The sequence below is a fragment of the Bacillus sp. JJ1773 genome (assembly GCF_036962035.1).
In the GTDB taxonomy this organism is placed as follows: Bacteria; Bacillota; Bacilli; order Bacillales; family Cytobacillaceae; genus Cytobacillus.
Window position 1 is genome coordinate 125,081 of the sequence record NZ_JBALNX010000049.1, and the last position, 57,638, is coordinate 182,718.

Annotated in this window: 54 protein-coding genes, 1 other RNA gene, 2 pseudogenes and 2 riboswitches; of the genes and pseudogenes, 13 read left to right on the plus strand and 44 right to left on the minus strand. The window is 38.3% G+C overall.

Annotation, left to right across the window (positions count from 1 at the left end; translation table 11 throughout):
- Window positions 1–64: 64 nt before the first annotated feature.
- Both yqiS and V7127_RS14645 read right to left on the minus strand, forming a co-directional pair.
- On the minus strand, window positions 65–964 hold the full coding sequence (gene yqiS, locus V7127_RS14640; RefSeq protein ID WP_335487108.1) for a phosphate butyryltransferase: 900 nt from the start codon (window positions 962–964) through the stop codon (window positions 65–67).
- Window positions 965–1,165: 201 nt separating this feature from the next.
- Window positions 1,166–3,235: a sigma 54-interacting transcriptional regulator gene (locus V7127_RS14645; RefSeq protein ID WP_335487111.1), complete on the minus strand. Its 2,070-nt coding sequence runs from the start codon at window positions 3,233–3,235 to the stop codon at window positions 1,166–1,168.
- A gap of 236 nt (window positions 3,236–3,471) precedes the next feature.
- Here V7127_RS14645 and V7127_RS14650 point away from each other — a divergent pair, with 236 nt between their 5' ends.
- Entirely contained in the window at window positions 3,472–3,720 is a 249-nt protein-coding gene (locus V7127_RS14650) for a DUF2627 domain-containing protein (RefSeq protein ID WP_335344125.1), read from the plus strand.
- 19 nt (window positions 3,721–3,739) lie between these two features.
- Here the strand turns inward: V7127_RS14650 and V7127_RS14655 are convergent, their stop codons facing one another.
- The 15 genes from V7127_RS14655 to accB all read right to left on the minus strand — a co-directional run bounded on the left by V7127_RS14655 (window position 3,740) and on the right by accB (window position 18,795).
- Window positions 3,740–4,471, minus strand: coding sequence for a glycerophosphodiester phosphodiesterase (locus V7127_RS14655; protein ID WP_335487115.1), 732 nt, complete (start codon window positions 4,469–4,471; stop codon window positions 3,740–3,742).
- A 75-nt stretch (window positions 4,472–4,546) separates the two neighbouring features.
- Window positions 4,547–5,338, minus strand: coding sequence for a sporulation transcription factor Spo0A (gene spo0A / locus V7127_RS14660; RefSeq protein WP_335354278.1), 792 nt, complete (start codon window positions 5,336–5,338; stop codon window positions 4,547–4,549).
- A 292-nt stretch (window positions 5,339–5,630) separates the two neighbouring features.
- Window positions 5,631–6,917 carry a SpoIVB peptidase gene (spoIVB, locus tag V7127_RS14665; RefSeq protein WP_335487118.1) on the minus strand — a complete coding sequence of 429 codons (1,287 nt, stop codon included), beginning with the start codon at window positions 6,915–6,917 and terminating at the stop codon, window positions 5,631–5,633.
- Window positions 6,918–7,056: 139 nt separating this feature from the next.
- Complete coding sequence (recN, locus tag V7127_RS14670; RefSeq protein ID WP_335487121.1) at window positions 7,057–8,742, minus strand: DNA repair protein RecN; 1,686 nt, start codon at window positions 8,740–8,742, stop codon at window positions 7,057–7,059.
- A gap of 15 nt (window positions 8,743–8,757) precedes the next feature.
- A complete protein-coding gene (gene ahrC / locus V7127_RS14675; RefSeq protein ID WP_335344120.1) occupies window positions 8,758–9,207 on the minus strand; it encodes a transcriptional regulator AhrC/ArgR in 450 nt (149 codons plus the stop codon).
- A gap of 194 nt (window positions 9,208–9,401) precedes the next feature.
- Window positions 9,402–10,244, minus strand: coding sequence for a TlyA family RNA methyltransferase (locus V7127_RS14680; RefSeq protein ID WP_335487124.1), 843 nt, complete (start codon window positions 10,242–10,244; stop codon window positions 9,402–9,404).
- A gap of 3 nt (window positions 10,245–10,247) precedes the next feature.
- Complete coding sequence (gene dxs / locus V7127_RS14685) at window positions 10,248–12,140, minus strand: 1-deoxy-D-xylulose-5-phosphate synthase (RefSeq protein WP_335354277.1); 1,893 nt, start codon at window positions 12,138–12,140, stop codon at window positions 10,248–10,250.
- Window positions 12,141–12,304: 164 nt separating this feature from the next.
- On the minus strand, window positions 12,305–13,198 hold the full coding sequence (locus V7127_RS14690; protein WP_335487127.1) for a polyprenyl synthetase family protein: 894 nt from the start codon (window positions 13,196–13,198) through the stop codon (window positions 12,305–12,307).
- Window positions 13,199–13,200: 2 nt separating this feature from the next.
- Window positions 13,201–13,434: an exodeoxyribonuclease VII small subunit gene (locus tag V7127_RS14695; protein WP_335487130.1), complete on the minus strand. Its 234-nt coding sequence runs from the start codon at window positions 13,432–13,434 to the stop codon at window positions 13,201–13,203.
- A 5-nt stretch (window positions 13,435–13,439) separates the two neighbouring features.
- Window positions 13,440–14,780: an exodeoxyribonuclease VII large subunit gene (gene xseA / locus V7127_RS14700; RefSeq protein ID WP_335487133.1), complete on the minus strand. Its 1,341-nt coding sequence runs from the start codon at window positions 14,778–14,780 to the stop codon at window positions 13,440–13,442.
- 138 nt (window positions 14,781–14,918) lie between these two features.
- Entirely contained in the window at window positions 14,919–15,788 is an 870-nt protein-coding gene (gene folD, locus V7127_RS14705; RefSeq protein ID WP_335354276.1) for a bifunctional methylenetetrahydrofolate dehydrogenase/methenyltetrahydrofolate cyclohydrolase FolD, read from the minus strand.
- A 43-nt stretch (window positions 15,789–15,831) separates the two neighbouring features.
- Window positions 15,832–16,218: a transcription antitermination factor NusB gene (gene nusB, locus V7127_RS14710; RefSeq protein WP_335487137.1), complete on the minus strand. Its 387-nt coding sequence runs from the start codon at window positions 16,216–16,218 to the stop codon at window positions 15,832–15,834.
- A gap of 287 nt (window positions 16,219–16,505) precedes the next feature.
- On the minus strand, window positions 16,506–16,889 hold the full coding sequence (locus tag V7127_RS14715) for an Asp23/Gls24 family envelope stress response protein (RefSeq protein ID WP_335344137.1): 384 nt from the start codon (window positions 16,887–16,889) through the stop codon (window positions 16,506–16,508).
- Between the two features lie 35 nt (window positions 16,890–16,924).
- Window positions 16,925–18,283 (minus strand): acetyl-CoA carboxylase biotin carboxylase subunit, encoded by a 1,359-nt coding sequence (gene accC / locus V7127_RS14720; RefSeq protein ID WP_335354274.1) that lies wholly within the window; start codon window positions 18,281–18,283, stop codon window positions 16,925–16,927.
- 14 nt (window positions 18,284–18,297) lie between these two features.
- The gene (accB, locus tag V7127_RS14725) at window positions 18,298–18,795 is read right to left on the minus strand and encodes an acetyl-CoA carboxylase biotin carboxyl carrier protein (RefSeq protein ID WP_335354273.1); all 498 of its coding nucleotides are present in this window, start codon (window positions 18,793–18,795) and stop codon (window positions 18,298–18,300) included.
- 1,069 nt (window positions 18,796–19,864) lie between these two features.
- Here accB and V7127_RS25915 point away from each other — a divergent pair.
- Window positions 19,865–20,575 carry a methyl-accepting chemotaxis protein gene (locus V7127_RS25915; protein WP_438824011.1) on the plus strand — a complete coding sequence of 237 codons (711 nt, stop codon included), beginning with the start codon at window positions 19,865–19,867 and terminating at the stop codon, window positions 20,573–20,575.
- A 44-nt stretch (window positions 20,576–20,619) separates the two neighbouring features.
- On the opposite strand, the gene V7127_RS14735 is transcribed toward V7127_RS25915, so the two are convergent.
- The 8 genes from V7127_RS14735 to spoIIIAA are packed head-to-tail and all read right to left on the minus strand — an operon-like array spanning window position 20,620 to window position 25,822.
- On the minus strand, window positions 20,620–21,168 hold the full coding sequence (locus V7127_RS14735; RefSeq protein WP_335354271.1) for a SpoIIIAH-like family protein: 549 nt from the start codon (window positions 21,166–21,168) through the stop codon (window positions 20,620–20,622).
- Window positions 21,165–21,836, minus strand: coding sequence for a stage III sporulation protein AG (spoIIIAG, locus tag V7127_RS14740; RefSeq protein ID WP_335354270.1), 672 nt, complete (start codon window positions 21,834–21,836; stop codon window positions 21,165–21,167). Before spoIIIAG ends, V7127_RS14735 begins: the two co-directional genes overlap by 4 nt.
- A complete protein-coding gene (gene spoIIIAF / locus V7127_RS14745) occupies window positions 21,829–22,458 on the minus strand; it encodes a stage III sporulation protein AF (protein ID WP_335487144.1) in 630 nt (209 codons plus the stop codon). The genes spoIIIAG and spoIIIAF overlap by 8 nt, the downstream gene beginning before the upstream one ends.
- A 12-nt stretch (window positions 22,459–22,470) precedes the next feature.
- Entirely contained in the window at window positions 22,471–23,670 is a 1,200-nt protein-coding gene (gene spoIIIAE, locus V7127_RS14750; protein ID WP_335487147.1) for a stage III sporulation protein AE, read from the minus strand.
- A gap of 38 nt (window positions 23,671–23,708) precedes the next feature.
- Entirely contained in the window at window positions 23,709–24,089 is a 381-nt protein-coding gene (gene spoIIIAD / locus V7127_RS14755; RefSeq protein WP_335344107.1) for a stage III sporulation protein AD, read from the minus strand.
- A gap of 23 nt (window positions 24,090–24,112) precedes the next feature.
- Window positions 24,113–24,319: a stage III sporulation protein AC gene (spoIIIAC, locus tag V7127_RS14760; RefSeq protein WP_009794945.1), complete on the minus strand. Its 207-nt coding sequence runs from the start codon at window positions 24,317–24,319 to the stop codon at window positions 24,113–24,115.
- Between the two features lie 60 nt (window positions 24,320–24,379).
- Window positions 24,380–24,895, minus strand: a complete 516-nt coding sequence (spoIIIAB, locus tag V7127_RS14765; RefSeq protein ID WP_335354267.1) for a stage III sporulation protein SpoIIIAB — start codon at window positions 24,893–24,895, stop codon at window positions 24,380–24,382.
- Window positions 24,896–25,822, minus strand: coding sequence for a stage III sporulation protein AA (gene spoIIIAA, locus V7127_RS14770; protein ID WP_335354266.1), 927 nt, complete (start codon window positions 25,820–25,822; stop codon window positions 24,896–24,898).
- Between the two features lie 377 nt (window positions 25,823–26,199).
- On the opposite strand from spoIIIAA, the gene V7127_RS14775 reads away from it, so the two are divergent.
- On the plus strand, window positions 26,200–27,597 hold the full coding sequence (locus V7127_RS14775) for an alkaline phosphatase (RefSeq protein ID WP_335487151.1): 1,398 nt from the start codon (window positions 26,200–26,202) through the stop codon (window positions 27,595–27,597).
- 79 nt (window positions 27,598–27,676) lie between these two features.
- Complete coding sequence (locus V7127_RS14780) at window positions 27,677–28,354, plus strand: SIMPL domain-containing protein (protein ID WP_335353468.1); 678 nt, start codon at window positions 27,677–27,679, stop codon at window positions 28,352–28,354.
- 45 nt (window positions 28,355–28,399) lie between these two features.
- Here V7127_RS14780 and ssrS read toward each other — a convergent pair.
- From ssrS to V7127_RS14800, 4 genes are all read right to left on the minus strand, one after another.
- Window positions 28,400–28,580: non-coding RNA, 6S RNA (gene ssrS, locus V7127_RS14785), on the minus strand.
- Between the two features lie 96 nt (window positions 28,581–28,676).
- On the minus strand, window positions 28,677–29,234 hold the full coding sequence (gene efp / locus V7127_RS14790) for an elongation factor P (protein WP_335487154.1): 558 nt from the start codon (window positions 29,232–29,234) through the stop codon (window positions 28,677–28,679).
- A 77-nt stretch (window positions 29,235–29,311) separates the two neighbouring features.
- Window positions 29,312–30,373, minus strand: coding sequence for a M24 family metallopeptidase (locus tag V7127_RS14795; protein WP_335353467.1), 1,062 nt, complete (start codon window positions 30,371–30,373; stop codon window positions 29,312–29,314).
- A gap of 163 nt (window positions 30,374–30,536) precedes the next feature.
- On the minus strand, window positions 30,537–31,049 hold the full coding sequence (locus V7127_RS14800) for a YqhR family membrane protein (RefSeq protein WP_335344100.1): 513 nt from the start codon (window positions 31,047–31,049) through the stop codon (window positions 30,537–30,539).
- A 319-nt stretch (window positions 31,050–31,368) separates the two neighbouring features.
- Here V7127_RS14800 and V7127_RS14805 point away from each other — a divergent pair, with 319 nt between their 5' ends.
- Window positions 31,369–32,313, plus strand: coding sequence for a DUF1385 domain-containing protein (locus tag V7127_RS14805; RefSeq protein WP_335487157.1), 945 nt, complete (start codon window positions 31,369–31,371; stop codon window positions 32,311–32,313).
- A gap of 58 nt (window positions 32,314–32,371) precedes the next feature.
- Window positions 32,372–32,758, plus strand: a complete 387-nt coding sequence (locus V7127_RS14810; RefSeq protein WP_335487161.1) for an SA1362 family protein — start codon at window positions 32,372–32,374, stop codon at window positions 32,756–32,758.
- 19 nt (window positions 32,759–32,777) lie between these two features.
- Here the strand turns inward: V7127_RS14810 and V7127_RS14815 are convergent, their stop codons facing one another.
- The 4 genes and pseudogenes from V7127_RS14815 to V7127_RS14830 all read right to left on the minus strand — a co-directional run bounded on the left by V7127_RS14815 (window position 32,778) and on the right by V7127_RS14830 (window position 37,856).
- Window positions 32,778–33,662 (minus strand): patatin-like phospholipase family protein, encoded by an 885-nt coding sequence (locus V7127_RS14815; protein WP_335487163.1) that lies wholly within the window; start codon window positions 33,660–33,662, stop codon window positions 32,778–32,780.
- A 388-nt stretch (window positions 33,663–34,050) separates the two neighbouring features.
- Window positions 34,051–34,653: pseudogene (locus V7127_RS14820) on the minus strand (hypothetical protein); the annotation flags it as partial.
- A 291-nt stretch (window positions 34,654–34,944) separates the two neighbouring features.
- Window positions 34,945–36,900 (minus strand): annotated as a pseudogene (locus tag V7127_RS14825) (vitamin B12-dependent ribonucleotide reductase); the annotation flags it as partial.
- A gap of 398 nt (window positions 36,901–37,298) precedes the next feature.
- Window positions 37,299–37,856, minus strand: coding sequence for a GbsR/MarR family transcriptional regulator (locus tag V7127_RS14830; RefSeq protein ID WP_335487166.1), 558 nt, complete (start codon window positions 37,854–37,856; stop codon window positions 37,299–37,301).
- 285 nt (window positions 37,857–38,141) lie between these two features.
- On the opposite strand from V7127_RS14830, the gene V7127_RS14835 reads away from it, so the two are divergent.
- The 3 genes from V7127_RS14835 to V7127_RS14845 are packed head-to-tail and all read left to right on the plus strand — an operon-like array spanning window position 38,142 to window position 41,151.
- Window positions 38,142–39,410, plus strand: coding sequence for a quaternary amine ABC transporter ATP-binding protein (locus tag V7127_RS14835; RefSeq protein ID WP_438824009.1), 1,269 nt, complete (start codon window positions 38,142–38,144; stop codon window positions 39,408–39,410).
- Window positions 39,398–40,246: an ABC transporter permease gene (locus V7127_RS14840; protein WP_335487172.1), complete on the plus strand. Its 849-nt coding sequence runs from the start codon at window positions 39,398–39,400 to the stop codon at window positions 40,244–40,246. The genes V7127_RS14835 and V7127_RS14840 overlap by 13 nt, the downstream gene beginning before the upstream one ends.
- The gene (locus V7127_RS14845; RefSeq protein WP_335487175.1) at window positions 40,246–41,151 is read left to right on the plus strand and encodes a glycine betaine ABC transporter substrate-binding protein; all 906 of its coding nucleotides are present in this window, start codon (window positions 40,246–40,248) and stop codon (window positions 41,149–41,151) included. Before V7127_RS14840 ends, V7127_RS14845 begins: the two co-directional genes overlap by 1 nt.
- A gap of 109 nt (window positions 41,152–41,260) precedes the next feature.
- Here V7127_RS14845 and pdxT read toward each other — a convergent pair whose 3' ends face one another.
- The gene (pdxT, locus tag V7127_RS14850) at window positions 41,261–41,857 is read right to left on the minus strand and encodes a pyridoxal 5'-phosphate synthase glutaminase subunit PdxT (protein ID WP_335487178.1); all 597 of its coding nucleotides are present in this window, start codon (window positions 41,855–41,857) and stop codon (window positions 41,261–41,263) included.
- A gap of 1 nt (window position 41,858) precedes the next feature.
- Complete coding sequence (pdxS, locus tag V7127_RS14855) at window positions 41,859–42,746, minus strand: pyridoxal 5'-phosphate synthase lyase subunit PdxS (RefSeq protein ID WP_315665485.1); 888 nt, start codon at window positions 42,744–42,746, stop codon at window positions 41,859–41,861.
- Window positions 42,747–43,005: 259 nt separating this feature from the next.
- On the opposite strand from pdxS, the gene V7127_RS14860 reads away from it, so the two are divergent.
- Complete coding sequence (locus V7127_RS14860) at window positions 43,006–44,406, plus strand: PLP-dependent aminotransferase family protein (RefSeq protein WP_335487181.1); 1,401 nt, start codon at window positions 43,006–43,008, stop codon at window positions 44,404–44,406.
- Between the two features lie 66 nt (window positions 44,407–44,472).
- Here the strand turns inward: V7127_RS14860 and V7127_RS14865 are convergent, their stop codons facing one another.
- From V7127_RS14865 to V7127_RS14890, 6 genes are all read right to left on the minus strand, one after another.
- Window positions 44,473–45,075 (minus strand): response regulator transcription factor, encoded by a 603-nt coding sequence (locus V7127_RS14865; RefSeq protein ID WP_335487184.1) that lies wholly within the window; start codon window positions 45,073–45,075, stop codon window positions 44,473–44,475.
- The gene (locus tag V7127_RS14870) at window positions 45,072–46,214 is read right to left on the minus strand and encodes a sensor histidine kinase (protein ID WP_335487187.1); all 1,143 of its coding nucleotides are present in this window, start codon (window positions 46,212–46,214) and stop codon (window positions 45,072–45,074) included. The genes V7127_RS14865 and V7127_RS14870 overlap by 4 nt, the downstream gene beginning before the upstream one ends.
- Before the next feature lie 3 nt (window positions 46,215–46,217).
- Window positions 46,218–46,958, minus strand: a complete 741-nt coding sequence (locus V7127_RS14875; protein WP_335487190.1) for an ABC transporter permease — start codon at window positions 46,956–46,958, stop codon at window positions 46,218–46,220.
- Window position 46,959: 1 nt separating this feature from the next.
- A complete protein-coding gene (locus tag V7127_RS14880; RefSeq protein WP_335487193.1) occupies window positions 46,960–47,859 on the minus strand; it encodes an ABC transporter ATP-binding protein in 900 nt (299 codons plus the stop codon).
- Between the two features lie 163 nt (window positions 47,860–48,022).
- Complete coding sequence (locus tag V7127_RS14885; RefSeq protein ID WP_335487196.1) at window positions 48,023–48,946, minus strand: ketopantoate reductase family protein; 924 nt, start codon at window positions 48,944–48,946, stop codon at window positions 48,023–48,025.
- Between the two features lie 108 nt (window positions 48,947–49,054).
- Window positions 49,055–49,891, minus strand: a complete 837-nt coding sequence (locus tag V7127_RS14890; RefSeq protein ID WP_335487199.1) for a lipoate--protein ligase family protein — start codon at window positions 49,889–49,891, stop codon at window positions 49,055–49,057.
- Window positions 49,892–50,065: 174 nt separating this feature from the next.
- Here V7127_RS14890 and V7127_RS14895 point away from each other — a divergent pair, with 174 nt between their 5' ends.
- On the plus strand, window positions 50,066–50,446 hold the full coding sequence (locus V7127_RS14895) for a rhodanese-like domain-containing protein (protein ID WP_335487202.1): 381 nt from the start codon (window positions 50,066–50,068) through the stop codon (window positions 50,444–50,446).
- A 66-nt stretch (window positions 50,447–50,512) separates the two neighbouring features.
- Here V7127_RS14895 and gcvPB read toward each other — a convergent pair whose 3' ends face one another.
- From gcvPB to gcvT, 3 genes are read right to left on the minus strand one after another with little or no spacing between them, the layout of a single operon-like run.
- Complete coding sequence (gene gcvPB, locus V7127_RS14900; RefSeq protein WP_335487206.1) at window positions 50,513–51,973, minus strand: aminomethyl-transferring glycine dehydrogenase subunit GcvPB; 1,461 nt, start codon at window positions 51,971–51,973, stop codon at window positions 50,513–50,515.
- Window positions 51,966–53,312, minus strand: a complete 1,347-nt coding sequence (gene gcvPA, locus V7127_RS14905) for an aminomethyl-transferring glycine dehydrogenase subunit GcvPA (protein ID WP_335487305.1) — start codon at window positions 53,310–53,312, stop codon at window positions 51,966–51,968. The genes gcvPB and gcvPA overlap by 8 nt, the downstream gene beginning before the upstream one ends.
- A 16-nt stretch (window positions 53,313–53,328) precedes the next feature.
- Window positions 53,329–54,435: a glycine cleavage system aminomethyltransferase GcvT gene (gene gcvT, locus V7127_RS14910; protein WP_335487209.1), complete on the minus strand. Its 1,107-nt coding sequence runs from the start codon at window positions 54,433–54,435 to the stop codon at window positions 53,329–53,331.
- A 132-nt stretch (window positions 54,436–54,567) separates the two neighbouring features.
- Window positions 54,568–54,647, minus strand: a riboswitch (glycine riboswitch).
- Between the two features lie 3 nt (window positions 54,648–54,650).
- A riboswitch (glycine riboswitch) is annotated at window positions 54,651–54,742 on the minus strand.
- 277 nt (window positions 54,743–55,019) lie between these two features.
- Here gcvT and V7127_RS14915 point away from each other — a divergent pair.
- A complete protein-coding gene (locus tag V7127_RS14915) occupies window positions 55,020–56,708 on the plus strand; it encodes a DEAD/DEAH box helicase (RefSeq protein WP_335487212.1) in 1,689 nt (562 codons plus the stop codon).
- Window positions 56,686–57,480, plus strand: a complete 795-nt coding sequence (locus tag V7127_RS14920) for a YqhG family protein (RefSeq protein ID WP_335487215.1) — start codon at window positions 56,686–56,688, stop codon at window positions 57,478–57,480. The genes V7127_RS14915 and V7127_RS14920 overlap by 23 nt, the downstream gene beginning before the upstream one ends.
- The last annotated feature ends 158 nt before the right edge of the window (window positions 57,481–57,638 follow it).

Here is a 57,638-nt window from a genome sequence, read left to right on the forward strand (position 1 = left end):
TAAGATAGTTTGCTTTTTTGTAAGAACAATAAACATTTGTTAAGTTCTAGTTTGAGATTTATATTTAATTGGCCGAGCATATAGCCAATGCTAAGGAATAAAGCTTGCTTTCGGCTGTATCTGCCCTGGATGTTAAGACAATTGGCGCCTTTGCACCTGCTATAACAGCACCAACCTTTGCTTTGGCAAAATAAATCAATGATTTATAAAGTGCATTCCCAACCTCAATCGTTGGAACTAATAATATATCCGCTCTTCCAGCTACATCGCTCTTTATTCCTTTATGTTCGGCAGCAGATATAGAAATGGCATTATCTAAAGCTAATGGTCCATCAACAATACAATCTGTCAGCTGCCCTCGCTTGTTCATTAAGGTTAAGGCTGCTGCATCAAGAGTAGCCTGCATAGCCGGATTTATCACTTCCACTGCTGCAATCGGTGCAACAAGCGGTTTGTTAATCCCAATGCTCCGCGCTATTCCGATCGCATTTTTAAGAATCTGTGCCTTCTGATCTAAATCGGGGGAAATATTCATGGCAGCATCAGTAATTATAATAAATTTGTCATAGCTTGGAACTTCAAATACACTTACGTGAGATAAGACACTTCCAGTCCTTAAACCATACTCTTTATTCAAGACGGCTTTTAAAATAGTTGCAGTTGGCACATTTCCCTTCATTAAAACATCCGCTTCATTTAATTTTACAGCCTTTACAGCATTTTCTGCTGCTAATCCATTTGATAACGTATGAATGATTTGGATATTTTTACTTGAGGCAAGGTTTTCATGCTTATTGACGATTTTTAAAATTTGTTCCTTATCACCGTACAATAAAAAATTTGCTAAATTTCGTTTAACTGCTTCAGAAACTGCCTCGATCACTTCATGATCCTCTGCTGCAGCAACGGCTACTGTTTTCATTTGAAATTGGGTTGCTCTCTCTATAAGCGAATCCAAATCCATCTAGTTCTCAACCCCTTTACTCCAAAGCGAATAATGCTTGTTTATTGCAATTTGACCTAGACTAGCTAGTTCAAATTGAAATTAACACAATGACTGCAACAGCCATTTTATTATTCTGCAAGAATTGTGCCAAACGAAATCATTATGAAAACGCTTTATTTACGGTTTATTAAGTATGAAAAAAATTGCACATCATGAAAATTATTGCACGCTATTATTTGCAATCCCATACTTCTCAAGCTTATAGTATAAATTTCTTACTGATAAACCGAGGGATTTAGCGGAAATGGTTTTGTTTCCGGCAGATTTTTTTAAGGTTTGCAATATTAGCTCTTTCTCATACTGTTCGAGCAGCTGATTTAATGTGAGATTTGGAATTGTTTCATCTCGTTCAATTTCGTTTTGGGTTTTTTCGTTTATTTTTATTAATTCCGGGACATGAGCTTCATCCAAAACATTTTCATTATAACTCATGAAAATAATAGCTCTTCCGAGAATATTATCTAGCTCTCTTACATTTCCAGGCCAATCATACAACATTAATTTATGCAATGCCGATTGAGTTATTTTTTCTACATTCCGTCCATATTCCTGATTGATTTTCTGGATCAAACGATTACAAAGCAACGGAATATCTTCCTTTCTTTTTCTCAGCGGCGGTATATGAATGGGCATTCGATTCAAACGATAATATAAGTCTTCCCTAAAAGTTCCATTTGCAATTCCTTTTTCTAAATTTACATTTGTCGCAGCAATCACTCTAACATTGATTTGTATAGGCTTTGTTCCACCTACACGAGTAATCTCTTTTTCCTGTAAAACCCTTAGTAGTTTAGCCTGTGTATTCGCTGATAACTCACCGATTTCATCTAAGAAAATACTGCCATTGTTGGCCTCTTCAAAAAGACCTCTCTTTCCTCCCCTTTTCGCTCCTGAAAATGCGCCTTCTTCATATCCGAATAGCTCACTTTCTAATAAAGTTTCAGAAAGAGCTGCACAATTAACCCGAATGAATTTATTGTATTTACGATCACTTCCATTATGAATAGCGTGAGCAAACAATTCTTTCCCTGTGCCAGATTCCCCTCTTAATAATACAGTTGCAGGAGTTTTTGCCCCAAGCCGAGCCTGCTCAATCGCAATGGTCATCTCTTCAGATTTGCCAATAATATCATCAAATGAATATTTCGCTTCAAGATTTCGAATGATTTGCCGTGCATGATTTAATTCTCTATTTAATGTTTTGATTTCTGAGACATCATGAATGACACCAACACTGCCTTTTAATTTCCCATCGACTATGACAGGAGCTACATTAACGATAACCTCTTTCTTATTAGGTCCGACTCGCATCGCAACCCCTCTAACTGCTCTTCGTGTTTGAAGGACCTTCATATGTACACTCTCACCCTCAGAAATATCTGCGGTTGCCGGTTTCCCAATAACCTCATCCTCTCTGAGACCAGTGATTCTAGAATAGGCTGGATTTATTAATAATCCTCGGCCATTTTCATCTACAACAGAAATGGCTTCGTCACTTGAATGAATAATAGCCTGAAGCATCGTTTGGATTTCTTTTAAATTTGTGATTTCCTCGGCAAGGTTCATCACTTCGGTAATATCCTTGAACACCGCAAAGGCGCCTATAAGCTCATTATTCTCCCCAACCATCGGGATTCTTGTCGTAATAATTTTCACACCATTATTTAGGACTAACTCTTGATTAGCATATGTACGTCTTGTTTCTAATACTCTTGGTAATTCACTGTTAGAAATCACCTCAAGAATATGCTTTCCGATGGCTTCCTTCCTATTTGTTCCTGTCATTCTTTCGGCACTTTTATTAAAAAAAATAATTTCACAATGTTTATTAATGACAATCATGCCATCACCAGTAGAATTGAAAATGAGATCATGCTTATACTTTTCGTTTTCTATACTTGTTATTAAATCTTCTTTTTCTTCAATTAGATTTGCAATCAAGGCAGCAACACTGCCTGGTATAAGAACTGAATCTTTTCTTTTCGCTTCTCTTAGTCCAATAAACACATCTTTATTGCCTGTCACTTCAACGATTATATCAATATCCTGCAAAATAAACTTCCGCCAGTCAGTGCCAGTGGGTATTCCTTCTTCTTTCGCAATTATGAGTCCAGGTGCATGAATATTGTGGTCCACAACAGCTATTACTTTTAACATCGCCGTTTCTTTCATAATTTTTAAGATTGCTGATCCGCCTTTTCCCGCACCTACAATCATTACGGTTTGCATCGTATGCGACCACCCTCTAGATTGAAATTTATTTCATTAATTCCAGCCTTTTTATTGCAAGTTATTTCATACAAGTTTATTTTATCCTAGAAAGTCAGCCAAGCCAAATAAAAACGGTCGCACTTATTTGTATAAAGGTATCTTAAGGCTGAATAGCTTGACAAATTTCCCTATTGATTTATTATTTTTATGAACGGTGTATTATGTAGTATTTATGAAACGAAGGGATTTTTCAGATGGTTAGATTAATCGCTTTAATAATTATGCTCATACCAGGCCTTTTCGCTGCCTATGGAATAAAATTAATGAGAGACATGGTTTTTGGAATTTTACAAAATCCTTTTCCATATTTATGGGTGCAATTTCTATCAGGGCTGCTTTTCTTCCTAGTCGGACTTGGCTTTATTGCCGGATTTATTCTTCACCGCGACCGAAAGAAAAATAAGGTACAGCCGCGTTTCCAAAGGAAAAATGAAAGAGGATGACTCAAAGTCGTCCTCTTTTTTATTCATACATTTTTCTAATAATCTTTGCTAGAAGAGGATCATCCGTAATAAAAGCTGAACAGTCAACAGAAAATAATCGGTGCATTTCTTTTTCCTTATTAACAGTATAAGGCCTAACCGCAATGCCATACTCTTCTGATGCCTTTATAAGCTCTGATTTGGCGATTGTATATTTAGGATGGATACTTTTGGAACCAATGGATTCTGCATAAATCCAAGGCATATAGAGGCCTTCAGAAAACAATGGTGCTGTTTCTATCTCCGGGGCTAGGTGGTAGCAATAAACAATGCTGTAGTGATTGAATGATGAAAGGATGACACGATCTGCTAAATCATATGCACGAATAAGGCTAATGACCTTTTCTTCCATCCCTTCATATGGAAAAACCCCATTTTTCAGTTCAATATTACAAATGATGTGATTTGTCTTCATCCATTCTAAAACTTCAATTAAAGACGGAATTGGCTCCATTTGCGAGAAAAGCCTTTTTTTCTGACTGCTTGCGTCAAGTTTTCTTAAATCTCTATATGTATAATCTTTTACATAGCCTTTTCCATTTGTTGTCCGATCTACTTTTTCATCATGGATAACAACTATTTCGCCGTCCCTCGTTAGCTGAACATCCAGTTCGATCCCGTCTGCACCTGCTTTTTCTGCTTCCCTAAATGCCTTCATCGTGTTTTCAGGATACAAGGCGGAATATCCTCTATGAGCAAAAATTAATGTCATGATCATTACTCCCCATTAGAAAAGCGCTCTCCAGAAAGAGAACGCTTTTTCAATTTACTAAAATTCCTAACTCTTTCAGGAAGCCTTATGCTCCAGCCTTAATTTATCTGCTACCATCGCAATGAACTCTGAATTGGTTGGCTTTGCTTTAGACATAGAAACAGTGTAACCAAATAGGGAAGAAATTGAATCTATATTCCCCCTGCTCCATGCTACTTCAATGGCATGACGAATAGCCCGTTCAACTCGGCTTGCTGTCGTATTGTATTTTTTCGCAATATCTGGGTAAAGAACCTTTGTTATTGAACCGAGAAGCTCAATATCATTATAGACCATGGAAATCGCTTCACGAAGATACATATAACCTTTAATATGTGCCGGCACACCTATTTCATGAATAATACTCGTAATGCTCGCATCAAGATTTTTCGGTTTTGCTTCAATTGTTGATCGATAAGCTGTCGATGAAGGCTTTCTAATGACTGGATTTGCTTTTCCACTTACTTGACGTATATGGCTAGCCAGATTCTCCATATCAAATGGCTTCAGAATAAAATAGGAAGCCCCTAAATCTACTGCTTTCTTTGTCACGTCCTCCTGTCCGAAAGCAGTAAGCATAATCACATTTGGCAAGTTAGCCTTTTTCATTTCTCGCATCTTTCCAAGAACCGCTAAACCATCTAAATGAGGCATAATAATATCTAAAATAAGAACATCAGGATCTTCATGCTCTAAAATGTCCAGGCATTCCTGTCCATTATGACCGACACCCACAACTTCCATATCTTCTTGAGTTGATATATATTCTTCTAAAAGTCCGACAAGCTCTCTATTGTCATCGACAACACAAACCTTAATTTTCTTCACGTATTCTTTCCTCCTCGATCCATAATGGTCTCTTTATTATCTATTCTTATTCTAAATGAGAAATTCGACAATGCAACTGAAAATCCTTTAGTTTTTTTAAAAATTCTCAAAAATAGGTGAAAATCATTAGTTTTCTTTTGTTTTCTTTATTATTCGACCGTTTTCGATAATTGATTAGAATTTCAACAAAGTTTTGTCGAAAAATCTTTATATCTATTATAGCATATGTAATTATTTTCGATTAAATGCTTTTTTAGGCTAAAAAAGAGACGGGGGGATCCCCGTCTTTAGATTATGATGCTTTTTCTTTTTGTTTCTCATATATATCAATTTCTGCTTCATTAAGCATCCACTCAATATGAACACCATATCCGCTCGTCGGATCATTTACAAAAACATGTGTTACTGCCCCAATCACTTTATCATTTTGGATGATGGGACTTCCGCTCATTCCTTGAACAATTCCTCCCGTTTTTGCTAAAAGCTTTGGATCCGTTACTTTTATAACCATTCCTTTTGTCGCAGGGAATTTTTGCGGAATCGTGCTGACAATTTCAATATCAAATAAATTTACCTCATCATTTTCAACAACTGTTAATATTTTTGCCGGACCTTCCTTTACTTGATGAGATAATGCAATCGGCATCGGCTTATCCAAGATGCCATTCTTTATGTCCTGATTAAGTTCCCCAAAGATTCCAAAAGGACTATTTCTGACAATATTTCCGATTACTTCTTTATCCTCTGAAAAACGAGCTAGTTTTTCTCCAGGATTGCCATTGCTCCCTTTCTCAATAGAGGTGACTGTGGAGCGAACAATTTGACCATCATCAACAACAATTGGTTTTTTCGTATCCATATCGGAAATAACATGGCCTAAAGCTCCATATTTCCTAGATTCTGGATGATAAAACGTCATTGTTCCGATTCCAGCAGCTGAGTCGCGAATATATAATCCAAGCTTAAAGGAACCCTCTCCTTTTTCTTTTAAGGGGGTTAATTCAGTTGTAAAATGATTATTTTCTCTATTCACACCTATCGTAAGGGGCTTACCGGATTTCCCTGCTTGCTGGACAAAAGGGGCAACATCAGACATTTTTTCAATATTTTTGCCGTTTATTTTAGTGATTATGTCTCCCACTTTGATTCCTGCTATTTCTCCAGGAGAGGATTTTCCGTTTACTGTATTTATTTGATGGTGTCCCACTACTAAGACACCAACGGTATTTAGTTTGACACCGATAGACTGTCCACCTGGGATCACTTTAAAATCCTTTAGTACATTTACATCGACCTTTTTAATCGGAAAACCTGCTAATTCTAAAAACATTTCATTTTCCCCGCGTTTTTTTGCTTTTAGGGAAACTGAATGATTGTCCTGTTTAAGTGCAATACTTGAATCTGTAGACATAGTTGCCGTTACCATTTCTGTTTTAGCCAGATCAATATGCTGGCCCTCAAAAAGAGTGATTGAAGTTGGAATTTCTAAATATTTTTGAATGGGTTTGGAAAATCCAATTGCAATTAATGAAACAAGGAGAATTCCACCAATTATTTTTCTTAAAACTTCTGTTATCAAAACTTTCACTCTCCTCGCTTCTAATCCACAACGTCAAATGGCTACATCTATAATTTTGCCTGTAAAGCGCGCATTTATAACTGATATGGCGATAAAAAAAGCTATCCTGCTTTGGATAGCTTTTCATGTATTTTTTCTTCTACACCTTAATTTTGTTTGCAAGCTGAAGAAGCTCTTTAGCATGCTCTTTCGTTAAATCGGTAATTTCGACTCCTGATATCATCCGGCCAATTTCTTTAATTTTTTCTGCTTCATTTAAAGCTTTAACCGTTGTTTTCGTCCGGCCATCTTTAATATTTTTTGCGATATACAAATGAGTATCTGCCATTGCAGCTACTTGCGGTAAATGGGAGATGCACAACACTTGCGAATTAATGGCAACATGGTGAATCTTTTCTGCAATCGCTTGTGCAACCCTGCCACTCACTCCCGTATCCACTTCATCGAAAATAATAGAAGTAACCCCTTGATGCTTTGAAAAAATACTTTTTAGCGCAAGCATAATTCTAGATAATTCTCCACCTGATGCAATTTTGGAGAGGGGTTTTGATGGTTCCCCTGGATTAGTCGATAAGTAAAATTCAACTTTATCAAATCCATTTTTTGTAAAGTTCTCCATATCTGCTTCAAATTTCACTTCAAATACAGTCTTGTCCATATAAAGCTCTTTTAATTCTTTATGTATTAATTTTATTAAAGTTTTAGCCGTGTTTTTCCTTAAATTTGATAATTCTTCTGCTTCAACTGTAAGATCCTTTCGCAATGAGGAAATTTCTTTTTCTAACTTTCCGATATGTGTTTCTTTATTTTGCAATGTTTCTATTTCTTCTTCAATTTTTGAGGCATATTCAAGAATTTCAACAATTGTCTTCCCGTACTTTCGTTTTAATTGTTGAATCTCATTAAGCCGGTCTTCGATTTCGGCAAGTCTTCTAGGGTCGTATTCCAGAAAATCAAGCTCATTCCGAAGACTTCTCATGGCATCCTCAAGCTGATAAAAGCTATTCGACACAGATTCAGCAAGTTCCTTATAGGCAGAATCAACTTCCGCAGCATCTTCAACATGCCCCATAACAAGACCAATCCAATCGAGTCCTCTTTGTTCCCCTTGAAGACCAGCATATCCTGCCTGTAAGGAATCATAAATCCGTTCGAAGTTACTAAGCTTTTTGCGCTCTTCGAAAAGCTCTTCATCTTCATTTAGCTTTAAATTCGCTTTAAGAATTTCATCATATTGAAACTGTATTAAATCTAGCCGATGGGCCATCTGCTGATCATTTTCACTTAATGTTTTTAATGATTTTAATTTTTGCTCATACTTATGATAAACTTGCTGGTATTCTAAAAGTGCAGAGCTTATCTTCCTGCCGCCAAATTGGTCAAGAAGACTGATATGCTTTATTTCGTCCATCAATTCCTGATGCTCATGCTGCCCATGAATATCAATCAATGTACTTCCAATTTCCCTTAAAATCGAAATTGTGACAAGCTTGCCATTGATTCTGCATACACTTTTTCCTGATTTCGAAATATCTCTTCTAAGTACAATCATTCCATCTTCAAGCTCAATGCCAAATTCATAAGCCTTTTTGCAAATAGGATGATTGGGATCTTCAAACTGAAAAAGACCTTCTATTTCTGCCTTTTCCTCTCCATGCCTTACAAATTCAGCTGATCCTCTTCCTCCAACGAGTAAGTGTATCGCATCAATGATAATTGACTTACCAGCACCTGTTTCTCCGCTTAATACAGTTAAGCCCTTGTCAAATGAGATCGAAAGGGCTTCAATAATAGCAAAGTTTCTAATTGATAATTCAGTTAACAAATGAAATCATCCCCATTACAGCATTTCTAGAAAACGATTTGTGATAGCTTCAGTTTGCTCAGGTGTTCTGCAAATAATTAAGCACGTATCATCGCCGCAAATAGTCCCCATTATCTCTTCCCAATCCAAATTATCAATAAGCGCCCCTATCGCCATCGCATTTCCAGGCAGGGTTTTCATTACGAGCAGGTTTCCTGCTGAATCTATCCGGACAAATGCATCCATTAGGTTACGTCTTAATTTTTGTAAAGGATTGAATCGCTGATCAGCAGGAAGGCTATATTTATATCTGCCATCTTGCAGAGGAACTTTTACAAGATGAAGTTCTTTAATATCTCGTGATACTGTTGCTTGTGTTACATTGTATCCGGCATTTTTTAACTCATCTACAAGATCATCCTGTGTCTCAATATCATTATTTGCAATAATCTCCCGAATTTTAATATGACGTTGACCCTTTGTCATATACTCACCCCAATTATGAAAAACGCTATGCGCCTAAATTTTATAACAAACTTCAAAATAGTTGTAAATAAAAGAATAAAATCTAATTATATGTTAGCTGATTTTCCCTATAAAGTACAATTTTTCTTTGTTTTTCATGATATTATTAGTCGTTTCGACATACATAAATAAAATGAAGAGGAATAAGCAGCAGCCTAATCCTCTTCATTTTGCTTTGTCTTAAGTTCTGTATGGGCTTCATTCACTACTGCCTGAGCTTCAAAATTTAAAATATTTTCACCGATTTCCTTCTGACCTGTCCAATAAAGGTGCAGCAGGAATTCAATATTCCCATCACCGCCAGTTATAGGAGAAAACGATAGATTTTTTACATCGAATCCCAGATTTAGGGCAAAGGAAATCATTGATTCTAAAACCTGTACATGGACCTTGGCATCACGTACAATCCCTTTTTTTCCAACCTGTTCGCGTCCTGCCTCAAACTGAGGCTTAACGAGCGCCACTACATCACTGCCTGAAACTAATAGGGTCTTTAATACAGGAAGGATAAGCTTTAAAGAGATAAATGAAACATCAATGGAAGCGAAGGTTGGCATTCCTTCTTGAAGATCGGCTGGTGTTACATAACGGAAATTAGTTCGCTCCATAACAACAACACGTTCATCCTGTCTTAACTTCCAAGCGAGCTGATTGTATCCGACATCAAGGGCATAAGACATTTTCGCCCCATTTTGTAAAGCACAATCAGTAAATCCGCCAGTTGATGCACCGATATCAAGAAGAATTTTGTCCTTCACTTCAAGATCAAATATTTTTAATGCTTTTTCAAGCTTTAGCCCTCCTCTGCTAACATACGGCATGACTTTTCCCTTTACTCTTAGCGGAATATCGCTGCTTACCTTTTCTCCCGGCTTGTCGAGACGAGTTTCATTACTAAATACAAGTCCAGCCATTATCGTTCGTTTTGCCTTCTCCCTCGTCTCAGCTAAGCCTCTTTCAACTAATAAAATATCTAAGCGTTCCTTCTTTGCTTTCATTCCTTAAGCCCTTTTCTGTTTCTTTCTTGCAAGATTATTTATTCGATCGACTACATCACCCGTAGTCATTCCGATTTCTTCTAATAGCTTATCAACGCTGCCATGCTCGATGAAACGGTCTGGAATACCCATCCGGTCAATTTCTATATGATGAAAGCCGTTTTCATGGGCAAATTCAAGTACCGTACTCCCAAAACCGCCTTGAAGAACTGCCTCTTCAATCGTTAAAATCGGCATATGATCTTTAAATAATTCGAGAAGCATTTTTTCATCTAAAGGTTTAATAAATCTTGCATTGATTACCTTTATAGATTGGCCTTGTTTCTCTAGAATAGCAGCTGCTTTTAATGCCATTGGAATCGTTGTACCGAATGTGAGAATGGCAGCATCTGTACCATTCTTAAGCACTTCCCAAGTCCCAATCGGAATTTTGTGAAAGCTTGTATCCATTGGTACACCCAATCCATTTCCGCGTGGAAATCTCAAAGCTATCGGGCCATCATCGTAGTTTACAGCAGTATAAACCATATGCTGGCCTTCATTTTCATCCTTAGGCATCATCAAAACAAGATTTGGCACATGTCTCAAAAAGGCAATATCAAAAACACCTTGATGTGTTTCACCATCAGCACCAACTAAGCCAGCACGGTCAATTCCAATAAAGACATTTAAATTCTGCCGGCAAATATCATGCACAACCTGATCATAGGCACGTTGAAGAAATGTTGAATAAATAGCAAGAAACGGCTTCATTTTCTGTGTTGCTAAGCCAGCAGCGACAGTTGCAGCATGCTGTTCTGCAATTCCAACATCATACATCCGTTCAGGGAATTCACTTGCAAACCCTTCTAATCTAGAGCCTACCGGCATAGCTGGAGTAATGGCAACAATCCGGTCATCTTCTCTTGCTAATTTTCGAACCGTTTCACTTACAAGCGAGCTCCATGCTGGCGGCGTATTAACCGGTTTCACAAAATCCCCTGTTTCAATTTTGTATGGTCCTGTACCATGCCATGTTCCAGTTGTATCACGTTCAGCAGGGGAATAACCCTTTCCTTTTTTTGTAATAACATGCAGCAGGACGGGTCCCTCAGTTTTCTTAGCATAGCTTAAATTTTCAAATAAGCTTTCAAAATTATGACCATCTACTGGTCCAAGATAGGTGAAGCCCATCTCCTCAAAAAACATCCCTGATACAAAAAGATATTTAAGGCTATCCTTTAATCTTTCAGCTGTTGAAGCAAGCTTGCCTCCTACTGCAGGGATTTTTTTCAGGAGAAGTTCGAGTTCATCCTTTGCCCACTGGTATTTTCCAGCTGTACGAAGTCTTCCAAGAACATTGTGCAGTGCCCCTACATTTGGAGCAATGGACATTTCATTATCATTTAAAATGACAATCATATTCTTTTTTTCATGGCCAATATGGTTTAATGCCTCTAAAGCCATTCCGCCCGTTAAGGCACCATCACCAATAACAGGTATTACGAAGGATTTTTCTTTTTTCAAATCCCTGGCAATCGCCATTCCCATTGCAGCAGATAATGAGGTTGAACTATGCCCAGTTTCCCATACATCATGTTCACTCTCAGCCATTTTTGGAAATCCGCATAAGCCCTTATATTGCCTCAATGTATCGAATTGATCGGCACGGCCAGTTAGGATTTTGTGAACATATGATTGATGGCCTACATCCCAAATAATTTTGTCCTTCGGGCTGTCAAAGCATTTATGCAAAGCAATCGTTAATTCGACAACGCCTAAATTAGGTCCAATATGGCCCCCGGTATAAGACAACTTTTCAATTAGAAATTGGCGTATATCTTGACTTACTGCCTCTAGTTCTTTATTTGATAACCCTTTTAAAAAAGAAGGGTCTTTAATTTTCATTAGATCCATACAGAGGATCACTCGCTTTCATTTCTTTATCATGCACATATCTCTTAGATGTTCATAAAACTTAACCTTATATATGGTTTATTATAACAGTATGAATGAAATCCTCAAGGTAGTGTAGTAATTTGCCAATTAGAGATATTGCCCAATGCTTTATCATATAGTGTTTAATGATTTCGCGTTTCTATTAGTTCAGTAATTTCCTCAAGCAGCTTTGTATTCAGACCTGTTACTGAAAGCTTGGACTTTGCTTGCTGGATATGATGGTGCAGAGCTTCTTTTGCGCCATCCAATGTAAGCAATGATGGATAGGTACTCTTATGTTTAGAAGCATCACTGCCAACAGGCTTTCCAATTACTTCTTCCGTTCCTTCTAGATCAAGGATGTCGTCACGTATTTGAAAGGCGATTCCAAGATGGTAAGCAAACTCAGCAAGTGTTTTCATTGTTTCCTTGTCTGCCCCTGCAAGAATAGCACCTGCCACTACACTGTATTGCAACAGTTTACCCGTTTTGTGAACATGAATATACTCTAATTCATTTAAGTTTAAGGCCTTGTCCTCTCCGCTTATATCAGCAACTTGTCCGCCGACCATTCCTTCAGCTCCAGCTGCTATTGACATTTCTCTAATGAGATTAAGCTTCGTTTCTGCATCCGTAAATTCTGAAGGGGTTTCAGTAATTAATTGGAAGCTGTATGTTAATAAGGCATCACCTGCCAAAATCGCAAAAGCATCACCAAACACCTTGTGATTTGTTGGCTTTCCCCGCCTTAAATCATCATTATCCATGCTCGGAAGATCATCATGAATGAGCGAGTACGTATGAATCATTTCTATTGCTGCAGCAGTTTGAAGACCTTTTCGTGTGTCTTCCCCAAATGCTTCGAGAGTAGCGAATAACAGAAGCGGTCTTATTCGCTTTCCTCCGGCTTCTAATGAATAAAGCATCGATTCTTTTATAACGGAAGGTGCATTCAGTTTGCTGACACTTTCCTTAAACATATTTTCTAACAAGTTTTTTTGATTTTTTGCAAATAAAGAAAAGGATGACTGCTGCAAAATTACTCCTCCTCGGGGATGACGAAATTTTCTTTTCGGCCATCCTCTGTCAAAATTTGAGTGAGCTGTGATTCTACACTTTTCAGCTTATCATGACAAAGCTTAGATAGCTCCATACCTTGCTTATAAATATTGATGGCCTCTTCAAGAGGGACGTCCCCTTCTTCCAGCTTTTCTACAATCACTTCTAATTTCTCCATAGCCTCTTCAAATGTTAATTTTTGTTCTGAAGACAACGTATTCACTCCTCTATTTCCGTAACAAGGCAATTAATGATTCCATCAGGTACCTTTATTTTTACTTGGTCATTTTTCTGAATTTGTTTAACGGATTTAATTAAGTTTTCTTGCTTTGTATAAACAAGACTATAGCCTCTATCCATAATTTTTAATGGACTTAATGCTTCTAAAGTAGCAATTTTATGTGAAAAGTCTTTTTCTTTAGCGGCTAAAATATTATGCATGACTTTGTTTAGCTGTTTTTGCATTTTTTCCTGTTGTTCTTTAGAGGCTAGTATTAAATCGTTCAAAGGCTTTCGCTGTATTCGTTTCTGTATTTTCTGCCATTCGTCAATTTTTTGATCAAAAAGCTTTTTAGAACCTTTCTCAAGCTGCTCTGCTAATCTGTCTACCTGCTCAAGCTTTTGTTCATACAATTTCTGCGGGTAACGAAAAGCATATGATTTTTGAATTCTTGAAAGTCTTTCGCTTTTTAGTGTCATATGTTCCTTAAGTGCCCTTAGTAAGCGCGACTCTCGATTTAGAACTCTTTCTGTCAAATCCTCAATATGGGGGACGGCCATTTCAGCAGCACCTGTTGGCGTAGGAGCACGTAAATCAGCTACAAAATCAGCAATAGTAAAATCAGTTTCATGACCAACAGCTGAAATGATGGGAATTTGCGAATGAAAAATGGCTTTTGCCACCTCTTCCTCATTAAAAGCCCAAAGCTCTTCAATCGAACCCCCGCCACGCCCAATAATAAGCACATCTGCCTCATTTAATTGATTGGCTAATTGTATTTGCTTCACAATAGATGGTGCAGCCTGTAAACCTTGTACAAGTGCAGGGAATATTAAGATATTTACCACTGGATAACGCCTCTTAATCGTGGTCAAAATATCACGGATTGCAGCTCCAGTTGGGGAAGTAATAATACCGACTGTCTTTGGAAATTTCGGGATAGGCTTTTTATTTTGAGGTGAAAAAATTCCTTCCTTGTCAAGCCGTTCTTTTAACTGTTCAAAAGCTAAATATAAATCGCCAACTCCGTCAGGATGCATTTCTTTAATATAGATTTGATACTGACCACTTGGCTCATAAACGGTGAGATCGCCTCTAATAAGAACCTTCATCCCATTTTCAGGCGAAAATTTCATTCCCCGATTATTGCTTGAAAACATGACAGCAAGAACGCGGGCTTTCTCATCCTTTAATGTAAAATACATATGTCCGCTGGAATGCTGTTTATAATTCGAGATTTCCCCTTTTACAAGGACATTCTGCAAATGCGGATCAGCATCAAATTTTCTTTTTATATATTTAGTAAGAGCATTCACCGATAAATAGCGTTGGTCTTTCATAATAGTCTCCTTTAGAGTTGTTACCACAACAAAACTGCCCTTTCATTATAGATTTAGTTTCTCAAACCGTCACGTAAAAAGCGTGCAGTGTAAGAGGACTAAAGCATCATTTGAAAAGGGCAGAAGCTAGACAATTTATTAATTTTTACTTTGCAATTTTTGCTGAATGGACTTAGCGGCCTTTAATGTATTGGACATAAGCATCGTAATCGTCATTGGACCTACACCGCCTGGTACAGGTGTAATATAGCTTGCTACTTCTTTCACTTCATCGAAGTCCACGTCTCCGCACAGCTTACCTTCATTATTACGGTTAATTCCAACATCAATAACGATCGCACCTTCTTTCACATGCTCCTTCGTTATGAAATTCACCTTCCCAACAGCTGCCACAAGAATATCTGCTTGTCTAGTAAATTCTTTCAAATCTGTTGTTTTGGAATGACAATATGTAACCGTTGCATGTTTATTTAGGAACAGCTGGCCTGCCGGTTTTCCCACAATATTACTGCGACCAACGACAACTACATGCTTGCCCGAAATATCTGCATTAATAAAATCAAGCATTTCCATTACACCATATGGGGTACATGGCAGAAACGCATCCTGGCCTGTCATCATTCTTCCAATATTAACAGGGTGAAAACCGTCAACATCTTTATCTGGAGAAATTGTTTCAATTACTTTCACTTCATCAATATGTTTAGGCAAAGGCAATTGGACTAGAATCCCATGAATATTTGGGTTCTCATTAAGTTCTATTACTTTCCCAAGGACCTCTTCTTCACTTACCCCTTCAGGCAGCTCAATTAACTCAGAATGCATTCCAAGATCCTTACACGTTTTCTCTTTACTCGTGACATATGTTCTGGATGCTGGATTATTGCCGACTAAAATCACCGCAAGTCCCGGAGTAATGCCTTCATTTTTTAATTTTTCTACTTCTTCAGCAATAAAGGATTTTTTTTGTCTAGCTATTTCTTTTCCATCAATCAAATTCACAGTCATGTCATCTTCCCCCTAATCATTAATAAAGGAACCTGCTGAATCATCAAAGCTGCTGTTTAATCTTGGAAAGAACTCCATTTATAAACTTGCTCGACTGGTCATCCCCATATAATTTTGCAATTTCAATTCCCTCGTCAATAACGACATTTTGTGGTGTATCTGTGCAAAATAATAGCTCATAAACGGATAGTCTTAAAAGATTTCGATCTACAGTTCCCAATCTTTCTAATGTCCAATTTTCTAAATTTTTCTTAATTGTTTCATCAATTGTTACTTTGTTTTCTACAACTCCATTGACAAGCTGATTGAGAAATTCATTGCTTGGTGCATCCTCTAAAACGTGTTCAATGGCTAAGGCTGGATCTACTTCGCTTACATCAATTTGAAAAATGGCTTGTAATGCTTTTTCTCTTGCTGTTCTTCGTTTCATCTATTATTAACTCCTTTAACAGGGAAAGATTCAGTTAACGCTCAATTTTCTTATACTTACATGGGCTATTATCATTTATGCCATTTACTTCTCTAAAAAATACATTTTAAATCATAGCACAAGTATGTCCAATAAGCACTGAGTAAGAAAAAATTTTTCCCCCGTTAAGCCAATACCTATACCCACCATTACTCTAGCAGAAAACAGAATAAATTTAAACTATGTAAAGAAGATTCAAGTAAAAAAGCCAAAGACAAATTTGGCGTCTTTGGCCTTTTCATATTCAATTACATTTCCTGCTCATATTCCACTGCTTGTTTTTGATTTTCAAAAACGATTCCAACAACATGGACATTTACTTCTTGTGCTTCTAGTGCAGTCATATTCAATAATGCCTGCCGAATATTGTCTTGAATTTTCTGGGCAACATTTGGAATAGAGATGCCGAATACCATAGAACAATATACATCTACCTTAATACCGTCCTCAGAAAGCTCAACCTTTACACCTTTGCCATGATTTTTCTTTCCTAATCGTTCTACAACGCCTGTAGCGAAGTTGCCGCGCATTTGCGCCACTCCTTCTACTTCTGACGCAGCGATACCAGCAATGACTTCAATTACTTCCGGAGCAATTTCAATTTTGCCTAATCCACTATTCTCATGACTCATTTCCAGAATATTCTCGTTCACCTCAGCACCTCCAATTAGTCTTCTTTCTGCATAACATTATACATTTCTAAGAATTTAGTGTTAAATTGACCATCCACAAATTTTTCATGACTAAGAAGCTTTAAATGGAACGGAATAGTCGTGTGCACACCTTCAATAACAAATTCGCTTAACGCTCTTTTCATTCGGGCAATGGCTTCGTCCCTTGTTGCCCCATAGGTGATTACCTTTGCAATCATAGAGTCATAATAAGGAGGAATCATATACCCCGGATATGCAGCGGAATCAACACGAACTCCTAAACCGCCTGGAGGAAGATACATATTAATTCTCCCTGCTGATGGCATAAAGTTCTTCTCTGGATTTTCAGCATTAATTCGGCATTCAATTGACCACCCGCTAAAAGTAACATCTTGTTGCGTAAAATTCAGCTTTTCACCTGACGCAACTTTAATCTGTTCCTTAATCAAGTCAACCCCAGTTACCATTTCAGTAACTGGATGCTCAACCTGAATCCGAGTATTCATTTCCATAAAGTAAAATTTACGATTTCGGTAATCATAAATAAATTCTATCGTGCCAGCGCCTGTATAATCAACTGCTTTTGCTGCTTTTACTGCAGCATTTCCCATTTCTTCACGTGTTTCCCCATCTAATGCTGGGGAAGGTGTTTCTTCTAATAGCTTTTGCAGTCGTCTTTGAATCGAGCAATCTCTTTCTCCAAGATGAACTGTATTTCCGAATGTATCAGCTAGAACTTGAATTTCAACATGGCGGAAATCCTCAATGTACTTCTCTAAATACACGCCTGGATTGCCGAAAGCAGTTAAAGCTTCCTGCTGGGTTATAGTAATTCCTTTTACAAGCTCTTGCTCATTACGGGCTACACGTATTCCTTTTCCGCCGCCGCCTGCTGTTGCTTTAATAATAACCGGATATTCAATCTTGTTAGCAAGCTCTCTAGCTTCCTCAATATCCTTAATAATTCCATTCGAACCTGGGACAATTGGAACACCTGCTTCCTTCATTGTCTCTCTTGCAATATCCTTCGTTCCCATTTTCGTAATGGCCTCAGGCGTTGGACCTACGAAAATAATATTGCATTCACGGCATAGCTCAGCAAAATCTGCGTTTTCCGCTAGGAAACCATACCCTGGATGAATCGCATCACAATCTGTTAACTTTGCGACACTAATGATATTGGTGAAATTTAAATAGCTATCTTTAGACGCTGTCGGCCCAATGCAATAGGCTTCATCAGCAAGCTGGACATGAAGCGCATCCTTGTCAGCCTCAGAAAAAACGGCGACCGTTTCAATCTCCATTTCGCGGCATGCACGAATGATTCGAACAGCGATTTCTCCTCTGTTTGCAATTAGCAGTTTTTTAATCATCCTGTTACCGCTCCTTATTCTGCTTTTACTAAAAATAATGGCTGGCCGTATTCTACTAATTGGCCATCTTTCACTAGAACTTCAACAATTTCCCCATTGACTTCAGCTTCGATTTCATTGAATAGCTTCATTGCTTCTACGATACAAACAATCGAGTCACTAGAAACCTTAGAACCCGCCTTTACATATGGATCTGAATCTGGTGATGAGGATTGATAGAATGTTCCAACCATTGGAGAAACAATTTTATGTAGGTTCTTCGTATTAGCCTCTGCTTCCTTAAAAGGTTCTTGAACAGCAGTTTCAACTGGAACCTGTTGAACAGCAGCAGTTTGTACTGGCTGTGGAACTTGAACTTCCTGAACTGCAATCTTCGCTGGCTGAACAACAACTGCTTCAGCCGTATTCTTTTTCATTTTTATTTTCGATCCTTCATGCTCATATACAAATTCATCAATATTTGACTGATCGACAAGCTTAATAAGCTCACGAATTTCTTGTACTTTTAACATATTGGGCACCCCTTGTTTTCACTTGAGTTCATATATTCCTGGCTAATTCACCTGATGAATAATGAACCCGTAGAATAATTTATGACTAACTACTAATATCATACGATAAAATCTTATTCAAATTCAATAATGTATTACGACTATGAATAATAATTATGCCCAATTACCCTTTTCTCAACGAATTTTTTCCACATTTTCTAGCGATATGTTAAAAATTCGTGAATTTCCTCAGAGGAATTTCAAATGAAATAGCGAAATAATAATTCAAATGAACTAGGAATAGAGGGTAGATTAGAAAATGAGTTCGATACATGAGATAAAAAGAGAAGATTTGATTCGAAAAAATTCCTTAATTATCAAAGCAGCCTTAGTATGTGTCGTTCTTGCTGCCATTGTCGATATTGTGATGAAGAAGGATTTGGCAGTCATTCTTTCCATTATTATTGCAGGTGGAGCAGGAGTCGGAATCGTTTCTATCATGCATTATTTTAAAAAAGGAATATCCCTCATTCCATATTTAGCTATTCTAATAGTTTCAATCGTTATATTTGTCATAATGGAAAATAGTGTATCCCCGACAGCCTATTTTTTAATTTATTTAGTTGTTGCCATAGCCGCTATTTATATGCAGCGAACTATCCTTTTGCTTGCTTTTGTTCTAGGCTTGGCGGTGATAACGGTTTTCACTTTTTTACATCACGGTCAACTGCTACTTGAAATGAAAAATTATGTAACCATTTATTTACTCTTTTTTCTTGTAACTATTCTGCTTTTTTTCCAGCTAACCTTATCTAATAAACTATCGGAACATATAGTTTCGGCACAAATCAAGACCCAATTATTATTAGAAAATAATTTTAAAATGAAACAGACAGTTCAAAACAGTTCAACAGACCTCTTTTCCATGATTGAAAATGTGAAACAAATGAGTCAGGAAAATTATGAGGCAGCAGTAGAGATGAGCCATTCTATTGCAGAAATCTCCTCTGGCATTCAATTCCAAACTGATACTGTCCTTGACATTACCCATTCTCTTGACCGTGCTAATGGTCTAACATATCGTGCAAGTATGCTTATAGAAAAACTCCATAATGATTCTATTGAAGCTGAGCAGATCACAGAAAAGGGACGTTCTCTCGTTCATCATTTAAGAAAAGATTTAGAGCACTCCTATAATGAGATACATAAAGTGTATAATGAAATTTCTTCACTAGCAAACCTTGTGAATGAAACTTCCCATTTTTCAGCCAGCATTCGAGCAATAGCAGAGCAAACGAATCTATTGGCACTCAATGCATCGATAGAAGCAGCAAGGGCTGGGGAAAGTGGAAAGGGCTTCGCTGTCGTAGCTGAGGAAGTAAGGAAACTAGCAGATATAACTGGAAAAACAGCAAAACAAATAACAGACAATCTTAATAGAATTACGATGAATACAGATGAAGCGAAAAATAATGTTCAATTAGCAGGAAATAAAGTCAGCAGTAATCTTACACTTTCAGATGAAACACATGTCGCATTTCTAGATGTATATCAAAAGTTTAGTCATCTAAAAGATGATATTTCAAATTATGATTCCCTTACGAAAGATATTAATGAATCTTCTAAGTCCATCAGTAAGTCTGTTAACGAATTTAGTTCTGTGATTGAACAAACTTGTTCAGCTTTACAAGAGCTTTCCGCAACAGTCGGTTTACAGACACAACACCATGAGCATTTGGTTCATGCTGCAGCAAATGCAAATAAATCAATGGAAGAGTTAATTAAGCTACAGGAAAAATAGCGGCGCCCCATGGGTTCCGCTATTTTTGAATCTATCAAATTTATTTACTTTGGAGCTTTAAACTCAACTGTAACTGCTTGAAGACCGCCAATTTCGTTATTTACTTCACGGATAATGTCGTTTGCAGCTGAACGGGAAAGTTCTTTCGCTTTTACAGTCACACGGACATTTTTCCCCTCTGCACGCACTAGTACATCTTCGTAATCCATTGAGCGAATTAACATTTCTAGCATTTCTTCTTTTTTAGCAAGGGCATCCAGCTGGTCAATCTGATCTTTTGCGGCGCTGATTTCCTCAGCAGGAAGCTGGGTATTTGCCATCTTAGCTGATAACTCTTCAATCATTTTACTGCGCTCATCATTAAGCTTTAGGCGTAAAGCTTCAAACATTTCATCACCAGATGCATTGGTAATGACTTCGCTATCGTCTAAATTCTCTGTTGCTGCTGGTTCATTTGACTGCTCAGCTTTTTCAGGCGAATTGGCCAAATTCTGACCATTTTGCTCAGGTGAGGTAATATAATACACCGACAAGACTACGACTAAGCTCAGCATCGTTAATAACCAGACTGTTTGTTTTTTTAATAACATCATGAATCCCCCTTAGTTTTTTTTGGCATTACCGCAACCCTGTGGCTAGGTACATCCAAGACACGCGTTACTGCTTCTATAATCCATTTTTTTACTTGTATATTATCAGCCCCTTTTGCAACGACCAGAACCCCTCTAATTTTAGGTTTCTTTGTTTCTATTACAATTGGAACCTCTTCTTCTCCTCTTCTTGTAATGACTAGCTGCTCTTCATTTGAAATATCCTCGACATTTCTCTTTCCGCCTTCACGATCGGTTTCGTCTGTAACTTGAGTCTTGCTAGTTCTGTTCTTCTCGAGGATCTTCGCTTCAGTCGCATCAACGTTAACAACTACTGTCGCATCCTCTACACCAATGATGGCATCGAGTGCTTCCTTCAACTGGGCTTCATATGCCCTTTCATAAGCAGCAATCGTGTCATTGCCTGCCTTCTTCTTTTGGCCAAATGCTGGTACATCCTCTTCCTCATTCGCTTCCTGCTGATTATTCATGACAGGTATGTTTGCATTTGAAGACTTATCATTAAAGAACATATTGCTAATTAGCATAATGGCTGCCCCAAAGAGGAGGACAAGAAGCAAATATTGATACTTCCCAGGCTTTTTATCAGGCTGATCGTCTTTAGAAAGCCATTTTTTCAATAATGTAAAAGGCCCTTTATCTTTATCCATCCTTTTTTAACTTCCCTCCTTCTACCCGAACTTCAATTTTTTCTTCATTCACATTCCATTTTTCCGCTAATAGAGAGGTGATTTTTTCAGTTCCGCTGTTTGGACTGTTCGAAGGAAGAGATTCCCGCGCATTGATTTCGACTTTTTTAACAACTTCAACAGCTTCCTTTTTTTCGTCTTTAGCCTTCAAACGCACTGTTACTTTTTGAAGGTTTTCCGGGAAAGTGTTATCGGCTTTTTCATTAACTTCAACATCAATTCTTGAAATTTCTAATTGATACTGTGCCATCAGCTCCTCTTCCACTAGCTTTTCTAATTGGACAGCCATGTCTTCTAGAATATATGCATCTTGCCAGGCTTGTATTTCTCTTTTCTTCATTTCAATTGAATTTTCTAAGTTTTTTTCTCCCGGACCTTCTATTGCTGGTACAGAAGCAAGCACTTTTTCGAAATCATTTGAAATGAGCTTTAATACTGGTGTTAATATAACGGCAATCAGTAAAAGCCCTGTCACCATTTTTGTATACTTTTGCAGATTTGAATTTGGAAGCAGCATATCGATCACTGTGGCTAATAGGACAAATAAAATAATATTTGTAATCCATTCTTTAATAAAATCCATTTCGCTTACCCCCTACCTGACCATCATCGTCAAGTTTCCAGCTGCAATGATTACAGTGATACTTAAAAAGAACATGAGGGAAACAACAGCTAGTGCAGCAAAAACATAGATGACACTTTTACTAATAATGTCAAGGCAGGAGATAATAGGCCCGCCGCCTAAAGGCTGTAAAATAGCAGCCGCAAATTTATATATAAACGCAATCATGAGAATTTTGATTGCGGGAAATGCCGCAATTAGAATTAGGATGGCTACTCCAGCAATTCCTACTGTATTTTTTAGTAAGACAGAGGCACTAATGACAGTATCTGTAGCATCTGTAAACATTCTGCCGATCACCGGTATGAAATTGCCGGTAATAAATTTAGCCGTCCTAATTGCCACACCATCTGTTACAGCAGCAGAAGCTCCTTGAACCGAAATAACTCCTAAGAATACTGTTAAAAACAGACCAAGCAGGGCAATACTCCAATTTCGCAATAAATTTGCGAGCTGAGTCACCTTGTAGTGATCAGACATGACACTGACAATACTGAGCAATGCCGATAGAAACATTAAAGGCAATACAACATATTGAATTAATAAACCGCTCATATTCATTAAAAATAGAATGACTGGATGGAAAAATGCAGCGGATATAAGCCCCCCTGACGAGGCGATTAAAGCGAGCAATAAAGGAATAAGCGCAAGTATAAAGGAAATCATCGTATCAATTGCTTCCTGAGTATAGCTAATGGCTATATGGAAACTGTTTAATGCCAAGATGATTAGAACCATAAATACGATTGCATAAGCAGCCTTGCTGACTGTGCTCTTTTCAAAGGAGTTTTGCAGAGATTGCAGAAACATACTGAATATTGTTAGTAATATTAGTGATCCTAATAGTTTTCCATTGACAATAAATTCATGGAAGATAAATTTCAAGAACCCTGATGACCAGTCTTTAAAGGAAAATTTCTTCTCTCCTTTTAGAAATTCATATAGACTTCCTTTTTGGCTTTCAGGCAAAAAACCTCCATACTCACTGCTGATTTTTTCCCAAAAGCTTTTTAATTCATCTATATTGAGAGAATCCAACTGAGCATTAACAAGCGCTTGCGGACTTACTGTTTTATTTACTTCTTCTGTTTGCGGAGAGGCTTGTACACTTGGTATTAGTAAAAAGAAGAATAGTAGATTGAGAAATAATATTTTCTGCAGCCGTTGCTCCATCCGTTACACCTCATTTAAGAAAAATGCCGCACATCTATTTAGCTAGGTATCATTTTAATAATCGTTTCAATCATGACAGTTAATATCGGAATTGCCATTGCCAGGATAAGAATTTTTCCCCCTAGTTCAATTTTTGAAGCAATTGCTCCTTGTCCTGCATCCTTCGTAATTTGAGCCGCAAATTCAGCAATATAAGCGATGCCAATAATTTTTAAGATCGTTTCAATATAGATCATGTTCACTTTTGCATTGACTGCAATTCTTTCAATCATGTGAATAATGGCATAAATTTGATCGACTAAAAAAAGAAAAATCGCACAGCCAACAAATACAATGAGCAAAAAAGCAAAGTTTGGCTTTTGTTCCTTTACAATTAATGCAAGAAAGGTTGCTACAAGTGCGACTCCGACTATTTGCATAATTTCAATGGCAAAGACCTCCCTTAGCCCTGAAATAAAAACACCGATTTAATTTTTTGAAATAGGTCATCTACAATGGAGGCAACCATGAACAAAATATAAATAAATCCAAACAGTGTCACCCACTGGGCATATTCCTTTTTTCCAACTTGATCGAGAATGGTATGCAGAAAAGCAACAACAATTCCGACACCCGCAATTTTGAAAATAATATCAACCTCAAGGCCCATCCTTTTCCCTCCTATGAAAATCAAGCAGCATGCTTCGCTCCAAGTAAGTGTTTCCGTCATTTACATTAATAAAATGATTAATAACAATCCTGATAGAAATCCTAGACTTTTCACCATCTTTTCATATTTGGCTTGTTTGTCGTAGGCATCGTTCTCTTCTCGTTCTAAGTGAGATAATGTCAGCATGATTTGCTTTTGCTGCGACTTTCGATCATGGCGGCCTAATGTTTCTCCAAATTGTTTCATTATTTCAAACTCGCCTTGTTTCAAAGCGGTCATCTTCCAAATTTCCTTTAGGCTTTGCTCCCATGCATCCCTTACCGTTGTTTCAGTATTTGTTAGTTTTATTGCGAAATTTTCAAAGAACCAGGATAATGGCTTTGCCGATTGAACCGAGAGCCTCCTTGCCGCTTCATGCAATGGAGTATGCCCATACATAATTTCAGCTTCTAATGACTGTAAGGCTGATTTCAACTGCCTAAGCTGGCGAGGCCGTTCATGCAGATGCCTAGATGCTTCAAAACCAGCCCATGTCGTGGCAACGATTATAAAGACGGCACCAATTAATTTCATCATTTAGGTCACTCTCACTTCATTTATAATCCCTTTTCCATTCCCATCCCTTAAGCCAGCTACAGTTCCAGGGCCATTTTTCCTATTTAACTCAATAAACCGCTGAAATATTCCCATTTCTAGGACAGGCTTCATCGTGGGCCTCTTTCGTATTTCTTCTAAGGAGTTTCCGTGTGTTGTCATGATGAGCTTTATTCCTGCATTCACAGCCTCCATGATCGCTTCTGCATCTTCTTTTCTCCCGATTTCATCAACAATGAGTACTTCAGGACTCATTGAACGAATCATCATCATCATGCCCTCCACTTTTGGGCAAGCATCCAAAACGTCAATTCGCGGACCGAATGTCATTTGAGGAATGCCATTCACGCTTCCTGCAATTTCAGATCGCTCATCAATAATTCCAACCTTGTAGGCTGCAAACCGATTATTTTTGTCGCCGCTTGAAATGATTCTTGCAATATCACGAAGCAATGTTGTTTTTCCCGTTTGCGGCGGTCCAATGATCATCGTATGAAGCCAAGAGCCATTTTCTAGCAAGTTCGTAATCAATTTATCTGCTATCCCAATTTGTTCTCTGGCAATACGGATATTAAAGGAAGAAATATCTCTTATAGCCTTTACACTTCCATTCTCTAGGATGACTTTTCCTGCTAAACCGACACGATGTCCGCCCTCAATCGTGATATAACCCCTGCGTAATTCTTCCTCAAGGGTATAAATAGAAAAATGGCTAATCTTGTTTAACAAATTCAGAGCATCCTCTTGCTTTACAACATAGGGTAGAAATTGTGGTTTTCCTTTAATCGTTAATTCAAGCGGGCGATTAATTCGTACACGTATCTCTTCCAATTCATTTAATTGTGGAGGGGAAATATGCATCATTTTTTCTGAAATATTTTTCGGTAAAAAAGCTAGAATCGTTTCCAATGCGTTGATCCTCCTATATGGCTTTTCCTAGTCGGGTGCTCTCCACTTTTCCTGTCTAGCTTCGAGCACCATCGGCTCGAGGTCATAAGCCAATCCATCAAGAAGGTTAAAGGACAACCTTCTCGCTGGCTTGTCTTATGCTTGAGGCCCGCAGGATNNTGCCACAGGACGTGGCGTTTTTAGTCTGCGTTCCTACTTAGCGGGTGCTCTCCGCTTTTCTATTTGGACTAGCATGTTTCTATTTAAAATGTATGCCTGCGTTGAAACATTATGACTTTGATTTAATGTGTTGTACTTTATTTAATCTTTTTATCTGAGTATTAAGTGCTGATTTCACAAAAAATAAAAGAAATGATCCAAAAGGAGACAAAAGAATAATGAGAAAAAATATATTTAGCCTTTTTCTAACTATTATCGTGATCGGACTGAGTTTTCACTCTAATAGTTATGCAGGAAGAAGTGAGCATCCTATAGTCAGGGAAATAGATTCCGCCCCAAAAAATGTCATTTTCTTAATTGGGGATGGGATGGGGATAGGGCAAATTGAGGTTGCCAGACAAATGGAATATGGGAAAGAGGGTCGGCTTTTTCTTGAATCCCTTCCATTTGTTTCTCTTGTCCATACGTCTTCATATAATAATGCCGTTACTGATTCGGCTGCCGGGGGAACCGCTTTAGCTATTGGGAAAAAGACAAATAATGGAATGATCGGTGTAACAGCAAATGGGCATGAATCTGACAGTATTCTTGATGTATTTAAGAATCATGGAAAGAAAACAGGTGTGATCTCTACTAATACAGTTACAGATGCAACACCAGCAGCGTTTACTGCCAGTGTCAAAAACCGTTGGACTGGCCAAGATGAGATTGCTCACCAGCAGCTTAAAAATGAAGTAGATGTTTTGTTAGGTGGAGGGGCTGATTTCTTTCGGGCAGATCACCAAAATGGAAGGGATTTGATAAAAGAGGCTATTCATGAAGGGTATACTTTTGTTTCTAATCGTGATGAATTATTAGCAGCGAAAGGCATGAGAATGCTTGGTTTATTCAATCCTTCTTATATGAGTTTTAAATTAGATCGAAAATTTTTAACCAGCCAAGAACCAAGCTTAAAAGAAATGACTGAAAAAGCGATTGAATTTTTAGCTAAAGAAGAAAAGGGTTTTTTTCTAATGTCTGAAGGAGCACGCATTGATCATGCCTCACATGCAGCAGATTTAACAAGTGTCTGGAAGGAAGTCATTGAATTTGACGATGCTGTGAAATATGCCGTGAATTGGGCAAGAAAGGAAGGAAACACACTCGTCCTCGTTGTTGCTGACCATGAAACAATGGGTATTTCTGCGACAGAACCGCTAAACATTGAAGGGCTTAAAGAAGTGAAGGCCACACCTGAATATATGGTTAGTAAGTTTATCAGAAAAACTAATTCATTGGAGTTTGAACCGAATAGTGTTCAAAACACGGTAAAAAAATATGCAAATATCGAATTAACTGCTAATGAAATTACTCAGTTGAATGATAGGGTAAGGAATGTACAAGGAGTTGTTTACCCTCAGCATCAGGCAGCTTGGGTATTAGGAAGTATAATAGCTAAACATTACCATGCGGGAATCGTTGACTCATCCATACGGTCCATAAGTTCCACAGGAGGTCATACCGCCAATCCAGTCCCGCTATTTGCATTTGGAAAGGGTGCAGATGTTTTTAATGGTGTGCTAGATAATACGGATATCCCTAAGAAAATTGCTGAATTAATGGGATATGAATGGTGAGTAAAAAATATTGTTCGAATGTTCTATTTCCTATAGCCGTATATATTTACAAATCCCAATATACGGAAAGCGAGGGAAAATGATGTATTATCAACAGCCATCCTTTAGAACACCTCCTGCCGGTGGAAGAAAGAAAAATATCATCAGAGTTTCCGGCATAGGAAAGGTAACTGCGGCGCCAAATCGAGCAGAAATCACATTAGGTGTTTCGACAGAAGATGTTCAATTAGAGAAAGCTCAAAACGATAATGCTGCCACAATAGGTAACATAAAAACCGCCATAAATTCAATAGGCATTCACGATGAGCAAATACGAACGGTGAATTATTCCATTTTTCCACAATATGATTATATAGAAGGTAAACAAACCTTCAGGGGTTACAGAGTAGAACATCTCCTGCTTATTACGATTGGTGATATGGAGAAGGCGGGATTAGTCGTTGATACGGCAGTAAAAAATGGAGCCAATATTATCACAGGCATTAAATTTTCTGTAAGTAATCCAATCCAATATGAACAACAGGCATTAGCTATTGCTGTTATCAATTCTTTTCAAAAGGCTGAAGCGATTGCAAAAACCTTAGGAGTTCAACTGAATAATACCCCTATTTTAATAACGGAAATGGGGCTGCAGCGCGGAGAACCTTTTCCGATTCATACAGCCGCTTTCGTTAAAAGTGAAGTTGCCACGGCAATTCAGCCAGGCACATTAGAAATGAGCAGTGAGATTTTAGCTGAATATTCTTACCTTCCATAAACATAAAAAAGCAATAACCGAGTGGTTATTGCTTAAGTATCCATATGTATAGCCGCCTTTGCCGCCGATTTATATGGAGTTTCATACCTGCTCCTCCAGGTGGGTGTCCGCAATTACTGCCCAAACGTCCTCTCATTGGAGGCATGTTTTTCAAGTAATGGTATTGAACTCCCTTAAAAAATATAAAGGTTGAAACTTCATATACAAGCGTACAACGCAGCTTCTATATACTTATAATACGTAATATGGACGAAAACTTCAAGTGGAAATCATTTACAGCATAGGGCCATTAATAGGAATGACCCCTTTCAGATTCATTTATTTACGCCCTAGATACGTATGAGCCTTCATCTGTATTGATAATTAATTTATCACCTTGGTTGATGAAGAAAGGCACTTGAACGATAAGGCCCGTTTCAAGCTTCGCCGGCTTAGAACCGCCAGAAGCTGTATCCCCTTTAATACCTGGCTCTGTATCGATTACTTCCAACTCAACTGTATTTGGAAGCTCCACTCCTAAAGTTTCAGTATTATACATCAAAATATGAACTTCCATGTTTTCTTTAAGAAATTTCAATTCATACTCAATGGCAGATGCCGGTAATTCAATTTGATCATATGATTCATTGTCCATAAAAACATGCTGGTCCCCATTAGCATATAGGTATTGCATTTTTCTATTATCAATTTGTGCTTTTGCAACTTTTTCACCCGCACGGAACGTTTTTTCCTGAACATTTCCATTACGAAGATTACGCAGTTTTGAACGTACGAAAGCTGCACCTTTCCCTGGTTTTACGTGTTGGAAATCCATTACACGCCAAATTCCGTTATCTACCTCGATCGTTAAGCCTGTACGAAAATCATTAACAGAAATCATTAAAAAATCCTCCTAATTGTCTAACATGTCTTTGCTAGCTCATTCGCCAAAAAGGGCGTACTTTAAAGCTATTTACATTATAAAATGATTAGTTCTTTTGTTGAATGAGTGAGCGATTCATTATGGTCTTTTGTAATAACCGTATCGTCTTCAATCCGAACTCCGCCAAGTCCAGGGATATATATGCCCGGCTCCACAGTTACGACCATACCAGGTTCTAGAATAACATCTGATTTAAAGGAAAGTGTTGGTCCTTCATGAACTTCCAGTCCAATCCCATGGCCAGTGGAGTGACCGAAGTTTTCCCCGTAACCCTTTTCAGTAATATAATCGCGTGTAAGAGCATCAGCTTCTTTTCCGCTCATTCCAGGCTTAATGCCATTCATACCTCGTAATTGTGCTTGAAGAACAATATCATAAATCTCTTTAAGCTTGGCCTCAGGCTCTCCAACTGCTAGAGTTCGAGTGATATCTGAAATATATCCATTATAATAAGCACCAAAATCTAATGTAACGAAATCGCCTTTTTCAATTACTTTGTCACTAGCTCGTCCATGCGGAAGTGCAGATCGGTAGCCGGAAGCAACGATAATATCAAAAGAAGATGAAGCAGCGCCAGCTTTTCTCATAAAGAACTCTAATTCATTCGACACATCAAGCTCCGTTATACCGGGACGAATGAATTCAAGAATATGTTTATATGCAGCATCCGCTATATCAGCTGCTGCCTTTAATATCTTAATCTCTGCCTCACTCTTAATCAAGCGTAACTTTTCAATTTCGCCAGATACAGGTACTAATTCTGCATCTACTGCCTTTTCATATGCTTTGTAAGCAGAAAAAGTTAAATGGTCCTGTTCAAAGCCAAGCTTTTTAATGCCTAGTTTCTTTGCTTGTTCAGCTACCTCATCAGGGATGGAGCCTGCATGTTTTACAATTTCATAGCCTTCACATTCCGCAGAAGCCTGCTCAATATAACGGAAATCAGTAATGAATTGTGCATTTTCCCCACTTATCAGGACTACACCTGCAGAACCGGTAAAGTTTGTCATATATCGGCGATTATACTCACTTGTGATCAGCATACCATCAATGCCTAATCGTTCGAGAACCGATCGAAGTTTCTGAAGCTTTTCCATTTTTTCTTCTCCCCCTAAGTAAGCTGAATATCCCTATTTTCTAATAGTAAATGTACAGCTGAATAATTCACCAAGAACATTCTATCACAATTGAATTTATTTTAACTACCATGAAAAACCAAATTCGTTTAATCATTCACCTTTTCATATAGGATGATAGCCATTAGGATTTCGCCTCATTTTCCCTGCTTTCTTTATATTTCACTTCGCCCTCTTCATAAGATATCGAATATCCGACAAATACACCATATAATACATATAAACATATAGATGTAATAATCGTATTTCTCTTAAGTTCATGGAAAGGGCTTATCCCAGGAAAAATAGGATTTAGCACAAAAAAAACTAGCAGAAAAAGAACAATTCCATAAAAAACCCCTACCCAAATACTAGGCATCCTTCTTAGCAGGGCATAATAGATAAGTGCTGCTACAATAGAGATCACACCTATTATCAGAAGGGAAATGACTGTTCCGAGCCAGCTATCCTTCCAATCTCCAATTGTCCATGGATCTAATATGACCTTCGGGTGTATTTCTGTTAAATTAATAAAGTGAACAAAATAACCAATCCCGCTCCAAAGTATCCCTCCAATTAGTCCTGTTAATATAACCATCGTCAAGAAAGACATCGGCTTTTCACTTTGATTTTGATCAGTTTGTTTATCTTCTGCCATATTTTCCACCTCCATTTATATTATGTCCCTATGCCATTATTCACTTGCATGTCAAAATGAATTAAGGCTCCCTGCTTGATTAAATATATCTTCCTAAAAAAGTTAAATTATTTAAGATCAAATATTTAGTCATTCCTAGAGGTTTTTTTGGATTTCTAGTAGAATAAAGATAGGTACATACAGCTTTAGACGTATTCACATTTTGAACAAGGTTTTTCAAGCATACTTTATGTTTTGAACTAATAAGGTGATTTTGAAATGCACCCTTGTTTATTTAGCTGTTAAATTCCGAGTCCAAATTAGGTTGGTGCAATTACACATGTCAAAAAATCAAAAGCCTGTATACGGAGGTCAAGCAGTTGTAGAAGGAGTCATGTTTGGTGGAAAGCATCATTATGTCACTGCTGTCCGTCGCAAAGACGACTCTATAGAATATTTCGAGCTTCCCCGCAAATCGAATTCTTCCTTACAATTAATCAAAAAAATCCCATTTCTTCGAGGGATTGTTGCCATTATTGAGGCAAGCGCAAATGGCTCCAAGCATTTAAACTTTTCAACTGAAAGATATGATTTGGATCCAAGCGATGATGAAAAATTGAATGAACAAGAAGGCTCTAAATTAACTATGTGGCTAGGTGTAGCCGCGGTTGGTGTTCTTTCCTTTCTTTTCGGAAAGTTTATCTTTACTCTTGTTCCTGTTTTCTTAGCAGAGTTGACTAAGCCTATTTTCCCCGGACATTTTGCCCAAATCCTAGTAGAAGGCTTTTTTAAACTGCTGTTACTGCTTGCCTATATATACTTTGTGTCATTAACCCCTATCATCAAAAGGGTGTTTCAATACCATGGTGCAGAGCATAAAGTAATTAATGCTTTTGAAAACGGAAAAGAGCTAACAGTTGAAAATGTTCAAGCCCAATCAAGACTGCATTACCGCTGTGGAAGCAGCTTCATATTATTCACAGTTATTATTGGGGTTTTTGTATATTTACTCGTACCAACTGAACCATTATATGTACGTGTCCTCAACCGTCTTGCTCTTATTCCTGTAGTACTCGGCATTTCATTCGAGGTTCTGCAATTGACGAACAAAGTCAGAAATGTCCCAGTATGGAAATATTTGGGAATTCCAGGTCTTTGGCTGCAGCTTCTCACAACAAAGGAGCCAAAAGACGATCAAGTAGAGGTAGCGATTTTATCGTTTGAAAAATTATTAGAAAAAGAAAAGGCTTCAGAAGCACAATTAAAAACAGAAGAAATCGTTTAATTTTTTAATTTTCGTAAGTTTAAAAGAATGGAAAAATGCTCATCATGCTCATAGGGAGGTGGCTTTCTTGAAAAATCGGATTACACTATTGGTTATCTCTGGTCTCGTTCTCCTAGCTGTTTTAGGAATAACATCCAGCATGATTACAAATCCTGCCGGTTTTTTGCGGAGAATAGCTGTCATTTTATTAGTTGGTGCTATCGTGTATTACATCTTTCAACGTTTTAATAGAGCTAGCCCTAAGAAACAAGAGCAGCGAGCATTTGTTCGAGCAGCAAAGAAATCAAAGAAACGTTTTCATAAGCCCGATGCTGGAAAGGTTAGCAGCCGCAAGGCAAACTCCGGTTCTTTAACTTCCATTAAAAGGACTAGAAAAAAATCTTCAACACATTTAACTGTTATTGAAGGAAAAAAAGGCAAAAAGAAAGATCGAGCTTCGCTTTAACTGGCTCGATCTTTTTTTTCTAATAACTCCATTGTGAGAAGAATTGCTTTGTACATTTTTTACCTAAATCAACAAGTTGTTGCTTTTTATCAGAGGTTAAATGAAATTCAGTCGTTAATACTCCTTCTGTCGGGATAAAAATAATATTACTAGCATGTTTTCTAGAAATATATCGAGAGTCATGAGCCTCTTTCATTGTCTCAAATAAAGCTTCAAACATTTGAATCGCATTTCGGATTTTATGCTGGGGATGTTCACTAATACTATGGCTTAATTGCACACCTAACACTGGCCGAACTTTTCTGACATTATCTTTATCAAATAACCACATTGGAAAATTGCTTAATACACCGCCATCCACGATGATATTTGCGTTACGTTTAGTATATAGCTTTACTGGTTCGAAAAAATATGGAAGGCTGCAGCTCATGCGGATCGCTTTTGCAACAGAAAATGCCCCCGGGTCAATCCCATACTTAATTAAGTCATCAGGCAATACGATAAGTTGACCATTCGTTAAATCTGACGCTATGACACGCAACGCTTGTGGAGGAAGATCCGAAAACTTCCTTACTCCCTTGGCCGCAAGCTTTTCAGCCAACCATTTCTCAAGCTCATCGCCTTTATATAAGCCTAGACGCCAAAAAAGAAAAATCCATTTTGTAACGGCAAAAGGAAGATACGTCTTTCGTGGATCAAGAAATTTTTTCAGTTGTAATTCATCAAGCATTTCGTAAATCTCTTTACTTGAATAATTAGCCGCAATTAAAGACGCTATGATAGATCCGGCACTTGTACCTGCCAGTCTTTTAAAGCGGAAACCCCTCTTTTCGATTTCTTCATAGGCACCGATTAGCGCAAAACCTTTAATGCCTCCTCCTGAAAAAACACCATCTATATACATGGCAGCCACCCCTGTCGATGTATTAATACATTTTTAATCGATGGCTTATGAAATTAGTACGAGGGACAAAATATATTTTTCAAATACCAGCAATTAATAAGCAAAAATTGGATTAAGCTTCAGACAGTTGAGAAAATAATAAAACAATGCCTACCAAGTTGTCTATCAAAAATGAAAGGACACCCGTGCCGTTATTCATGAAAATAACGGATTTATTGTCCGCATTAATTTCTTCAATTGCCACTGTTAATTGAAAAAGGACATAAAAAAGGAGGTACTAAATCTGAAGCGATTTGTACCCCCGAAATTGATTCCATATAAGGCTTATCCCCTTTGGGCCGGAACCCATTAAGATAAGTTTTTATCCTTTTTTTGCATTAATTTATCATTATAAACCGCACTTTAATTGGGCATTGCAGTTCGTACAAGTATTACATCCACCGATTTCTTCTACATTACCTTTACGGCATACTGGGCAAGTGTTTCCTACTTCTGAGCCAATGACGTTTGTTGAACGAAGATCATTGATGGTGTCAACAAGCACAACATGCTGCTTCGTTTTTTCTTTTTTCCCGAAGCTCGTTTCTTCAAAGCTGTTTTCTTCAGCCTTCAACGTTAGAACCTGTGAATCACGAGAACCATCAACGTATACAGTTCCACCTTTTGCTCCACCGCGATACAGGCGCTCATACACTTTTTCAACCTGCTCTACGCTGTAGCCTTTTGGTGCATTAACGGTTTTACTAATAGAGCTATCAATCCAGCGTTGGATAATACATTGCACATCCGCATGTGCTTCAGGTGCTAAATCCATCGCTGCTATAAACCAATCTGGCAGATTATTTGGATCTGCTTGACTGTTTTTATCTAAATACTCTTGAACGATATCAGCTTTTACTTCAATGAATTTTCCGAGACGACCGCTTCTGAAGTAAGAGAATGAGAAGTAAGGTTCAAGTCCTGTTGATACACCAACCATTGTTCCTGTGCTCACAATTGTTACTCTCTATTTCTAGAGGGCAGGATTATTATTACCTGCTCCATATGTCGCCATATGGGTCAGACTATATCATCAACCATTTGAAATGGTTGCTCGGCATGTAGTCGTTGAGGGGTCAGCCACGACTTCCCTGCGGATTGCCTGGTAGACAATTGAGTCAACACTTTTGCATTTTTACCTAATTGTTCGCTGGCAAGGCGAGGTAGCAAAAGATACGCCAGGGTTTCCCGCATATAGCCAAGTTTACGCTACGTTTTTACAAATGTAGGGGGCAACATGTTTACCCGTAGGAGCAACGGTTAGCAAATGAGAATTACGAATACCATTTTCAAGGATAGCTTCTCGGATATCCTCAGGCATTTTCTGCATGAATCCTGTCTCAGTAAAGGCTTTTCGCAATCTATTTGTTTCATTTTCTGTTTCAGCAGTTAAGAATGGGAAGCTTCCCTTTTCTTTTGCGAGTTCTACAGAAGCACGGTATGCTGTTGTCGCAATTGTTTCGAATACTTTATCGACAAGCTCATTGCCTTTTTCAGAACCATATTCAGTCTCACAATAAATTAATAAGTCATGAAGACCCATTACACCAAGACCAACACGGCGCTCGCCAAGGGCTTGCTTTTTATTGTCTTCTAAGAAGTATGGCGTGGCATTAATGACATTATCCTGCATTCTGACTCCAACTTCGACTGTTCGCTTTAACTTTTCAAAATTAACTGTTTTATTGTCTTTATCCGCCATTTCAGCTAAATTGACAGCGGCTAAATTACAAACACTATACGGTGCGAGAGGCTGCTCTCCGCATGGGTTTGTTGCTACTACCTTCTGTCCATACGCTTTAGCATTCGTCATGTCGTTAGCATTGTCGATGAAGAAAATTCCTGGCTCTGCTGAGTAAGTAGCGCAAATATTAATTAAGTTCCAAAGCTCTTTCGCTTTGATTTTGCGGTAAACTCGTACCTTATGACCAAGCTTTTCCCATTCACGAACATCTCCAACTTTATGCCATTCTTCATTATAAATGCTCATTTCCTCTTTATCATAAGCTTCTACATCTGGGAAGCGAAGTTCATATTCAGCATCATTCTCAACCGCATCCATGAATTCCTTTGTTAAACATACAGAAATGTTGGCTCCTGTAAGGAATTCAGAATTATGAACAGAATAATTACCGCCCATTTCAAGCTTATCTTCTGCATCATGAATAATTTTCTCGCTGAATCCGCCATATCCAGGAATATTTTTATAATTAATTATTCCTTGGTACATAGCAATCTCTTGCTCAGTGAAAGGAGTAAATTTCAGTTTTTCTTTCGCATATTTTTTGATCATATCATCATTTGTCGTTTCAAGAAGGAATCTTAAGATTCTTGGGTTTTGCATTTTTGAAATGATAAATTCAATAATGTCAGGATGCCAATCCGCCAGCATAATCATTTGCGCACCGCGTCGCGACCCACCTTGCTCTACAAGATGCGTCAGTTTAGCAATATCATCCAGCCAAGATACTGACCCAGATGATTTACCATTCACGCCCTTTGCCAGTGTATTGCGTGGTCTTAATGTTGAACCATTCGTTCCAACCCCGCCTCCTCGGCTCATGATTTCCATCACCTGCTTGCGGTGCTCGGAAATGCCTTCACGGGAATCAGCGACAAACGGCATAACGTAACAGTTAAAATACGTTACATCCGTATCCGCTCCCGCTCCGTAAAGAACACGGCCAGCTGGAATAAAATTCAAGCTAGAAAGCTCTTGATAGAACTTTTCAAACCATTCTTGCCTTTTTTCTTCTGTTGCCTCAACAGAAGCTAAGCCAGTTGCGTTACGTTTCGCAATTTGCTCATAAAAAAGCTCTAGCGGTTTTTCAATGACATCTAGAGATTTCTTGATGAGTCCTGTTTTTACTTCTTCTGGGTCATCAAGCACCCCTCGATAGTCTTCTTCCACTAGAACTGTTGCAGCTTTGTTTTCCCAATCAATATCTACAATGTAACCGAGCCCTCTGGCAGGGAATTTTGGATCTTCTTTGATGGTGAGTACGACAAAGTCCCCATTAGTTAAGGTGATTTTTTCCGTATCCTTAAATGTATACCTATCAAGCATAACTAAACGGGAGACCCCTTTGTGGGTCATTTTCATATCAGAGGTGATAGGATGAACTTGAGGAAATAATCGAATGTCCTGGTTTAAACGATCAATATTTAAACTCATTTTTTGTCCTAATGCTACAGACATTTTTACAACTCCTTCAAAATATGATATTCAATTTTTTAATATGAAACTAGGATTTGGCAGATTCTAGTTGTTTTTATTAATACACTTAAGGTATCATATCAAAAATCTAAAATCAATAAATAAATCTATATATAGTAGTAAAAATATTTCTTGCACTACTACATATTGTGTTTGATTCACGTTTATTTTTTTTTGTCAAAATCAAAAAAAACTAGAATCGGGAGAAAATAAAAGATAATCCTAGTTAATAGACAGATTTAGACAAAATTTAATATATTTCGCGGCTTGCATTTATTCTGCACAAAAAAAAGCATGTCCTGAGCAAACCACTACAATTGGTTATCTCCACAAAAACAAGGATGACTCAAAGTTAAAGAGTCACCCTCTGCATTCTCTGTTTATTTCTCTTCATCCTTAGGAATAAAATCAAAAATCTTCCCGGAATCAAAACTGTCAACTAGTCGATTTAGCCATTCATAATAGCGAAGTGCATCCTTCAATTTCTCCATATCAATTCTGGCAGCCATACGAATTTCCTCATCTGTTTCCTCAGAGTTAACTAATGACTCAAGCTCTCTTAATGATTTTTTCATGGCTGACACATTCATTGAAATTCCTGCCCTCCATTTAATCGTAAAAAAGTCGGTGAAGGTTTGATACCAATCTTCCTCCGCTTGATATAGATCCTTTCTAATTCCCTTTTTCCAAATCTTTTCTACCATCTTAAGCTCAAGCAGCGTTCTTACAGAAGTACTCATACTTGTTTTGCTCATACCGAGTTCTTCTTTCATTTCATCTAGAGTCAATGGCTGATCGTGAAAATACAACATTCCATATAATCGCCCAACCGAATCGGTAACACCGTATAAGTTCATATTCATAGCAATCGTTTCAATAACACGCTCACGTGCGTGCTCAAGCTGTTCTTTTCCATTCATGTAAACATTCACATCCATAAATGTAAATTTATTTTATTTGTATTTGAAAAACCTTATTTTTGAAAATTGGCTGATCATTTTATAGATTAACATGTTTTTTTTGAAAGTAAAGCTGCTTTTGATTATGGAAATGGCAGTAAATGAAAGGGATTGTAAGGAAACGCTAATTACAGTACGTTCAGTTTTAACTGTACAAACTTTACGGATTAATATGAAAGAATATCGACTTTGCCCTTTAGTTGCTAAAACTTATACAATTAAAAAGTCTTAATGCTCGGCGTGAATATAAACGAGGTGAATGATTTGAGTGATAAAAACGCGAAATTAAGTGTGAGAAATGTAACAAAAATATTCGGAAGGAATGGAAGAAAAGCATTACAGCTTCTAAATGAAGGAAACAGCAAAAGTGAAATTCTAAAAAAGACCGGTGCGACAGTAGGTGTAAATAAGGCAAATTTTCATGTTTATACCGGAGAAATCTTTGTCATTATGGGACTTTCAGGAAGCGGTAAATCCACATTAGTTCGTATGCTTAACCGGCTTATTGACCCATCTGTTGGCGAAGTATTGATTGACGGAAAAGATATTACGAAAATGAAAAAAGACGAGCTAAGGGAAGTTCGCCGAAAAAAAATAAGTATGGTTTTTCAGAAATTTGCCTTATTACCCCATCGGACTGTGCTAGAAAATACGGAGTACGGTTTAGAAATTCAAGGGGTAAATAAGGAGCAAAGGAAACAAAAGGCATTAACTGCTTTAAAACTTGTAAATCTTGAAGGATATGAAAACCAATTTCCTGATCAGTTAAGTGGGGGAATGCAGCAGCGGGTCGGGTTAGCAAGAGCGCTCGCTAACGATCCGGATATTTTATTAATGGACGAAGCCTTTAGCGCATTGGATCCATTAATTCGGAAGGACATGCAAGATGAATTAACAGAGCTTCAATCAAAAATGGAAAAAACGATTGTATTTATTACCCATGATTTAGATGAGGCCCTTAGAATCGGCGATCGCATTGCGTTAATGAAAGACGGGGAAATTGTTCAAATCGGCACTCCCGAAGAAATATTAATGAATCCTTCAAACAAGTATGTTGAACGCTTTGTCGAAGATGTAGACTTGTCTAAAGTATTGACTGCAAACCATGTTATGAAAAGAGCAGAAACCGTACAAATCGACAAAGGTCCTCGAGTTGCTTTGCAAATGATGAGGGAGCTCGGAATTTCTAGTATATACGCAGTAGATAAGAAAAAATCTCTCCTTGGAGTAATTCATGCAGCCGATGCAAAATCAGCTGCTGAGCATAGTAAAACCTTGTTTAACATCCTCGATAAAAAGGTGCAAAAGGTTGCAGGAGATACATTATTAGCAAACTTGTTTGATAAAGTATCGACTGCAACGATTCCAGTTGCTGTTGTAGATGAAAATGACCGCCTTCAAGGCATACTTGTCCGTGGTGCAGTAATCGGCGCCCTAGCTGGGAATAATGACGTAATCAATGATTTTGAAAAAGCAAAAGAGGAAGCGGCTGTAAGTCAAAACGATAAAGGGGTGATCAAATGGAAAGCGTAATGCCAAAACTGCCGATTGCAAAATGGATGGATCAATTTGTTGATTGGCTGACAATTACCTTCGAAGTAGCCTTCGATGGCATTTCTACAGTCCTTGAAAGTGTTGTTGATGGCCTAGTTGCAGGCTTAAGTTTTATTCCATTCTATCTATTTATGATTCTATTAGCATTAATAGCCTGGAAGCTATCATCAAAAGGAATGGCACTGTTTACTTTTATTGGCTTGTTCCTCATCTATAATTTAGGCTACTGGGAACCGATGCTTGAAACACTCGCGTTAGTATTAGCAGCTGTATTTCTATCCGTTCTAATCGGGGTTCCTGCGGGAATTTGGGCTTCTCAAAGTAAACAGGTGAAAAAGATTGTTACACCGATATTAGATTTTATGCAAACAATGCCTGCTTTCGTCTATTTAATTCCGGCTATCTTCTTCTTTAATATTGGTGTTGTTCCAGGTGTTGTTGCATCCGTTATTTTCGCTATGCCTCCAACGATAAGATTAACGATACTCGGCATTCAACAAGTCCCTGCTGATATTATTGAAGCAACTGAAAGCTTCGGCTCTACGACAAGTCAGCGCCTCATCAAAGTTCAGCTCCCGCTTGCCATGCCTACGATTATGGCAGGGATTAACCAAAGCATTATGCTTGCGTTATCAATGGTCGTCATCGCATCGATGGTAGGTGCACCAGGACTAGGTGCTGATGTGTATCGTGCTGTTACACAAATTCAAATCGGTAAAGGTTTTGAGGCTGGTCTAGCGATCGTGGTTATTGCCATAATCCTCGACCGGATTACCCAAAATATAGGAATGAAAAAACAAGGGGGAAATATGTAATGAAGAAAAAATGGATGTCTGCACTAATGATTCCTGTCCTCGCATTAGGACTTGCTGCTTGCAGCTCGGACGAGGCAAGTAATAATGAAGAAAAAACAGAAAAAGGAAATCAATCTGCAGGTGAAAGCGTTGATTACAAGATCATCGGGATTGATCCAGGTGCTGGAATCATGAAAGCAACAGAAGCTGCTGTTAAGGAATATGAGCTAAATGACTGGGATGTCGTTGAAGGTTCAGGTGCCGCAATGACTGCTGCATTAAAAAAAGCCTATGCCAAGGAAGAGCCAATCATTATCACTGGCTGGACTCCACATTGGAAATTCTCTAAATTCGATTTAAAATATTTAGAGGATCCTAAAGGTGTATACGGTGGTGAAGAGAATATTCATACAATTGCACGTTTAGGGCTTGCTGATGATCACCCATCAGCCTACAAGTTTCTTGACCAATTCAATTGGACTTCAGAAGAAATGGCTGACGTAATGGTAAAAGTAACAGATGGTGAAGATCCGGAAAAGGCTGCTAAAGCTTGGGTTGAAGCAAATGCTGATAAAGTGAGCGAATGGACTGAAGGCGTAGATAAGGTAGATGGTGACAAAATTACACTTGGTTATGTAGCTTGGGACAGTGAAATTGCTAGTACTAATGTAATCTCAACCGTGTTAACAGACCTCGGATACGAAGTCACACTTCGACAAATCGAAGCAGGCCCACTATGGGCTGGTGTTGCTGACGGAAGCCTAGACGCAAGTGTCGCTGCCTGGCTGCCTGTCACACATGCTGATTACAATGAAAAATTCGATGGCAAATTCGAAGACTTAGGTCCGAATATGGAAGGGACAAAAATTGGGCTAGTCGTTCCCGCTTATATGGAAATCGATTCTATTGAAGATTTGAAAAAATAATCGTAAAAAAAGACAATGCCATCTTGGCATTGTCTTTTTTTTACCATTCTTAACACATATCACGTTCCCGCTCTGTCAGCGGTTTTTCAAGAAATGAGTCCTCTTTAATTTATCCAACTTGTACTTCTTTTTGCTTCTGACTCTCTACCATATTAACGAATATTTGAAGAAAACGAGTATCAGAAGTTAACTCTGGATGGAAAGCACAAGCAAGAACATTCCCTTCTCTTGCCGCAACAATTCTCTCATCATATTTTGCTAAAACCTCTACATTTTCACCGGTACTTTCAATAAATGGTGCACGAATAAAAACAGCCTTATAAGGATCGTCAATACCAGCTATATTAAGATTTGCTTCAAAGCTAGCAACTTGCCGGCCAAACGCATTTCTTTTTACAGTAATATCCATGATTTGCAGGTGGGATTCCTCTGAACCAACAAGTTTCTTCGCAACTAATACCATTCCAGCACAAGTTCCAAAAATGGGTTTTCCGGCCGTATAGAATTCTTTTAATGGATCGAAAAAATTGTAACGGTCGATAAGATTTCGCATAGCTGTGCTCTCACCGCCAGGGAGAATTAGTCCATTAATTTGTTCAAGCTGCTCTGGTTTCTTTACGACAACAGCCTTTAATCCCAAGGTTTCAATTTGTTTTACATGCTCGGCAACGGCACCCTGCAGTCCTAAAACCCCGATTGTTGTCATATTACCAGCCACGCTCCTGCATTCTGTCTTCAAGAGACAGCTTGGAAATATCAATTCCTTTCATTGCAGCTCCTAGCTCTTTAGAAAGCTTCCCAATTAAATCGTAATCAGTGTAATAAGTTGTAGCTTGAACAATTGCACTTGCAAATTTTTCAGGATTTTCGGATTTAAAGATACCTGAACCAACAAACACTCCATCAGCACCAAGCTCCATCATTAATGCAGCATCAGCAGGAGTAGCAATACCACCAGCAGCAAAGTTAACAACTGGCAGCTTTCCTAGTTCTTTAATTTGCTTTAAAATTTCAAAAGGAGCACCAAGAACTTTTGCTTCTGTCATTAATTCATCATTACTCATCACAGAAATTTTGCGAACCTGCGCATTTACTTTACGCATATGTCGAACCGCTTCCACAATATTACCTGTACCAGGCTCACCTTTAGTACGCAGCATTGCTGCACCCTCGCCAATACGGCGTGCAGCTTCTCCAAGATCACGGCAGCCACAAACAAACGGTACAGTGAAATCACTCTTCAATAAATGGAACTCTTCGTCTGCAGGCGTTAATACTTCACTTTCGTCAATGTAGTCTACACCCATAGCCTCTAATACTCTTGCCTCCACAATATGACCAATACGAGCTTTAGCCATTACTGGGATTGATACTGCATTCATTACTTCTTCAACAATACGAGGGTCCGCCATTCTTGCAACCCCGCCGGCAGCGCGGATATCAGAAGGCACTCTTTCTAATGCCATTACAGCAACGGCACCTGCCGCTTCTGCTACTCTTGCTTGCTCTGCATTGACAACGTCCATAATAACGCCGCCTTTTTGCATTTGAGCCATGCCTCTTTTTACAGTTTCAGTTCCTAATAATTTTTCCATATTTCACACTCCATCTCATTTAACTATTGTATTTCATGAATCTATTGATTAGTATAAAAATTTATTGACCTTCTGGAAAGTGTCAGTTTAATATGTTTTAATAGGGTCAGTAATAATTAGAAATGTTATCTGTCTCATTCCGTTTCATAAACTATTGAATTTTTTGAATCTATTGATTAGTATAAAGAGCAATTGACCGTATTGAAAGTGTCAGTTTTATAAAATATAACCAGTCCAGCATTACGGAGGTTTGATAAAAATGGAAATGTTATCATGTCACTTAAATAGATCTATTGAAATACCATTGTATGACCAATTATATCTATATATTAAAAAAGAAATAATAGAAGGACGCATACAATACGGAACAAAACTGCCATCAAAGCGGAAATTAGCTGATTTTTTAAAAATTAGTCAAAATACGGTAGAAACAGCCTATCAGCAATTGACGGCAGAAGGATATGTCGAGGCTTACCCGCGTAAAGGATATTTTGTCATGACGCATGAAGACTTAGAATATATGCAAACAAACCATTCCTTACAGGAAAATACAAAAATAAGTCAGGAATATATAAAATACAATTTCCATCCAAGCATAATTGACACTGAAAATTTCCCATTTTCCGTATGGAGAAAATACGCAAAAAATACAATCACCAAAGAAAATCATTCTTTGCTACTGCTCGGCGAGTTACAAGGGGAGATGGAATTGCGGCAAGAAATCGCTCACTATTTGTATCAAGCCAGGGGGGTACAATGTTCACCAGAACAAATAATTGTTGGGGCAGGTATCGAAATTTTATTGCAACAGCTCTTTCTTCTATTTGATAAAAAAATGGTTTATGGTGTGGAGGATCCAGGTTACCATTTGATTTTGCAGATACTAAAGGGCTTTCCAAATGAAGTGCATTCTCTTGAAGTAGATGAGGAAGGAGCAAAAGTAGAAACAATAAATCATAAAAACATCAATGTTGTCTATGTAGCTCCTTCCCACCACTTTCCATATGGAACTGTATTATCGGTAAACCGTCGAACTAAGCTGTTAAAGTGGGCTGCAGCTGAGAAAGATCGTTATATTATCGAAGATGACTATGATAGTGAATTTCGCTATAGCGGAAAGTCAATTCCCTCCTTACAAAGCATGGACATTCATGAAAAAGTGATTTATTTAGGTGCATTTTCAAAATCATTAATGCCATCAATCAGAATTAGTTATATGGTGCTGCCAAAGCCTCTTTTACAGCAATATAAAGAGAAATTGCCGTTCTACCATTCATGTTCCGTCTCAAGAATTGACCAGCATATTCTAGCTCAGTTCTTGAAGGAGGGAGATTTTGAAAGACATTTAAATAGAATGAGAAAGATTTATCGTCGTAAACTCGAAAAAGTTGTAGAATTATTAAAACCATATCAAGATAAGCTCTCTATCATTGGTGAACACTCTGGCCTTCATATCGTTCTCGTTGTTAATAACGGCATGAGTGAAGGGGAACTAGTTCAAAAAGCAGGTGAGAAAGCCATGAAGGTTTATCCATTATCCCATTACTCACTTGAAAAAAAACATGAGAATCCCCCGCAAATTGTTCTTGGTTTTGCTGGAATTCGTGAAAGTGAATTAGAAGATGCTATCCAAATGCTGTTAAGTTGTTGGAAGTTTTAATTTATAGACTAAAAAAATAGCAGCAAAAACCATGGATTTGGTCTTTGCTGCTATTTTTAGTATGTTTTAAATCCAGCCCTTTTCCTCCGCGATACTAATCGCCTCAATCCTATTTTTCACCTGAAGCTTACTAATGATTTCTGACATATAATTTCGAACAGTTCCTGCTGACAGAAAAAGAGCTGCTGAAATTTCCTTCGCTGTCTTTCCATCCGCGACCATTCGCAACACTTCTCGCTCACGTTCTGTTAGCGGATTTTCTTCTTTCATGCTCCCGAAAATTAACTCAGGAGCAAATTCACGCTTTCCCTTTATCACATTTCTAATAGATTCTGCAAGATCATCACTGGATCCGTCTTTAAGCAAGTAACCATGAACATCAACCTTTACAGCCCGTTCAAAATAGCCTGGCCGTGCGAAGGTCGTAAGGATGATAATTTTGCAGTCCGAACCAAGGCTCTTTAACTCCTCCGCAACATCCAGCCCGCTTTTGATTGGCATTTCAATATCCATCAAGCAAACATCCGGCTTAAATGCTAAAATTGTCCGTAAAGCTTCCTCTCCATTCCGAACCTGTGCAACGACTTCTAAATCGTCCTCTAAGTCCAACAGAGAGCCTAGCGCACCGCGAAGCATCCCTTGATCCTCCGCAATCACTATTCTAATCATGAAACATTCCCTGCCTCTCTCTCTTTTACGATAATGGGTACAGAAATGATCAGCTTTGTGCCATTTTCAGATGAAATATTGATAGATCCATCAATGAGTTGTAGTCTCTCCGACATTCCCTTCAAACCATTGCCGGCCATATTATTTATGGAAATCCCCTTGCCATTATCATGAATGCTTATTTGAATTTCCCCTGCTTTTTCAACAATATGAACGAAGCATTTCTTTGCCTTACTATGTTTCACGACATTTGTAACTGCCTCACGCAGGCACATACTTAATATATTTTGCGTTAATACAGGAATCCCCTCAAGCTTTGTTTCACCATGAAAAAAGAACGTAATCCCCGCTGCTTCCAAAATCGATTCAGACTCCAATAGCTCTTCAGCAACCGTAATAGTTCGCATATCAGAGACTAGCTCCCTCACTTGCGTTAATGCTGCACGCGAGGTCCTTTCAATTTCTTTTGCCTCTGCCTTCGCCCTATTAGAATCTTTCTCTATCAGTTTTCCAACTAGCTGACTTTTTAGCGTAATGAGGGATAAGGTATGCCCGAGTGTATCATGCAAATCACGAGCAATCCGCATTCTCTCCTCTCGCTTCACAAGTTCCTTTATTTTTTCATTTGCTTCATTTAGCTTCTCTTCTAGCTCCATTTTATTAGCCATTGACCTAATCCCAAATGGAGAGATAAGCATAATCACAATGAAAGGAATAAAATAGAAGTAATTATTTGGATAAAGTTCTCCGAACCTAATAATAATTGGACTAATGATTGCTAAACCAAATAAGATAAGACCCTTGAAAAATATTTTTCTATCCCGATACCATCCGATAAAATTAGCCGGAAAAAAGCCCAAAAACACATTATTAATATTATAGAAAATTGATAGAATCAAAATAATGGCAACTTGAATTAATAACCATATCGTATAGGTCCTGTCACCGTTATCAATATAATGATATAGCTGCCGGTATGTAACTAGAAATAATCCTAGCAGCATAAAGCCGGCAACTAATTTTATTCCAGGCTCAAAATAAATATAGTATCCCGGCATAAACAGATACACTAAAAAAATATACGGGAAAAATCCATACCTAGCCGGAAAAATCTCAAATTTCTTTTTCTTCACTGGCATCTGCTACACCGCCGCTTCCTGCTTTCTCCTAATATATCCTGATAATAGCATAAAAACGATCAGGTATCCTGCCAAAATTAACATATTACTCCAATCAGGGCTGTTCCCGCGAACAATCTCCCATGCGCCATTACCAAAATTATAGGAAGGCAGCCACTTTGCAAGCTTTTGCACAAAATCTGGCATAATTTCTATCGGCATCCACATCCCGCCCGAAATTGCGAGTACCATATAAATGATATTGCTAATGCCAGATGCCGTGTCCACTCGCTTCATCGTACCTACTAGAGTGCCTAGAGCTAGAAATGGAAAGGATCCTGCTAATATCCATAGGCCACTCATCACCCATTCATTTATGGAAAGAGAAACACCATTAATGATCGCACCTGCGATAAAAATAATCGAAATTGAAAATATATGAATGATTGTTTGCCCAATCATTTTTGCAGCAAAATACGCATGATCAGATAAAGGAGTTATTCTCATAAACATCGACCAGCCTTTTGTCCGCTCCTCAACAAGTCTAATTCCTAATGTCATAATAGCTGAACCCATCACACTGAAAGTCGTCATTGACATTAAATAATGTGCCTGCCATACTTGTTTATCCTCAATGCCAGTATTAAAAATCTTTGTAAAAATGACATAAAAGAGAATGGGCATTAACAGTGACCAAAACACAAAATATGGGTTCCGCAGAATTCTAATAATTTCAGCTTTACATTGCATGCCAAATGCTTTCATATTATATTGCCTCCTTATTTTCCGTTAATTGTGAAAAAGCATCATCCAGTCGACCTTGATTGATTTCTACCCCTGATATTTGAATTTTCTGTTCAAACAGCTTCGCCAACACGAGATCTGTGTTTTCAGCCTCGATCATTATACGGTTGCCTTCTTCGTATACATGAGAAACAGTAGGCAACTGCTTTAATTTTTCGAGGGAAATGCTCTCAGAAGTTGTAAAGGATATGGACTGCTTTGTCAGTTTTGCCTTAATTTCCTTAGGCGTTCCATCTTCAATGATTGACCCATTATGGAATAAAATAATTCTTTCAGAAGCATCATCGGCTTCCTGTAAATAATGGGTTGTAAAAATGATTGTTTTTTCCCGCTCCTTTAAGATGCCAATTGTTTCCCAGAAACGTTTTCTTGATGTAATATCCAAGCCAACGGTTGGTTCATCAAAAAATAACAAATCAGGGTTTCCTGCCATTGCAAGTGCAAAACCGAGACGCCGCTTTTGACCGCCAGACAGTTTATCAGCTCTCTTTTTCAATTCGTCGTCCTTTAAACCAGTTAAAGCGACAAGCTCTTCAAAGCCAAGCGGATTTGGATAATAGCTTCTGAATAATTGAATAATCTCCTTGACAGTTAATGCATCAATGACACTTACTTCTTGAAGCATAGCGCCAATCTTTTCACGCACTTTTTTATCCTTCGGCTGCAGGCCAAAAAGATTTATCCTTCCCTCTGAAGGTTCAAGCAGCCCAAGCATCATCATAATTGTAGTTGTTTTTCCGGCACCATTAGGGCCAAGGATAGCCACAATCTCACCCTTATTAATTGTCAATGAAATATTGTTCACGGCCTTTTTATTTTTAAATGTTTTTGTAACATGATCCAGTACAATAATCGATTCCATTTTTTCCACCTCCGTTATTTCTACCTTTATTCTATAATTGGAAACGGGGTAGGATTAGTGGATAATGTCATTTCTTTCAAATGACATTTGTCATAATAAAAACGAATGGTAAATAAAACAAAAAGACAGCCTATCAAAAAGGCTGTCCAATAAAAACGTATGCTTAATATTCACTTTCAATTGCTTTGATACGGTTATAAAGCTTTTCGTTTACTGGAGTCGAGATCCCATGCTTTCTCCCTAATGCTAAAACTGTTCCTGAGAAGAGTTCAACTTCACTGAAGCGTTTTGCCTCTAAATCTTGTGCCATCGATGGCTTACCCTCAGGGCTTAATTTACTTAAGACATCTAACCAATACTCGATATCCTCTTCAGTTAAATGAATCCCTTCCTTTACTGAGAGAGCCATTACCTCTCTCATCGCTGCAATCATCGTCTCTCTTGCTTGTCCAAGTCTTTGAATTTCGCCATAGTTGCCTTCATAGACCGCGACCGTTTGATTAACACCGACATTTAACATAAATTTACTCCACAAATGTTTGTACATCTCAGGGATAATTTGATATGGAATTTCCTTACTTTCAAAGAACTGGGCAACCGCTCTGACCTTTTCAGTTGATTTTTCATCTGAGTCCCTATCGCCAAAGCAAAGCTTCCCCATATGATCATAAGTCAATTGGTTGCCTACCTTAACAGCATCCATCCCCTGAGCCACACAGTATAAAACCTTTTCCATTCCGTATGCATCGCCTATAATGGCCTCGCTTGTAATTCCATTTAATGCAGACAGGATAATCGTGTGTTCCCCTACATGATTTTTGCAAGCTTGGATTGCATCAGTTAGTCCGTCGTTTTTCACCGTAAAAATTAGTAAATCAGCAGGGTCTACCTGCTCTTCAGGTGTTACATAATTAAAATCACAGCGTTCCTCATTGCAGTAAACATGCTCGCTCCGATATCTATCTATTCGTCCCTTGTCAGCAATAAATCTTAGATTCCCTTTCGGCATTCTCTTTGATAGATGGTGACCGAATAGGACCCCTAATGCCCCTAAGCCTATGATGGATATGGTTTTAATCTCTTTCACAGCTATACTCTCCCTTCTATACTGAATATTTTAACATAGGGTGAGGAGGTAAATGGTGAAATTAACCTATTAAACAACGAACAAAAAGCGGTGCCAATTGGCCCGCCTTTATCGTTTGAAATTCCATTCATCTTGTTCATAGCGCTCTTTTGCAATTTTATTGACGTATGCTAATTCATCTTCTGTTAGCTCATATGGCTCCAATTCAATATTAAGCCCTTCTGCAAATCCTATTCGAAATGCTTCCTTTGCCTGTTCAAGCGTTATTCTTTCTTGACTAATTTCATTAATCGCTACAGCTTTATTTTTAAAGGCCCTTTGCATTCGCTCCTTCACCCGATCATTTGGGTATTTAAATAGGCTAAAGAGCTTATCTTCTTCGATATCAAGTAAAATGGAGCCGTGCTGAAGGATGACACCCTTCTGCCTTGTTTGTGCACTTCCGGCAACTTTCCTTCCTTCAACAACAAGCTCATACCAGCTTGGAGCATCAAAGCAGACAGCAGAGCGAGGATTTTTTAGTGATTCTCTCTCTTCATCCGTCTTTGGTACGGCGAAATATGCGTCCATACCTAAATGATGAAAGCCTTTTAAAATCCCTTCGGAAATTACCCTGTATGCTTCCGTAACAGTTTTCGGCATTTGAGGATGTTCCTCAGATACAATCACACTATATGTAAGCTCATGCTCATGAAGGACCCCTCTTCCCCCAGTTGGCCGTCTAACAAACCCTAACCCATGCTGTTTAACAGCGTCCATATTAATCTCTCTATCAACCTTTTGAAAATATCCTATCGAAAGTGTCGCAGGATTCCATCCATAGAAACGAATGGTTGGTGGAATCTTCCCCGCACTATTCCAATCAAGAAGTGCTTCATCCAGTGCCATATTAAAAGAAGGAGACCCAGCACCTGTATCAATAAATCGCCATGTTTCTTTTGTCATCGTACAAACCTCATTTACAAATTGTATATGTATGCGAGTTTAGTCTATCAAAAAATTGCAAAAAAACAAAGCAACATGATTTTTGCAGGGAATTTGTCTGATTTCCTTTACTCGTCTCATAGAACACTTATATAATAGAGAAGGCAAGTTTCAGTGCGAAAGGAGAAAGACATTTTGGAAACACTTTATTTCCTTCTAATCATGTTAGGCGGATTCCTTACGTATTCCTTAATAACTTGGTTATATCAGAAGAGAATTGTCAAGACATTGACTGAAGAACAATTTCGCGAAGGCTACCGAAAAGCCCAGCTAATTGATGTTCGTGAACCTAATGAGTTTGAGAATGGACATATTCTAGGTGCTCGAAATATTCCGCTATCACAGTTGAAAATGCGCTTGAAGGAGCTTAGACCTGACAAGCCTGTCTATTTATATTGCCAAAGTGGCATGAGAAGCGGCAGAGCAGCCCAGTTTCTTCACCGCAAAGGGTATAGGGACCTTTCACATCTTCAAGGCGGATTTAAAAAATGGTCTGGTAAAATTAAGACAAAATAAAACTGAAAAAACACACGATCAAAAGACCTCTGCATATTTCTATGCAGAGGTCTTTTTTGGTTCATATTATTGTTTTTGGTAACGAAGCACTGGCTTACGGGCAGCCATTGTTTCATCAAGACGGCCGATAACCGTACTATGTGGTGCTTCTTGAACGATTTCCGGATTCTCTTCTGCCTCTTTCGCAATTTGGATCATGGCATCACAGAATGCATCAAGCGTTTCTTTTGATTCTGTTTCAGTTGGTTCAATCATAATACATTCTTCCACGTTAAGCGGGAAGTAAATAGTTGGCGGATGGTAGCCAAAGTCTAGAAGGCGCTTCGCAATATCAAGTGTACGCACGCCAAGTTTCTTTTGACGCTTTCCGCTTAATACGAATTCATGCTTACAATGCTTATCAAATGGAAGATCATAAGAACCTTGAAGTCTTCTCATCATATAGTTTGCATTTAATACTGCATATTCTGTTACAGCTTTTAATCCATCTGGACCCATTGAACGAATATACGTATAAGCACGCACATTAATTCCGAAGTTTCCATAATAAGGCTTCACACGGCCAATGGACTGCGGACGGTCATAATCTAATACGAATTGATCGCCTTGTTTCACTAAAACTGGCTTTGGCAGGTAAGGAATCAAGTCTGCTTTTACACCAACAGGACCTGAACCAGGACCGCCACCGCCATGCGGGCCAGTAAATGTTTTATGCAAGTTCAAGTGAACTAAGTCAAATCCCATATCTCCAGGACGTGCTTTAGACATAACGGCATTTAGGTTAGCTCCATCATAGTATAGCTTTCCGCCTGCACCGTGAACAATTTCTGCCATTTCAAGAATATTTTCTTCAAACAGCCCTAATGTATTTGGATTAGTAAGCATTAGTGCAGCAGTATCTTCGCCTACTACTCGTCTTAAATCTTCTAAGTCTACTAGTCCATCCTCATTGGATTTAACAGTAATCGTTTCAAAGCCAGCAACTGCAGCAGAAGCAGGGTTTGTACCATGTGCTGAGTCAGGTACAATGACTTTCGTACGGTTAAAGTCGCCATTTGCTTCATGGAACGCACGAACCATCATTAAAGCAGTCCATTCCCCATGAGCACCTGCAGCAGGCTGAAGTGTAACTTGATCCATACCCGTAATTTCGATTAAATGCTCCTGAAGATCATACATTAACTCTAGAGCACCTTGAACTGAACTCTCATCCTGAAGCGGGTGCAAATGAGCAAATCCAGCGTAACGTGCCACATTTTCATTGATTTTCGGATTATATTTCATTGTACAAGAGCCAAGCGGGTAAAAACCGGAGTCAACCCCATGGTTACGAGTAGATAGAGCCGTATAATGGCGCATTATATCTAACTCTGATACTTCTGGAAGCTCTGCTAATTCTTCTCTTAAATAGCCCGCTGGAATCAGTTCATTAATATCAGTTTCCGGAACATCCATTTCCGGGAGACTATAACCGATGCGGCCAGGGTTGCTTAATTCAAAAATGAGTGCTTGATCATCCTTATGCATGGTACTCCCCCATTTCTTTAACAAAAGTATCAATTTCTTCTTTTGTTCTTAATTCTGTGACCGCTACTAACATATGATTAGCTAGGTCAGAATAATCTCTGCCTAAATCATAGCCGCCAATGATGCCTTTTTTAAGAAGCTTTTGATTCACTTCTTTAACAGGTGTATTTAACTTAATGACAAATTCATTAAAGGATGGTCCTTCAAAGACAACTTCAAAGCCATTTTCTTTAAATGCCTTTTTAGCATAGCTGGCTTTCTGAATATTAGATAAGGCCATTTCCTTTGCGCCTTGCTTTCCTAATGCTGTCATTGCTACGGAAGCAGCAAGTGCATTTAAAGCTTGGTTTGAACAAATATTTGAAGTTGCCTTTTCACGGCGGATATGCTGTTCGCGCGCTTGAAGTGTTAGAACAAAGCCGCGGCGTCCTTCTTCATCAACTGTTTGTCCAACAAGACGTCCTGGCACTTTTCTCATTAATTTGTTCGTAACTGCAAAGTAACCGCAATGTGGGCCGCCAAATGCTGTCGGAATTCCGAAAGGCTGTGCATCTCCTGCAACAATATCTGCACCGAATTTTCCAGGTGGTGTTAGCGCTCCTAGTGAAAGTGGGTTGCTTGATACGACAAATAATGATTTTTGTGCGTGAATAATTTCTTCAAGCTCTTTCATTGGTTCAATTCTTCCAAAGAAGTTTGGATACTGAACGATTACCGCGGCGATATCATCATTGATCATTTCTTTCAATGCATCAATATCTGTAACACCATCTTTATGCGGAACCTCAACGACCTCAATGAATTGGCCTTTCGCATACATTTTTACAACTTCTTTTGATTCTGGATGTACCGCACTCGAGATTAATAGCTTTTTACGTCGAGTTTGAGCAGCACTTAACGTTCCAGCTTCAGCAAGAGCAGTTCCGCCATCATACATAGAAGAGTTCGCCACATCCATACCTGTTAATTCGCAAATCATTGTTTGGAATTCAAAGATTGCCTGTAGCTCCCCTTGAGAGATTTCTGGCTGGTATGGTGTATAGGCTGTATAGAATTCAGAACGAGAAAGTACATGATCAACGATTACTGGCATGTAATGATCATAAACCCCTGCTCCAATAAAAGAAGTATTGCTCTTTAGATCAGCATTCTTTTGAGCCATTAACAAAAGTTCTTTCATTAGTGCTGTTTCAGTTGCTGCTGGCTTAATATTATATTCACCTTTAAATCTAACTTTTTCTGGAATATCACTAAATAATTCGTCAATTGAGTTTACACCGATTGTAGCGAGCATTTCTTTCTTGTCTGTCTCAGTCATCGGTAAATAGCGATGTTTCATCATTATGTCTCCTCTCCTATTTTTTCTCTTTTTTATAGAAAGGCGTCGCTGCCACAACTGCTTTTAGGCGCTTTCCGCGAATCTCTACTTCTACTTCTGTTCCAATAGCAGTATTTTCAGTCTTTAATAAAGCCAAGCCGATATTTTTCTTTAAAGTAGGAGATTGTGTACCTGTTGTTACTTCTCCAATTTGCTCTTCGCCTTTAAAAACTGGGTAGCCATGGCGTGGAATACCGCGATCGATCATTTCAATTCCAGCTAATTTTCTAGTTAAACCTTCTTCTTTTTGTTTTAAAAGAACTTCTTTTCCGATAAAATCAGCTTCTTTATTCACTTTAACAGCAAAACCGATTCCTGCTTCAAGAGGTGTGATTTCCGGAGAAATTTCTTGGCCGTAAAGAACAAGATTTGCTTCAAAGCGCAACGTATCACGGGCACCTAAGCCACAAGCGATTACCCCTTCTTCTTTTCCAGCTTCTAAAATATCCTTCCAAATAGCTACAACATCATTGGCATCGCAATAAATTTCGAAGCCGTCTTCACCAGTATAGCCTGTTCTTGATACAAGAGCTTTTTTCCCATTTAGATCGACTTCATTTTGGAATTTAAAGAAACCGATGTCTGATAAATTAGTTTCACTTGCCAGCTTTTGAAGGACCCCTTCAGCTAATGGACCTTGGATCGCAACTTGTGCAGTCTTGTCAGAAAGGTTTTCGATTACTACATCGCCTTCAAGATGGTCTGCAAGCCATTTATAATCCTTTTCAATATTTGAAGCATTGACTACAAGTAAATAATGATCATCTGCAAATTTATAGACAAGTAAATCATCAACAGTCCCGCCATTTTCGTAGCACATTGCTGTATATTGGGCACCAAACTCTTTTAGTTTAGAGATGTCATTTGTCATCATTTTTTGAAGATATGAAAGACTGTCTGGACCCTTCACTTCAATTTCACCCATATGGGATACATCAAACAATCCAGCTTTTGTACGAACTGCTTCATGCTCCTCTTTAATGCTTGAGAACTGAACAGGCAGATCCCAGCCACCAAAGTCAATTGTCTTAGCACCATAGTCTTTGTAAACATCGAATAATGGTGTACGTTTTAACTGTGACATTCACTTGTCCCCCTTTTATCCTTTTTAAAAATTTAGAAATTTGCCAATGGAATGCAAAAAGCTCCATGCTCAGAAGCAAGCACATTCCACACACCAAAAAAAGACAGAAATCCCCCTATAAAAAGAGAAGATCCCTGTCCTTGCACCTGAAAGTTTACCGAAAACCGGTTTTCCCCTTTGGTGGCTTCTTAATTAAGAAGCACTCTCCAGAGCTACGTCCAACAAGGGTTCTTTTGCCTGAGAGATTCACAACAGAAATTGCTTGCTCCTTCGGCGCTACAAAAGTAGTCTCTCCCCTTATCATCATCCGTATTTATAAAATTTTCCAAATTGGTCATACTATACGCAAATGCGTTCCATATAATTAGGTTTAGCATTAAATCCAAAATGAAACCTTTATTCTCTTATTAAATCATTCGATAAACAAAGTGGTTGTGGCAAATTTCAAAACTTTCAAAGCTATTATTATCCTACCATTAGAAACCTATTTGAGCAATGGGTAATATTTTTCTCGTTAAAAGAAATGCGGAAGCGCCTCGAATTAGCAGGCGCTAAAGCAAGACAGCTTTAAAAGGAGAAGTTTTATGACAGTAAAAATTGAATTTGATTCGTCATGGCAAGAGGACTTTTTATCTAGAATTGAGCAGGACGGTCCATGGGGGAACTGGGAACTCTATAAACTAGCGATAGAAGTTGAGAATCATACAACGATCCCTGAATTTGAGGGTCTGCAGGCACCTAAGCATCTATCGGGCCTTACACCATTGCCACACCAGCTGGAGGTTGCTAAGCAAGTAGTAGAAAATATGAATGGAAAAGCCATTCTTGCAGATGAAGTAGGTTTAGGGAAAACAATTGAAGCGGGATTAGTATTAAAGGAATACATGATACGCGGCTTAGTGAAAAAGGTACTAATCCTTGTGCCGGCCTCTCTAGTAACCCAATGGGCTATTGAACTAAACACAAAATTTTTCATTCCAGCTATTACCCAGAGGAAAAGCTATGTTTGGGAGCAGTGTGATGTGGTTGTATCATCTATTGATACAGCTAAGCGAAATCCTCACAGAGATATAATATATAAACAAGATTATGATTTAATCATTATCGATGAAGCTCATAAGCTCAAAAACAATAAAACGAAAAACTATGAGTTTGTGCAAAACTTAAAAAAGAAGTTTTGTTTACTTTTAACAGCTACACCCATTCAAAATCGGATCAGTGAAATTTTTAACCTTGTTTCTTTATTAAAGCCCGGCCATTTAGGAAATGAATCTGCTTTTTATCGAAAATACAATAAGGATGCTCGTAACTTAGATGATGATAAGCATTTAAAGGAATTAGTCAATAAAGTAATGATTCGCAACCGGCGTGCAGATACAGGCATCGAGTGGACAAAACGAGTAGTCGAAACGATTCCTATTGAATTTTCAAAAGAAGAAAGGGAGCTTTATGAAGCAGTCACTAACATGCGGAGAGATAATGATTGGATAAGCTCCAGCCAATTTTCTGTGATGACCCTTCAGCGCGAGGCCTGCAGCAGTCGTGAGGCAGTTTACTATACATTAAAAAATATGCTGGAAAGACAAGAGGAGCCAACTGAAGCCTATCAAAAGCAAATTCAATATTTAGTTACGAAGGTTGAAGCCGTACAAAAAAACTCTAAAGCGGAAAAAGCACTTGAATTGATTCAGCAAATTAACGATAAAGTCATTATTTTCACAGAATATCGGGCAACACAAATGTATCTTCAATGGTTTCTTAAGCAGTATGGCATTACCTCTGTACCCTTTCGAGGAGGGTTTAAAAGAGGCAAAAAAGATTGGATGCGTGAACTTTTTCAAAAAAACGCGCAAGTGCTGATTGCAACGGAAGCCGGAGGTGAAGGGATTAACCTTCAGTTTTGTCATCACATCATTAATTTTGACTTGCCATGGAACCCCATGAGACTTGAGCAAAGAATTGGGCGTATTCACCGACTTGGACAGGAAAAGGATGTCATGATTTATAATTTTGCTACAAAGGATACTGTTGAGGAGCATGTCTTAAAGTTGTTGTACGAGAAAATAAATCTTTTCGAAAAGGTGATTGGGGATTTAGACGATATTCTAACTAAGCTTGATTTCGGAAATATAGAGGATCACCTTATTGATATATTCGGCAAATCTGCCTCAGAGGGCGAAATGAGGATTAAAATGGATAATTTATCATCGATGATTCAATTTGCTGAAGAAATGCGGGAGGGTGAAAAAAATGCAGCAACAAGAAATTCATAAATTTCTTGAAAAATACTTCCATGCTAACGGCTGTGAGATTGTAGAAAATGGGCAAGGCTATATGACAGTCCAACTTACAATTGAGCTGGATAAAGAGCTTATGAATAGACCATTCTACTGGCATTACTTGGAGAAAACCGGAGGAGTGCCTAATCCCATGAAGCTTACATTTATAACTAATCAGCAGCATGCACCCGAACAAATAAAAGGAGAAAGTATTCACTTTGGTTCGCCGCGCCTTCACCAAATTTTTCAGTCAGCAAAAAGCTTAGCGGGTTATATTCGATTATATGAAAAACATCATCAGGCACCTGGGCAACAAATCCCCTTGAGGCCATGGCTTGGCATGAATGTCCGCATTTCCTATAAATGTGACCGAAAAAGGGATATCTTTAAATCAATTGGACTCCATTTAATAAATGGACAAATGGTTGAAAATTTTCATGATAAGCTGCTTCAATTACAGCTAACACCGAAAATTCCAGACTATTCATTTACACTCTCTCCTCTAATTATGCCAAAAAGCGGAATCTCAAGAGTGGAAAATTTCCTTAAATATCAAATCGAACAAGAGGATCACTCTTGGGCTGAAAAAGCTAGAGAACGCTGGGACAAGGACCTAAACCTTCTGGAACATTTTTATGAAGAGGCAGAAGAAAAGGATGAAAGCTATGAAATTGAAAAAACGGCTTTAAAGGAACAATATGAGCCTAAAGTGAAGATCTCCATTGTAAACGGAGGATTGTTTTATTTAACTGATCAGGCTGTGTAACAACAAAAGCGGAAGCGCCTTGATAGGGGAACATCGATTAAAAGCCGCCACATCCTGTGGCAAACATCGATGTAAGCACATCCTGTGCAAGTCCGACAAGCATAAGACAAGCCGGCAGAAAGGTTGTTCTTTAACCTTTTTGACGGATTGGCTTATGA

Coding starts and splice junctions, on each gene's coding strand:
- yqiS (WP_335487108.1), bottom strand. CDS start 964: ATGGATTTGGATTCGCTTATAGAGAGAGCAACCCAATTTCAAATGAAA.
- V7127_RS14645 (WP_335487111.1), bottom strand. CDS start 3,235: ATGCAAACCGTAATGATTGTAGGTGCGGGAAAAGGCGGATCAGCAATC.
- V7127_RS14650 (WP_335344125.1), top strand. CDS start 3,472: ATGGTTAGATTAATCGCTTTAATAATTATGCTCATACCAGGCCTTTTC.
- V7127_RS14655 (WP_335487115.1), bottom strand. CDS start 4,471: ATGACATTAATTTTTGCTCATAGAGGATATTCCGCCTTGTATCCTGAA.
- ahrC (WP_335344120.1), bottom strand. CDS start 9,207: ATGACAAAGGGTCAACGTCATATTAAAATTCGGGAGATTATTGCAAAT.
- V7127_RS14680 (WP_335487124.1), bottom strand. CDS start 10,244: ATGAAAGCAAAGAAGGAACGCTTAGATATTTTATTAGTTGAAAGAGGC.
- dxs (WP_335354277.1), bottom strand. CDS start 12,140: ATGGATCTAATGAAAATTAAAGACCCTTCTTTTTTAAAAGGGTTATCA.
- xseA (WP_335487133.1), bottom strand. CDS start 14,780: ATGAAAGACCAACGCTATTTATCGGTGAATGCTCTTACTAAATATATA.
- folD (WP_335354276.1), bottom strand. CDS start 15,788: ATGACTGTGAATTTGATTGATGGAAAAGAAATAGCTAGACAAAAAAAA.
- nusB (WP_335487137.1), bottom strand. CDS start 16,218: ATGAAACGAAGAACAGCAAGAGAAAAAGCATTACAAGCCATTTTTCAA.
- V7127_RS14715 (WP_335344137.1), bottom strand. CDS start 16,889: ATGAGTCATGAGAATAGTGGATTAGGCAAAATTGAAATTGCTCCGGAA.
- accC (WP_335354274.1), bottom strand. CDS start 18,283: ATGATTAAAAAACTGCTAATTGCAAACAGAGGAGAAATCGCTGTTCGA.
- accB (WP_335354273.1), bottom strand. CDS start 18,795: ATGTTAAAAGTACAAGAAATTCGTGAGCTTATTAAGCTTGTCGATCAG.
- V7127_RS25915 (WP_438824011.1), top strand. CDS start 19,865: ATGCTTATAGAAAAACTCCATAATGATTCTATTGAAGCTGAGCAGATC.
- V7127_RS14735 (WP_335354271.1), bottom strand. CDS start 21,168: ATGATGTTATTAAAAAAACAAACAGTCTGGTTATTAACGATGCTGAGC.
- spoIIIAG (WP_335354270.1), bottom strand. CDS start 21,836: ATGGATAAAGATAAAGGGCCTTTTACATTATTGAAAAAATGGCTTTCT.
- spoIIIAF (WP_335487144.1), bottom strand. CDS start 22,458: ATGGATTTTATTAAAGAATGGATTACAAATATTATTTTATTTGTCCTA.
- spoIIIAE (WP_335487147.1), bottom strand. CDS start 23,670: ATGGAGCAACGGCTGCAGAAAATATTATTTCTCAATCTACTATTCTTC.
- spoIIIAD (WP_335344107.1), bottom strand. CDS start 24,089: ATGCAAATAGTCGGAGTCGCACTTGTAGCAACCTTTCTTGCATTAATT.
- spoIIIAC (WP_009794945.1), bottom strand. CDS start 24,319: ATGGGCCTTGAGGTTGATATTATTTTCAAAATTGCGGGTGTCGGAATT.
- spoIIIAB (WP_335354267.1), bottom strand. CDS start 24,895: ATGATGAAATTAATTGGTGCCGTCTTTATAATCGTTGCCACGACATGG.
- V7127_RS14775 (WP_335487151.1), top strand. CDS start 26,200: ATGAGAAAAAATATATTTAGCCTTTTTCTAACTATTATCGTGATCGGA.
- V7127_RS14780 (WP_335353468.1), top strand. CDS start 27,677: ATGATGTATTATCAACAGCCATCCTTTAGAACACCTCCTGCCGGTGGA.
- efp (WP_335487154.1), bottom strand. CDS start 29,234: ATGATTTCTGTTAATGATTTTCGTACAGGCTTAACGATCGAGGTAGAT.
- V7127_RS14795 (WP_335353467.1), bottom strand. CDS start 30,373: ATGGAAAAGCTTCAGAAACTTCGATCGGTTCTCGAACGATTAGGCATT.
- V7127_RS14800 (WP_335344100.1), bottom strand. CDS start 31,049: ATGGCAGAAGATAAACAAACTGATCAAAATCAAAGTGAAAAGCCGATG.
- V7127_RS14805 (WP_335487157.1), top strand. CDS start 31,369: ATGTCAAAAAATCAAAAGCCTGTATACGGAGGTCAAGCAGTTGTAGAA.
- V7127_RS14815 (WP_335487163.1), bottom strand. CDS start 33,662: ATGTATATAGATGGTGTTTTTTCAGGAGGAGGCATTAAAGGTTTTGCG.
- V7127_RS14830 (WP_335487166.1), bottom strand. CDS start 37,856: ATGGATGTGAATGTTTACATGAATGGAAAAGAACAGCTTGAGCACGCA.
- V7127_RS14840 (WP_335487172.1), top strand. CDS start 39,398: ATGGAAAGCGTAATGCCAAAACTGCCGATTGCAAAATGGATGGATCAA.
- V7127_RS14845 (WP_335487175.1), top strand. CDS start 40,246: ATGAAGAAAAAATGGATGTCTGCACTAATGATTCCTGTCCTCGCATTA.
- pdxT (WP_335487178.1), bottom strand. CDS start 41,857: ATGACAACAATCGGGGTTTTAGGACTGCAGGGTGCCGTTGCCGAGCAT.
- pdxS (WP_315665485.1), bottom strand. CDS start 42,746: ATGGAAAAATTATTAGGAACTGAAACTGTAAAAAGAGGCATGGCTCAA.
- V7127_RS14860 (WP_335487181.1), top strand. CDS start 43,006: ATGGAAATGTTATCATGTCACTTAAATAGATCTATTGAAATACCATTG.
- V7127_RS14865 (WP_335487184.1), bottom strand. CDS start 45,075: ATGATTAGAATAGTGATTGCGGAGGATCAAGGGATGCTTCGCGGTGCG.
- V7127_RS14870 (WP_335487187.1), bottom strand. CDS start 46,214: ATGCCAGTGAAGAAAAAGAAATTTGAGATTTTTCCGGCTAGGTATGGA.
- V7127_RS14875 (WP_335487190.1), bottom strand. CDS start 46,958: ATGAAAGCATTTGGCATGCAATGTAAAGCTGAAATTATTAGAATTCTG.
- V7127_RS14880 (WP_335487193.1), bottom strand. CDS start 47,859: ATGGAATCGATTATTGTACTGGATCATGTTACAAAAACATTTAAAAAT.
- V7127_RS14890 (WP_335487199.1), bottom strand. CDS start 49,891: ATGACAAAAGAAACATGGCGATTTATTGATACAGGTGCTGGGTCTCCT.
- gcvPB (WP_335487206.1), bottom strand. CDS start 51,973: ATGCATAAGGATGATCAAGCACTCATTTTTGAATTAAGCAACCCTGGC.
- gcvPA (WP_335487305.1), bottom strand. CDS start 53,312: ATGAAACATCGCTATTTACCGATGACTGAGACAGACAAGAAAGAAATG.
- gcvT (WP_335487209.1), bottom strand. CDS start 54,435: ATGTCACAGTTAAAACGTACACCATTATTCGATGTTTACAAAGACTAT.
- V7127_RS14915 (WP_335487212.1), top strand. CDS start 55,020: ATGACAGTAAAAATTGAATTTGATTCGTCATGGCAAGAGGACTTTTTA.
- V7127_RS14920 (WP_335487215.1), top strand. CDS start 56,686: ATGCAGCAACAAGAAATTCATAAATTTCTTGAAAAATACTTCCATGCT.